The following is a 57,671-nucleotide window of genomic DNA, read 5'->3' on the forward strand; positions in this document are numbered from 1 at the left end:
GACAGACGTCCAGAAGCGGACAGACCTGGCATTTAGGTGACTGTGCCTTACAATGATATCGGCCAAAAAAGATTAGTCTGTGATGGGTAATCGTCCATTCATCCATGGGTACTCTTTTCATTAGCTTTTTCTCCACTTCAAGAACGGAATCTTTCCACCCCGCAAGACCCAATCGTTTCGACACACGCTCTACGTGGGTATCGACTGCAATTGCTGGAACTCCAAAAGCATTGGAGACTACCACATTTGCAGTTTTTCGCCCTACTCCTGGTAGTTGAACCAGGCGATCGTGTTCACTTGGCACTTCTCCTTCATACTGCTCTATCAAAATACGGCACATATTCTGTATATGCTTCGCCTTGTTGCGATACAAACCGATTCTTCTGATATCTTGTTCCAATTCTTCTAGAGGAACAGCAATATAATCTTCAGGAGTTTTATATTTTTGGAACAGGTCCACTGTCACTTTATTTACCGTTTCATCCGTACATTGTGCCGACAACAAAACCGCAATGGTAAGTTCAAACGCGTTGTTGTGCTTTAGTTCACAATGTGCATCGGGAAACATGTTTGCGATGGTATCAAGAATGTGACGTACAATCGTTGCATTCAATGATGAGCTTACCCCCTACAAAAAAAACGTCTTGATACGGCTAGTCCGTATCAAGACGGTCATTCTTCTTACTGCTTAAAGAAATGACTACGGTTTGGAAATCTCAACTACTACGTTATTGAGCAGATACAATACAATATTATCATTATCTTTGAGAGATTGCACGCTCAAAGTACTATCACCTTGATGAATGTAAACATTCGGTGACAATTGAAAGCGATAGTTAGTGTCTGTCGTAGAAGTACGTTTCACTTGTAGTTCATTGGTAGACGCACTATATGTCCAGAACGCTTTCGATACAGGTGAAAGCACGTGAAATACTGAAGTTCCATCTGCATCTTTGGTAAAGATGACATGATCAGCTGTAGTAAGCGAACCAAGCGTGGTAGACGTGCTGCCATTCTTGATAACTTTAACCTTACTCGTATTCACAGATTCATTTGAACCCGAAGCAGTCTTATAAGTTACTGTATTTCCACTAATGCTGCTAATTTCGCCCCATGTTTGTTTTACAACTTGGATGGACTGCGGCGTATTTCCATCAAAAGATACATTGATAAGCGAACCTAATTTTAGATCAGCTGGTTTCATAGCTGCTCCATTATCGCCTGTAATGGCTAGTTTGTCTACATAAATTTGGCTTGTAGCTCCATCTTTTTTCAGCTCGGCACGGTAGGTAGACAAATTCAGTGATTGCAGTTCAAATTGCACTGCAGATTTCACATATATTTTACTAATCACGTCCTGATTTGCGCCTAGCATAGCCGTAATCTGATCTCCTGCTTTTACATCAGACAAGGAAGCACTGCTCTTTCCATATAACTCTACAGAAGGTGTCGTTTGGTAAGGTAAAGTAATGCTCTCACCATTCGTCTGAAGCAGTTTCACGTTCTTGGAGCTTGTACTCAGTTCTGTAACTGTTCCTTCATACTTGTAAACAATGGACAAGGATAAAGCGCGTGTCCCAATCGTATTAAGGTTCACTTTACGGCCTTCTGTCAGATAAGATTCAATACCTGCCAGGGTCGGAGACGTGCTGTTATACTCAAGTTTTGTTTTTTCATCAAGTGTAAAAACCTGAGGTTTCTTGTTCGCGTCGAGTACGGTAAGTAGTTTCGTTTTATTGTTGTAAGAAACAACTGTAGCCAAATTCACCCGTTCCATTTGACGATTCAGCACTTCAATTTTAGTAACCTCTTCATTACTATTCAGCGTGATTTCTATTACATCACCTGATTTGCCATCTGCCAGCAGATCACTGATGATCGGCTGCTCTATTCCACTAATTACAATCTGAGGATTTGAAGCCAGAAGCTTTACTTCTAGCGAGCCGCCATCTCTCATATAGGTAATCGTCGAATGATTAGCACCAAGCTCATAGAGCGTACCTCGAACCGTACGTTCTACACCTGCTGTAATTTCAATCGATTGAGCGATACTATCTTTGATCGTATACTTCACTGCTGTTCCCGTTTTCAACTCAGATAGAGTTACGATCTCATTTTGATATCTAATCACACTGATTCCATCTTGAATTTTAAGTACATCGACAGTCCCCGATTCGTTCACCACGGTAACTGTTTTCAAAGTCGGATCAACAGATTGAACTTTACCTGTAGCCGTCTTATTTACCACGCCTGACTTCACACGAACAGCAACTGGATTTTTTTGTGAAGTAAATGTTTCTCTCTGAATCTCGATAACACTTCCGGCAGTTAAGTCCGCAGCTTTAATGACATTACCATTTTGATCGTAAAATACAGTTTTATCTGTGAATGTGTATTCTTGATACGTATCTCCAGCAAATAACCATAGTTTGTTTCCAGACAACCGTTCAAAGCTACCTTCTACGGACTCCGTCTTCGGTGTGTTATTTAAGCTCTCTACATAAGTTGCCGTTTGGTTTTTACCGGTTACCATGACTTCACTGTATAATGCAATATCTGTCGCAGTAATCTTCTGCTCAGAAGTACTCGTAAAGAAAGGCGTATTTGCATTTCTTGTGAATGTTACATATGTACTACCGGTATACAAGGTTATTTTGCTATCTGTCAGTTCGGTTATGTATCCCTTGTGTTGTCCTGCATAAGAATAATCTTTGTATCCCCCGCCACGGCTAAAGAACGTCGCTAACTGAGCACGAGTTACATTTCCTTGTGGATCAAATTTATTTCCTGATATTCCCTGGGCAATATTCAAATCAACCGCTACATTTACGTAGCCTTTCACACCATCCGATATTTTGTCATTATCCGCAAAATCGGTAGGCGCATTTCCTGCTGCTTTCGCTTCTGCTTCTTTATCGATGGCTCTAATTAACAACTTTGTAATCCATTCACGAGAAGCTTTTTTCTCTCCCCATGTCCCTTTATCAATCTTTACTTTTGCTTCTTCCTTCTCATCAACTAGATCGAGATCAAATGCCAAGGAAACATAGGATTTAAAATAATTGCTTGTTGAAATCCCTGCTGGAAGTTTTGCTTTATCAGCAGCTGGTAGCTCTGATTCTCTATTCACAAATCGAATGGCCATCGTAATCGCTTCTTGCTGGGTTACTGCATCACCTGGTCTAAACAATCCGTTGTTACCTAGAAGAATATTTTGAGATGCTAACTTGTAAATATGTTTCTCTGCCCAATACCCGCTTTTCACATCACTGAACATACCTGTTGCCGCTTTAGCCGTAACAGAAACGGGAGCTGTTTCAGCTCCCGCTACTCCTGCGTAGGCACTAAGCGCCATCAGGCTGGCGAGCATGGCAGATACCATTTTTTTAGAAGGAATGGAATTGATATTGCTAGGTTTGAAAGTCAAAATAATTTCTCCTCTCTTATATGCACATCAAATCTCTTGCCATGTCGGCAGCCGGACAAACGATTGTCCTGCTCCCTATTCTTTTGTCATGGGGTGTTCAAGTTCAACATGTCCCATCAAGCTTTCTTTCTGTTCTCCATCGACGAGTAGTTCAAGGGATGTAACCTCATCGAACTGGAAGAAGGTTTGTTTAAGAGCATCAATTGCAAATTGTTCGCCACCGGAACCGAGATTAGCAGTAGCTGGAATTTTAAGATCAAGGGTGATCTTTCCGCCATCCACTTCCAGTTTATTTATTGTAATCTCTTCCGACCAAAGGGGAATCAATTCCTCACTATCACTTTTCTGCAGTGCTTTGAAAGCCGCCTCATATTTACTCCAGTCGGTTTTAAAGGAGATAGCACCATTTGTTTCTTTTAATTCCAACAGTTCGGGGTCTGTGTAATATAGTGTGATCGTTTCTTGCTTAGTCTCTTCCGAAGGAACGGTTGTCCCTCCGTTGTTCGAACCATCAGTCGCACCTCCGGTTGCAGGAGTTGTATCGGCACCTGTATCCCCATTTGTCACATCATCACTTGGTTCTTCTGTATTAACGGGATCTTCAGTCGGTTGTAAATCATCTGTTGCACCATCCTGTTCTTCTGCACCGCTACCTTGCTGCTCGGATGGAGCTGCCGTAGGTTTGTCCGCTCCACAAGCCGTTACTACCAAGAGCATGGCTGCAAGAAGAGTGATCATCCACCACTTTTTATTGTTCATTAGTCAAATCCCCCTTCACTTCTCTTATTTCACGTTTAAATATTCTTTCATGCCTTTAACAACACCTTCAGCAACTCGGTTCTGAAATGTTTCATTAAAGAGAGCTGCTTCGTCATTTTTGTTGGATAGGAATCCAACCTCTAGCAATATAGCGGGCATTGTTGTATCACGGATAACTGCAAAGTTCCCTGTTTTTACTCCGCGGTCTTTGAGTCCAGCAGCCTGTACCATATATTTATGGACTGTGCTCGCAAGTGATTTGCTGTTCGCACGGTAGTAAAAGGTTTCAGAACCAGTAGCTGCAGCCGGACCACTGTTTGCATGAATAGACAGGAAAAGATCTGCTTTCGCTTTGTTCGCCAGACTAACACGTTCAGATAGTTTAAGGAATGTGTCATCATCCCGAGTCATAACTACTTTAATAGCTGATTCTTTTTTCAATAGTTGTTCAATTTTCAGTGCAAGGGATAAATTAAAATCCTTTTCTCTCTTGCCTGTCACACCAATAGCACCTGGATCTTGATCTCCATGGCCGGCATCAATAACCACTGTTTTCTTCACCGCCGGAGTAGGTTTTGAATCCTCTCCACTTGTGTTAAACGTTACGGTAATGAGACCTGCTGAAGTTGTTGACAGCTTGTACGTCATGGATTTACTCAGATCCACAACAACTCGAACTGTCGATGGACTTTCACTAAAGAGGGAGTATCTTACTTTATCCACACCTGGATAGCCATCCACAATGATCTGCCCTGCTGTGCTTTTAGTCAGGTCCAGCGCTTGCGTCCCCTCAAAAAGGCTACTGAATTCCGCATGAGGAATATCAACCACAACCCGGTTCGGCGAAGTCATTGCGAAGGCAGAAGGTACGGCTCCTCCGCTTGTTGCGATCATAAGTTTACTGTCTGTAAAGCTGATCCCATTCACCTGGGTTAAATCGGATTCATTACCTGCATTGGGGGGCTGAATCGTCTCACCGCCAGAGCCGCTATGTTGAGATACAAGATAAACGGACTTTGTTTGGTTGTTCCAACTCACCTTCATTCCCATTGCCTCTGCAATGAAACGAATCGGAACAAGCGTCGTCCCTTTTTTAATAATAGGAGCCATATCGAGACTTATTTTGGAACCGTCAACGGTGGCAGTTTTTTGTCCTACTACCATTTTTATTACTTTTTCATCTTGAATTATAGTAACCGTCTTCGTCTTCTGTTCCCAACCGACGCTGTATCCTAGTTTCTCTGAGACGACACGAATAGGTATCATGACTTTGTTACTGATGAGCTCAGCACTTGCACCAGAAGATAAACTTACCTGACTACCATCGAGATAAATCTTGATGTTGGTGGCTGCTTGTCCATATCCAGGAAATAACCATACAAAACAGAGCAACGCGACCAAAATTTTTAACTTTTTCATCCTTCACCCTTCCAATTCTGTATTATTTCGCTCTAGTAAACATTGCTAATATATTAGCTAAATTTACTAATAACTTATTTATAGACGAGGGGAAAGTGTGAAAGTTGCGGATTATCGCCGCTTTTTTTGAAATAATTAGGGAAATCATCCAGTCTTATTGTAACATTTTAGCATATTATTTAACATTTTCCGATAAAAATATTAAATCTATCTTCTGTTAGATGCACTTTTAATAGAGAAAAATTATAATTATTTCGTTCACAAGAAAATCACAAAAAAAGATCTGAGGATCACATGGACCATCAGATCTTTTTCTATTTTAAAATTTAGCCGAACAAAATAGATGAGTGCTTATTTTCATACTCCGAAATTGCATCAGCATGCTGTAAAGTCAAACCGATATCATCAAGTCCTTGCAAAAGAAACTGTCTGCGATGCTCATCAAGATCAAAATGAATCTCTAATCCGTATGCATCCGTAATTGTTTTATTCGTAAGATCAATGTTTAACTGATATCCATCATGCTGACTTGTACGTTGAAATAGCTCTTCGACTTGTTCTTCAGACAATTTAATCGGAAGAATTCCATTTTTGAAACAATTGTTATAGAAGATATCTGCATAAGAAGGAGCAATGACACACCGAAATCCAAAGTCCATGATCGCCCATGGAGCATGTTCACGAGAAGAACCGCATCCAAAGTTCGCTCTGGATAAGAGAACTGACGCTCCCTTAAACTCCGGCTGATTCAAAGTAAAGGAAGTGATCTCATTTCCTTCTTGATCAAATCTCCATTCGTAAAATAGAAACTGCCCAAAGCCTGTACGCTCAATTCGTTTCAAAAACTGTTTTGGGATAATCGCATCTGTATCCACGTTTACCCGGTCAACGGGTGCTACAATACCTGATAATTTTGTAAAAGCCTCCATATTAATAGCTCCTCTCCGCGTTAGTTCGCAACTTCTGATTTCAGTTTCCAATCCCTAACATCTACAAAACGCCCTTTAATTGCTGCTGCGGCTGCCATTGCTGGTGATACCAAATGAGTCCGTCCGCCTCGACCTTGACGACCTTCAAAGTTACGGTTAGACGTTGAAGCACAACGTTGTCCTGGTTGAAGCACATCTGGATTCATAGCAAGACACATACTGCATCCCGCTTCACGCCATTCAAAACCAGCTTCTATAAATACTTTATCCAGTCCTTCTTCTTCTGCCTGGATTTTCACTCGACCTGAACCTGGTACAACAATTGCGGTAACACGATCAGATACCTTGTATCCTTTCGCGATATCGGCTGCTGCCCGGAGATCTTCAATACGACCGTTTGTACAAGAACCGATAAACACGTAATCAATCTCAATATCAGCCATCGGTGTACCTGGGATCAGTCCCATATATTCAATTGCTTTTTCAGCAGCTTTACGTTCATTTTCCGTCGGAAGTTCAGCGGGAACTGGAACACGAGAGGAAATATCGGTTCCCATTCCCGGGCTTGTTCCCCAGGTTACTTGTGGAATCAGTGACTCTACATCGAACTCAAGAACCGTATCAAACTCTGCTCCCTCGTCCGTTGTGAGTTCATCCCATCTCAGTTTAGCAGCTTCAAAATCTGTGTCTTTTGGTACATACTGACGACCTTTGAGATAATTATAAGTCGTTTCATCTGGAGCGATCATTCCTGCTCTTGCTCCGCCTTCGATCGACATGTTACATACGGTCATGCGTTCTTCCATGCTGAGGGAGCGAATGGCTTCTCCTGTATACTCGATAACATAACCTGTAGCAAAATCAGTCCCGTATTTAGCGATAACACCTAGAATCATATCTTTAGCAGTGACGCCTGCTTTACGTTGGCCGACAAAGCGAACTTCCATTGTCTTTGCTTTTGCTTGCTGTAAACATTGGGTAGCTAGTACGTGTTCTACTTCACTCGTTCCAATACCAAAGGCAAGTGCACCAAATGCACCATGTGTGGAAGTGTGACTGTCACCGCATACAATTGTTTTTCCAGGATGAGTTAAACCGAGTTCTGGGCCCATGACGTGAACGACCCCTTGATCAAGAGTGTCAAGGTCATACAGTTTCACGCCAAATTCACGGCAGTTTGCAGAGAGGGTATCGATCTGCTGTTTTGAGATTGGATCCGTAATATTATAACGATCTTTCGTCGGTACATTATGATCCATCGTAGCAAAAGTAAGCTCAGGACGGCGAACCTTTCGTCCGCTCAAACGTAGTCCCTCGAATGCTTGCGGAGAGGTAACTTCATGAACGAGGTGTAAATCAATATAAAGAATGCTTGGCTTTCCTTCTTCTTGCATAATCACATGATTATCCCAAATCTTTTCGAACATCGTCTTTTTGCTCATTTTATTCACCTCAGCTAAATTTTCGTTCTCTATTTAGAAGGACATCACATGTCGTTTCTATTCATGAACTCAATATAGCATGAGGAATACATATTGTTCCAAGATATAAAAACTATAGAACTGATAGGATTACCCTATAGACTATTTCGTGGTGCCATGCACAAATTCCATAGGTTAAGTGAAAGGTGTATCTAAAATGAGTTTTCCCTCTCACTTAACCTTGGTTTCCATACATTCCCTCGCTAATTAATAGCTGTAAAATCAACATTTGATAATTCATCCGTTTGCGGGTTAAATCGGACCGTGACCTCAACCGTGAATTCCTTATTTTCTTTTTTCAATACTAGACGAAATTTCTCTTCTGCTCTAGATTCCGAAATAACGGTTCTTCCGATGTGAGCATAATCTTTCACAGGAGCACCATACTCGGTCTCCGCTTTCTTTACAGCAATAATCCCCCATTTCGCATAAGCAGGTTCAGCATGAACAGTAGGTACCTTATATTGAAACCATATACTTGAAGAACATAGAATGAGCAGGAGTGAGCCTGCAGCTAGCTTTCGCTTTATTTTACTAGTAAGTGATTTTTTCAACTATTAAGCATCTCCTTCTTTTATTCTCTATGTATATAGAGATCTAATGTCCTCCTCATTATTCAACAATGGCCAGCACGCTATGCACTTATTATTCCTTTCAATAAATTAGATATATCATTAGAGGAAATACCTATATAATAAAAAGCAGAATATTCCTGGTATATGTATTTTCATATAAAGTTGAGGTGAACCATTATGGAACTCAGACAATTACAATATGCACTTCAAATTGCGGCAGAAAAAAACTTTTCAAGAGCTGCTGAAAAACTTCATATTGCTCAGCCCTCGCTAAGTCAGCAGTTGTCTAAGCTTGAGAAAGAACTGGGGGTTTTACTTTTTCAGCGAAATACAAGTTCTGTGGAACTAACACATGCAGGTGCTTCTTTTGTATCGAAAGCAAGTGACATTCTTGATGCCGTTGAACTTCTTAAGCAAGAAATGTCGGATATCTCGCAGCTTCGTAAAGGAAAAGTCATTGTTGGAAGTATGCCGATTACAGGCTCCCATCTGTTGCCGCATGTCCTTCCTACTTTTCGCGAAAATTATCCCGATATCGAAATCACCTTGCTAGAGGACTCTTCTATGAACCTTGAAAAATTAACAGCCAGCGGCAAGAGCGATCTCAGCTTGCTATCACTTCCTCTTCAAGAGCCGTCCCTATCTTACATCGAGATTGGCGAAGAACGAATCGATCTCGCAGTTCCCAAAGATCATCCCCTCGCGCTCCGTGATCCAGCTTCTTCGTCTCCAGTTAAGTTAGAAGAACTTGCGGGAGAATCTTTTGTCGTACTTAAAAAAGGCCAGGGATTTCGCAAACTGACTTTCGACTTGTGCCAAGCAGCAGGCTTTGAACCTAAAGTGGTGTTCGAGAGCAATAACATGGAAACCGTACAATCGCTTGTGGCTACAGGGATGGGAATTACCCTTGTTCCCAGGTTTATCGCACGGACGCCGCGAAGTGAATTCGTCCCTGTATACCTGCCCATTGAAGCTGCGCCTAGTCGCACACTCGTTATTGCTTATCGTAAAGGACGCTATCTATCCGGAGCTGCGGAAGCTTTTATAGAAACCTTTCGATCAACAATTGAAGAATTGTCTACCGAATGGCAAAAATGAACACAAAAACAGCCCGGATGTCCGGGCTGTTTTGCTGTCTTTTTACCGTAATTACTCACTGCTTCAAAAAGGACCAAATATAAGTTAGTATGCTTGCGCTTTAATGTTTTACATATTTGTTAGGTTCATGCATTGGAATCCAGCCTGTTTGGCTTACCTGTCTCCAGTCTCGGTCAGACACTGGGGGGAGATAAATCTCCATCCATGCTCTCTAGGAAAGGTCTTTCTCTGTCATCCCTCACATACTTGTGAACTTGTCGCCTGAGTTTCTCTTCCAAATGGTTAGCCTTACGGTCTTCCATGGTGATCATCTCCTTTTGGTGACGGGATATTATCTATTAACCTTCTACCTAGGGTACGAAACAATTCAATTCATTTTTTTATTGTTGTGGAAAATAAAGGTTTGGTCTGCGATCTTCAAACACCGGAATTCTACCCCGTACTTCATCTACCAGCGCCGGATCAATTGCACCCGTAAGAATCTCCTCTTGATCTCCACCCTCCAACACGATTTCCCCCCACGGGTCAATGATCATGGAGTGACCAAAAAAGGTCGTATCTTTACTGACGCCAACACGATTGCAGGATACCACATACATCTGATTCTCAATTGCTCTGGCCATAAGTAAGGTACGCCAGTGATGCAAACGTGGATGCGGCCATTCCGCCGGCACAAATAACACCTTCGCCCCAGCTAAGGCAAGCGTTCTTCCAAGTTCAGGGAAACGGATGTCATAGCAAATCGAAGCTCCCGCAGTCCAGTTACCGTCAAAACTGAAAGTAATCGGCTCTTCTCCGGATGCAAGGTATTTCTCTTCATCCATAAGCCTAAATAAGTGCATTTTTGCATACCGTGCCACTTCTTTGCCTTCTTTATTAAATACATACATACTGTTATAAATCTTACCTTCCACGAGTTCAGATATAGAACCTGCAACAATATTCACTTTATATCGGGCAGCATATTCTTGCAGCCACGCTCGTTCTATGTTTCCATGTTGATCTGCCAGTTCATGAATCTCGGTAAGTGCATATCCTGTATTCCACATTTCGGGCAGCACAATGATATCCGTATTCGGACCCTTCTCCATCGCCTGCTGTATAAGCTTCTGCATATGCTTACGGTTAACATCGGGCTTTCCCATCTGAATATCACTCTGAAGTAGTACAATCTGAACGGATGAATTCCTCGCTTCTTCTGACACGTTACTAATCTCACTATTTAGGTTTGTCATCATCTTATTCTCCTTTTACACTTCAACCAGGTTCATATAAAATAAGTTCATCCTATCATAGACGTTTTCTTCCAAATCACACAAGTCATAGATGTGAATTCCATCTATACAGCTAGGATAAATCGTGATAGATTTATATTACTTTTTACTATGATGAAACCGGAGTGATGAAATGAACTCTTCTCATGTTCAGCCTGCAAAATCCAGATTTACGATCGAACCTGCTGAGATTATGAATCATCTGCCTACTCAGTTTTTTGCCACGCTAGTTCAAAATGTAAACCGTGAGATCATGGCAGGACATGATGTCATTAATCTAGGACAAGGAAATCCGGATACACCTACTCCGAAGCATATTGTATCTTCCTTGCAAGAAGCAGCGGACAATCCGCTTTATCATAAATATTCTCCATTTAGCGGCTTTCCTTTTCTAAAAGAAGCGATTGCTCACCGCTATAAAGAGGATTATGGTGTTGAGCTCGATCCTGAAACCGAAGTAGCCATTTTGTTTGGAGGAAAGACAGGACTTGTAGAACTTCCGCAAGTTCTACTCAATCCGGGAGATGTGTGTCTCGTGCCCGACCCAGGTTATCCTGATTACTGGTCCGGAGTCGCTCTTGCCAAGGCAGAAATGTCATTTATGCCGCTACTGGAGTCTAATGACTTTTTACCTGACTACCGTGCGATTTCAGAGCGAGATGCCAATAAAGCAAAGCTAATGTTTCTCAATTATCCGAATAACCCGACAGCTGCCATTGCTCCAAGCTCCTTCTATGAAGATACGGTAGAGTTCGCGACGAAGAATGGTATTGTTGTTGCAAGTGACTTTGCCTATGGAGCTATTGGTTTTGACGGACATCGTCCTATCAGTTTTCTAGAGACACCGGGAGCCAAAGAAGTAGGCGTTGAATTCTACACTTTATCCAAAACTTATAATATGGCAGGTTGGAGAGTTGGTTTTGCTCTTGGAAATGCAGAGATTATTAAACTTATTAATCAGTTACAAGACCATATGTATGTAAGCTTATTCGGAGGCATTCAGGTAGCTGCGCAGACGGCACTGACTTCTTCTCAGCATTGTGTTACTGAGCTTGTCGGACGCTATGAATCTCGTCGAAATGCTCTATTTAGTGAACTCGGAAATATCGGCTACAACGCTAAGAAACCAGGCGGTTCCTTCTTTAGCTGGCTTCCTGTGCCTAAAGGCTATACTTCTGCTTCGTTCGCTGATCTTCTGCTTCGAGAAGCAAAAGTAGCTGTAGCCCCAGGCATCGGTTTTGGACAGCATGGTGAGGGATACGTCCGGGTAGGACTGCTTAGTGATGAAGAAAGACTGCGGGAAGCAGCGAGACGAATCGGAAAGCTTGGGTTGTTTTCGTAATACCACAAGATCTGCGCTTATTTCTCTTTGCAACGGTCTATCTTCCATGGTATTCTATCAGTAATTTAAAATTGTAAACGTGTTGACGGGACCAGTAAGAAATCCCTTCGTGTCATAGAGAGTAAATTCCGCCTGGCTGAAAGAATTTACCACGAACATTTCCGAAACCTACCCCTGAGCGGCCTAATAAGAAAATAGGACGTTTCCCTTAACGTTATAAGGTCACGAGTTGGATGATCTAGATCATCAACAAAGGTGGTACCGCGGAAGATTTAACTTTCGTCCTTTGCATTACAAGGACGAAAGTTTTTTTATTTTGTCTGAAGGAACCACTTTCATACGATCTATCGTTGTAACATGAAGAGTATATTTAGTTTCAAATTTTTTAAATAAATGATGAAATTCATTCAGGTTAGAAAGGAAGTGAATTACCGTCGTGTCTTCTCGCATTGTTATTAAAATTGGAAGCAGTTCTTTAACCACCGATACAGGCTCATTACATAAAGAAGCCGTTGCCTTTTTCGCAGCTGAGATTGCTGCACTCCACGCCGAAGGTCATGAAGTTCTTCTTGTCACTTCAGGTGCAGTTGCTGCTGGATTTGGTCATATTGGATATACATCACGGCCCAAGCTGCTTCATGAAAAACAAGCGGCTGCAGCTGTAGGGCAGGCTCTCCTTATGCAAGCATATCAACAAGCTTTTGCGGGACATGAAATCAAGACAGCACAAATCCTGCTGACAAGAACCGATTTCCTAAACCGCAAACGGATGGGAAATGCCATCATGACGATTGATGAGCTATTAAAACAGCGAGTGATCCCCATCATTAACGAGAATGATACGGTATCTGTCGACGAGCTGAAATTCGGCGATAACGATATGCTGTCTGCGCTTGTGGCTGGATTTATTAAAGCCAGTAAGCTCCTCATTTTAACGGATACCGATGGACTATATACTGCTGATCCCCGGAAACAGGCCGATGCAGTCAAGTATGACCGAATTGATGAAATTACAGATGAAATCTATGCCATTGCTGGCGGAAGCGGTTCAGCCGTCGGTACAGGTGGTATGCGTTCCAAAGTTGATGCAGCCAAGGTTGCTACGAGAGGCGGAGTACCCGTCTTTGTAGGACGTGTCCTCACACAAGGAGATTTGAAAGCAGCTTTTTATGATAGAGGAAAAGGTACCTATTTTGATACTCGCCTGAATTCACTGCCTCGTAAAAAACAGTGGCTTGGATTTATGTCATCCCCACTCGGCTCTGTACAAGTCGATCTAGGAGCCGAAAAGGCGCTACTTCACGATGGTCACAGCCTGCTCCCTGTTGGAGTGCAAGAAGTCCAAGGTCATTTTCAGGCCGGTGATGTCATCGAGGTCATTAATGTGACAGGTGATGTGATCGGACGTGGTATCGTAAATTACGATGAAGAACAACTGCGCATGATTAGAGGACTTTCAAGTCAGGAAGCTCTCAAAAAGCTCGAAGGAAACATGAGCCGTCTAGAAGTAGTTCATAGGGATGAATGGATCACACTGAAATAACGAATAGAAGTTCTCCTAGACTATTTTCTACTTAAAATTAACGATGATTAACTTAAATTAATTAAAGGAGTGAATTTCAATGAGTGAAGTACAAACAAAAGCCTTACTGGCTAAAGAAACGACTGCCCTACTAGCAAGTCTATCCTCTGACGTTAAAAATGCAGCTCTTCTTGTGATGGCAGATGCACTGACTCAAGAGCAGTCCTCTATTATTGAAGCCAACAAGCTCGATCTTGCACGTGGTCAGGAGAATGGCACCCCTGCTGCTATGCTTGATCGGCTCAGCTTGAATGAAGAACGGATTCACACCATTGCAGAAGGACTTCGCCAGATCGCTGAGCTGAATGATCCTATTGGAGACATTCTTGAAGTCATTAATCGTCCTAATGGTCTTCGCATTGAAAAGGAACGGGTACCGCTCGGACTGATCGGAATCATCTACGAAGCTAGACCCAATGTCACGGTAGATGCAATCGGACTCAGCCTCAAGACGGGAAATGCTGTTGTGCTGCGCGGTGGTTCCTCTGCCCTTTCATCAAACCAAAAGATCGTAGAAGTATTAAAACAAGCTCTTACATCTACTCCAGTTCCAGCTGAAGCCATTCAGCTGATTGAAGATCCTAATCGTGCTTCGGTCGATGAAATGTTAAAATGCAAAGGTCTGCTCGATGTCATTATTCCTCGAGGCGGCGCCTCTCTCATTCAAAATGTGGTTGAAAATGCGACCGTTCCTGTTATTGAAACCGGTGCTGGAATCTGCCATACCTACATTGCTGCGGACGCAGATGAGCAAATGGCTACTAATATTGCTCTTAATGCAAAAGTACAACGTCCTTCGGTGTGCAACTCTATGGAGACTCTTTTAATTAATAAGGACTTTGGAAACGAGAAAATCATAAAGCTTGCGGAAGCATTTAAAAACTCTTCTGTTGAACTTCGCGGCTGTTCCGCTTTTGTTAAACTCGTTCCATGGGCTATACCTGCAACCTCAGCTGATTACAGTACGGAATATAACGATTATGTTCTTAATGTCCGGATCGTTACTGATTTAGAAGAAGCTCTGGATCATATTGCACAGTACAGTACGATGCATTCCGAGTGTATTGTTACCGAGGACCAGGCTATTGCTTCAAAATTCATGCAACAGGTAGATGCAGCAGCGGTCTATCACAATGCATCAACACGTTTTACGGACGGTTTTGAATTTGGTTATGGTGCAGAAATCGGAATTAGCACGCAAAAACTACATGCACGTGGACCTATGGGACTCCCTGCACTTACTTCAACCAAATATCGTATTTACGGAACGGGACAAATCAGACAGTAAAATAATGAATCAGGAGGAATGACATCGATGAGCGAAATTCATACACTCATTCAGAAAAAAGTTGCTTTTTATGGAGCGGGGTCCATGGCCGAAGCGATTGCAAGAGGGCTCATTTCAAAAGGTGTGCTTTCTCCTACGTCCATCACCATGATGAACCGCAGCAATAAAGAACGTCTTCAAGAACTAGAAAATAAATATGGAGTCATTACGGTACGTGAAGCAGCTGCCAAAGAAGATGTGCTGCAAACGACTGATGTTATCGTCCTCTCGATGAAACCCAAAGATGCGGCGGAAGCCCTCCGTTATCTTGGACCGCTTCTATCCCCTGGGCAACTCGTGGTGTCGGTTATAGCCGGAATGACTATAGAAACAATGCAGACGCTTCTTGGCAAAAAACATCCGGTTGTCCGCACGATGCCAAATACGTCCAGTACGATTGGTCTCGGTGCAACCGGTATTGCTTTTTCAGAAGAAGTGAGTAACGAAGAGCAAAAGGTAGTCCGCACCTTATTTGAGGCGGTAGGCATTGTCACTATCGTCGACGAATCTACGATTGAAACCTTAACCGGAGTCTCAGGAAGCGGGCCCGCCTACATTTATTATATGATGGAATCCTTGATCGAAGCAGGTGTGAAGGGCGGACTTACTTTGGGGCAAGCCCGTGAACTAACCGTACAGACCGTACTTGGTGCAGCTCAAATGGTGCAGCAAACTGGTGAAAATCCGCAAGATTTACGCAAAAAAGTAACTTCCCCTAATGGTTCAACTGAGGCGGCTATCGGAGTGTTAGCTAAAGGGAATTTCAAAGAGACGGTTATTGCTGCTGTGGATCGCTGTGCAGAGCGTTCTCGTGAAATGGGCAATGCCTTAAAGGAGGAAATCAATTGAATTATTGTACAGCAACGTACCGGATTTACGATGATAAAGCGAATTTCCACAAAAAAGCAGAGTCCATTGCTGTCGGTATGACTGTGGGAAGCTGGACGGAATTACCGGAAGTAAAAAGAGAGGCAATGAAACAGCACTTAGGACAAGTGCTTGAAGTGCAAGTACATGAACCTGAAAACGCACAATCCGGAGAGCGTTACGGAGATGTAACGATTGCATATCCCGATATTAATTTCAGCAAAGACATCCCGGCACTGCTCGTTACGGTATTTGGAAAAATATCAATGGACGGCAAAATTAAGCTTATGCAGCTTGGTTTTTCTGATGCCTTTGCTTCCCATTTCCCAGGACCTAAGTTTGGTATTCAAGGGGTAAGAAACCTTCTCGGTGTACCGAATCGCCCGCTGCTGATGAGTATTTTTAAATCAGTGATCGGTCTTAATGCAGCAGAACTGCGGGAACAATTTCTGCGCCAGGCACTTGGCGGTGTGGATTTAATTAAAGATGATGAAATTCTATTCGAGAATGAACTGACTCCCATTGAAAAAAGGGTAGAAGTATGTATTCGAGCTGCGGAAGAAGCGAGTAAAGAAACCGGTAAAAAATTATTGTATGCAACAAATCTCACCGGTCCGACTTCTCGTCTACATGAGCAAGCTCGAAAAGCGATTGATGCAGGTGCTAACGCTCTTCTCTTTAATGTATTATCATACGGGTATGATGTCCTGCACGAACTGAGTAAAGATCCAGAAATTCCGGTACCGATTATGGCTCATCCCGCACTTGCTGGCGCTTATTATCCTTCTCCTTATCACGGTATCTCTGCATCTGTCCTGCTTGGACAGCTCATGCGTCTTGCGGGAGCCGATCTCGTTCTCTTCCCTTCGCCTTACGGATCTGTAACGATGCCGCGGGAAGAAAATATGGGAATTAAAGAACAGCTGTTAACCTCAGCGCTGTCCGTAAAACAAAGTATGCCTGTACCATCTGCCGGAATTCATCCTGGGCTTGTTCCACTGATCTTACAAGATTTCGGTACAGATGTTATTGTAAATGCAGGCGGGGGAATTCACGGTCATCCGATGGGTACAGAAGCTGGAGGACGTGCATTTGTTCAAGCGATTGAAGCAGCACAGCAAGGAATACCGCTTTCGGATTATGCCTCTACCCGTCCTGAGCTGAAAAGTGCCCTGCAACTTTGGGGAGGAGAAAAATAAGTGAGTAAAAAAACCGTTATTTTCTGCGATTTTGACGGAACGATCACGTTATCCGATAATATCGTAGCCATCATGAAGCATTTTCAGCCTGCCGGTTATGAGCCGATTATGAAAGATACGGTCGATCAGAAGATTTCTTTGCAACAAGGGGTAAGCGCCATGTTCGCTCTCATTCCTTCTGCGCAAAAGAATGAAGTGATCGAGTTTGTTCTAGGACAAGCGGGGATACGCGATGGCTTTACTGAGTTCCTTAGCTATGTACGTAACGAAGGGATAGAGTTTTATGTAACGAGCGGCGGTATGGATTTCTTTATTGATCCTCTGCTTGCTCCATTTGGGATTCCAAATGATCATATTTATTGTAACCGTGCTGATTTTACGGGAGATCATATTCAGATTCTTTGGCCTCATCCTTGTGAAGCCCCTTGCACGAATGATTGCGGGATGTGTAAAGCAACCATTATGCGTACATTCGATCCAAATTCCTATGAACGTATACTCATCGGTGACAGTCTCACAGACTTCCAAGGTGCTAAAATTGCTGACCTAGTCTATTCCCGTTCGATCTTGACGAAGAAATGTGAAGAGTTACAAGTTCCACATGTTCCCTTTACTACTTTCTTCGATATAGTAGAGGACTTACAATTGAAACGAGCTCAGGAGGCAATAAAATGACTTTTTCAGCTATCACCACAGAAGAAAAAAACCGTGTTCTCTCCGAACTAGCCGATGTAAAAGATGATTTTGCAAAAAGAGGCTGGTTTCCCGGCACAAGCGGTAATCTATCCATGCGTGTTGGAGATTTTGATCCCAAGCAGTTTCATTTTGCAGTTACCGCAAGCGGTAAAGACAAAGCAGCCCGCACACCGGAAGACTTCCTCTTTGTAGACAAGGATGGAAAAGCTTGCGAAGCGACCAACTTAAAACCTAGTGCGGAGACATTAATCCACTGCGAAATTTATCGTTTGACTGGCTGCGGGGCTGTTTTTCATGTACATACCGTGTTCAATAACCTGATCAGTGAATATTACGGTGACCAAGGTCATGTACCAATTCAAGGCATTGAACTTATTAAAGCTTTTAACATCTGGGAGGAAAATGCCACTATAGAGGTGCCTGTTCTTCCTAACTATGCACATATCCCTTCCATTGCCGAGCTGGTACCTGGCGTACTTCAGAAGAACGTTCCTGGGATCCTGCTTCGGAATCACGGCATTTATGTGTGGGGAAAAAACGCGTTTGAAGCAAGAAAGCATCTGGAGGCATTTGAATTCTTGTTTGAAGTAATGTACCGCCAACTTTTACTTAAGCATTTGCATTAACCTAAACTCATGCTACACGAAGGAATTTTGAATATAAAAAATGGACTTCACCCCCACTTGACGAAGTTTTCAAGTGACCAAACAAGAAAACCCAAGAGAGTGAAGTCAGTGTGCATACTCTCCGCACCTCATTCGAAATAATATATTACAAATATATCAACCATAGATTGTTCCCATTACATAGGTAACAGTCAATCAATATATCAACTATTAAAAGGAACTAGATGGTATCCGAGTTGGGTGCCATCTAGTTCCTTTTGGTATTCAAACATAGCTTTTACAGAGATACTTAACGTTCGAACTACTTAGCCCCCAGCGTAATCTTAAATACTTCGCCTGCTCCGCCGCCGAATACAATCAAACCATTTTTCGGCAGAACAGCGGTGCGACTACCGGTGGCAGTCGAAAGATTCACCGGCACTCCGTTCGCATCGTAAACGGCGAAGCCGCCACGCTGCGGCAGATCAACCGTCATGGTTCGGCTTACTGCACCCTCACCGACCTTAAACCATCTTGCGTTACCTGACGCCGGAATGCTGACATCAGAGGCTGAACCTGCGTAGATCGGCTTCACAGCCGCCTCGCTGATATAGGTCCGGCCATCGGCCTGCAAATATTCGATGTCATCTTTCCGGAAGAAGGTCAGGTCGGTGACATCCCGACCGTTCATCACTGGAATTTCAATGATATTTACCGCATGGTCGATGTCCATGATTTTTGCTCCGTTCGCATACCCGGCTTGCTTATCAAATGCAACCTTTTTTGTAAGGACCACCGGAGAGAGGTAGAACAGTGAATTAATCTTCTCATCTACCGCGTAATACGCCTTCCCGTTTCGCTCCTTCCAGGTATTCGTGACTGTACCACCCAGCTGATTGTCATTCAGTTTTTGCCATTCGTAATAGGCAATCACTGACTGCCCAATGCCGGGAAAGTCCAGGTAGCTCTTGACTCTAACGTACGTGTGTCCGTTCTTCTGTTCATCAAAACTGATAACTGTGATTCCATCCTTACTGGTAAATTCGTGGTCGCCGGTATATACATAGGTTTGCGCAGGAATCAACCCGTCCATCATCCCGGGAAGATCTACTTTCCCGTTGCCGACCGTAATCCGGAGCGTTGATCCAGCCGTTCCATACAAGCCGGAGTAAGATTTCAGGTTGTCTGGCATGTCTTTTTTAACGGAAACTTGAAAGGTCTTGTCTGGCTGAATCTTCGCTATGTCCCCTGTCTCCTTCAAGTACGCCAGTAGAATATTGGTCGCCGCAGCCGTATTCAGAATGGAAGAGCCGCCTGAGGTAAGCATCGCAATTGAAATGTCTTTTTCCGGCAGAGCGATGAGTGCGGAGTGATACATAATGGTATCTCCGCCTTTGGTCAATGCCTTGATGCCGTAATCGTCGAAAGGAGCCAGATCGACCGAATCCCAGCCGAGCCCATAGCTGAAGATGTTCGACTCGTCACTGACCCAGACGCCTTTGCGATATTCAGGTTGCTGCATGGCGGAAACCGACGCTTCGGACAGCAAATGGGGCCGTTCTCCCGTCAGTACTTCCGAGAACAGAGTCAATTCTTCTGCAGTCGAATAGATGCCGCCAGTTCCGAGCACGTTAGCGTTCTCTGTTGGCAGCTTTCCTTGAATACCCGGGAAACGAACCGGGTAAAGCCGGCTGCGATCAAAATCGTCGAGCGGCGTATTCGTAGAAGTTAGCTTCAGCGGACCGCTGATGCCTTGGGCCAGAAACTCGCTGTAACTCATGTTGCTCACCCGTTCGACCAGAATTTCCAACAATTGAAATCCGTCATTAGCGTAGACCGAATACTCACCCGGATCTGACTTCAATCGCTCGGAGCGAAGGTTTTCGAGCAGGCTGTCGTGATTCTCCGTATCATTGTCATTAAACAATATGCTGTTTTTGTAATGTGAACCATAGAGTCCCGCCGAGTGATTCATCAGCATACGGGGTGTGATTTGCTTGTACCTTACGTCAGCCATTTTGAACTCGGGAATATATTTTAGTAGTGGCTGATCAATATCCACCTTGCCAGCATCGGCAAGCATCATCGTTGCGGCGGTCACATACATTTTACTGACGGAGCCGATACCAAACATCGTATCCTCCGTAATCGGCGCTTTCTTTCCTGCCTCATTCACTCCGAGACCTCCCGAGAGAACAACTTTACCCTCGTCTCGGATTGCATATTGGACGCCGTTAACGCCATAGTTGCCGATAAGTGTCTCTACTATTTCGATCGCTTTCTTCCCGGCTAAGTCTCCTGTTACTGGTCCACTATTTGCCTGTGCCTTACTTTCTGCCACTGGCAGCACCAGCATCAGCGCAGCCATCACTGTCGCGCTCATCCGTTTCATCTTGTTCATCTTTCTACTCCCTCTCTCTGTTTCAGATTATTGTTCTGACTTCAGCATACAAGGGAAAAAGGCAGAAAAACCGAAAATGTCCTGAAACGAAAAAAAGAATCCCCGAATGGTATTATACCTGGGAATTCTTAGTGTCAAATGGCAGTACAACCATATTATCAAAGGTCTGAGACCCCGTTTCGATCGTCATATGACCGCCGTATTTATCGCAAATACGCTGAATGTTTGTCAGTCCAAAACCGTGGTGATCCGAGTCTGCTTTCCGGCTGTCCAAATCTGCCACCTCCCGGTCTACCTGATTGCGAATCCGGATGAATAGTGCAGCTTCGCTGGAACGGATGTGCAGCCAGATATAGCGGTCGGTAGTGATTTTCACTTTTTTCGAAGCCTCAATTGCATTATCAAGCATGTTGCCAAGCACCACGCACAGATCATAACGTTCAATCTCAAGTTCCCGGTCATATAGACGAAGCTCCGTAACCATTCTAATCCCGTTAGCCTGTCCGATGTTCAGTGCATTGGTCACCAATGCGTCGATCGCCAAATTACCAGTGTTCACTTTGGGATAGGCATGTTCGATCATGTTCAACGTCATCCGGATATGCTCGCTCGCTTCGGCTGTCCTCCCCCGTTCAATACATTCGTTCACATACAGAAAATGTTGGTTCGTATCGTGAATCATACCTTTGATTTTTTTGAAGCTGTGCACCGTTTTTTCATAATTGGCATCCTGGTAATCCATCTGATGCTGAAGCTGAGCATTCTCGTGTTGAAGTTGAAATCTGGCAATCACTGTATCGAGAATATAGACTACCAGAACATTCAGAACAATGAAACCGGACACCGACAGGAAATAATGGATATTTTTTTCGCTGTACACAGTCAGTACGTTCACCTGGTAAGCGCTTATAATCGGCACAATGAGAAACAGCAGGAAATACCGGAATTGCAGCGGATAACTTCTGCGTTTGGCGAAGAACCGGATAATCTGAATGACCGCGAACATTACTGTGCAGCTAAGCAAAAGACTAGAGGCAAATAACACTTGCCCAGATTCGAGGGTGAAGCTGGAATCTTCCGCTGCCACAGAGATTGAAGGATCCAGCAAAAACAAGCAAATGTTATTCACGAGCGTAAGCAGCACCGTATAAAGGACGGAAAATACGATTTTCAGACGAATGCTCGCCTCGTACCCCATAGATAGACAAAAGATTACTGCCAGCGCAATTAGCGAGGACCATAGCGATGAAAAATATACAGACAAATACACCATATTTAAGATAAGGAATGCAAGAATATACACCCATTTTCCCGGTTTGCTATATTCCTTGCCCAAGACGGAGTTAAAGTAAAAGTTCACTTGTACGGCCATGACCAGCGCGACACCTGTGTTCAGCAGCAGGAGACTGAGATGCATGTTTCAATCCCCCTTCATGACCATGAATTTAGTACAAGCATCCTTGACTTCCTTGACCTTAGACCGACCAATCGGAAGTTCCATTCCATTTGACATCACTACTTTACTGCCGGCAAATTTATGTACGTGAAGCAGATTAATCAGAATAGAGCGGTGAATCTGCAGGAACCTGCTGTTCTTCAATTCTGCTGCATAGCTTGAGATCAAACCACGGCCATCGTCGTAAACGGCATCGACGGTCGTGAACTTCAGCTTGCTTTTCACCGTCAAACTCTTAGTAGCTTCAATCGCGATAATATCATCCTGCCGCAGTACAATCTCCTCATACGACGATTTGATAATCAGAATATTCTGCTCACGATCCTGAAAATATTGGCACAGCTTCCACATCTTCATCTCAAAGATTTCCGGTTCGACCGGCTTAATTAGATATTGAAAGGTGACCACATCAAAGCTCTCCAGCATATATTCAGCATAACTTGTCAAGAATACAATCTGTTCGTCATACCGCTTCATCGCTCTTAGCTTCTGCGCGGTCTGAATACCGTTCAGCCTGCTCATTTCGATGTCAAGAATGAGAATGTGAAAGGGAGCTTTCCGATACTCATAATGCGCAATCAACAGTTCACCAGACTTAAACTCGATCACCTCAAACTCGACCCCTGCTTTTACAGATAAAGCGAGCAGCATCCGCCTGACCTGTTCTCTCTGCCGCTCATCGTCATCACATATGGCAATCCTATACATTTAGCCGCTCCTTACCGCTCGAATTTAGTTTATCATCAAGTATCTTGGACTTGGTTTCCTCAAACTCATTCTCTAAGCCAAACATAACATGAATCCCACCATTCAATTCCTGCTAATGTTCTAATTCCAACATAGTATCAAAGGCATTCAAAGCGTTTTTCTTTAAAGATGTAGTTTCCAACTTTACGTTATTTCCCCTTGTTGGCAGTATAATGGCCTCATAATATCTGATCGGCAATAGAATGGTCAAGCTATTAGTGAGTATCAATAACAAACCCGGTACGGGTACTGGGTTTGTTATGTGACCCTTATTTTATAATCAAGCCATTCAAACATTACTGAAATTTCTAAACCCATTAAAAGACTGTCTGATAACTTCTTCTCTGCTACTTACAGAATATACAAAATAACCGTAGAAACGCCTAGTCGGCTGTTCTACGATTATTTATCATCGTTTATATTACGCGAATTTACACTTTATCTTGATAAGAGGATAGATCCATATCACGTTCTAGTTCTCTGAGCAATCTTTCACCTTCATCTTCTTTATGTTTTGGAGAAAATAGCAACTTCAGCCCGCCACCGATCAAGAGAAGTGATACAACCAGGGTATTCATATAAGATTGAAGACTGTAAAAGACTTGTAGAGACTCAAAGCGGCTCTCAAGCTCTGGAATTACGAGTCTTAGCAAAATATAGTACACACCAAGGAATAACAAAGCTGCACCGATCCACCGCTGATAACGCGTCCACGCTTCGACTACCGGTTTATCGTATAAGGGTTCTCTTCCATATTTGCTCGCCTGCTGAAGCCCATCAAAGAAACTGTAGAACCAAATGACCGGTATCAGAAAGAGGAAGAGCGATAAATTCAGCAAGTCCAAAATATAGATACTCCCTAAAAAGATCACCATAAGCTGAAGCCCTCTTTTTTGAAGTCCTAAATACATCTGACCTGCCCCAGGGAAAGCAGCAAGTAACGTCGCGATTACCTTACTACGTTTACCATGACTGCGGCCGTGTTCCAACTGTTCAAACAATGTCTTATCCTCAAGAATTTCACCCGCTTGCTTACGATGCAGATGCTGAACCGCATCAAACATACAATACAGCCACATCACCGGCAGTAGAAGTAAAAATAATAGGATGACTTCTTCCCCTGAAATGAACGCCGTAAATAGTAGCATAATCGAGAGTCCGAAGAAGCCGATTAGAAAAGAAAGTCCGCGTTGCAATAGCCCCATGTGCAAATGTCCGAGTCCTGGGACGAACGATAAGAGAATCGTGAAAAACCGTTCACTTTCCTTTCCTTTTCCTTGATTCGGATATACGTATCCTTCGTGTGGCGGAAAACCAGGAGAAGGTCCCATCCCAGGTCCTTGATCGTGTTGCATGCCGTAGAAGGAATGATTAGGGTCTACGTTTGGATCTACTGCGGGCCCAGTTTGCCCGTACGTCTCTGCATTGGGAACATAGCCTGGATAACCCAGCGGATACAAAGAATGATCGGGTGCACGCAGTAGTTTAATGACCATATCGAACATACTGATAAGCCACAGAAATGCAGCCCCTAGTAACAGTACGAGAGCAAACTCCATTTCACTTCCAAGAGCAACTAAGAAAGCCAATCCTACCACTCCAAAAAACAAAAATCCATAAATAAAGCCTTTTATCCGGCTCTTATAATAATAATGTCCAAGTCCCGGCACAAAGTTAAGTAAAAAGGCAAGCAGTTTACTTCTGTCTTGCTGCATATTCATCTCATTGTCTCCCTTTCATAAAACGAATGTAAATCTATTCATTCTGGTTTGGTTTAAGCGTATCTAGCCAGCCTGTGGCTTTTTGGGTCAATATCTCACTATAAGAGGGTGTTGCTTGGGTCTCGATCTTGTATACATTACCAGGGGCCAACCGATCAAACACACCTGTAGATATAAAAATCACAGTTATCGAAGCGGCTACCATATAGTGAATCATTTTATGACTGAGAAGATGCTCCCACTGATGCTTGCCTGATTTCTTCTTTCTTTCTTCTCTTCTTACCATAGAACTAACTTGCTTCATGATCCGCTTGGTGAATGCCGTTTGATTTGGTATATCCGGAAAAGTAAACATTACGTTGTTCTTGTTTTGATGTTCCACTTGTTCATTTTGACTCAATAACTGAAGGGACATCAGATAGGAGGCTAGCGCTTCGTCATCTATAAGGAGCCGTTGTTCTAACTCTTCTCTCTCTGCTTGGGTAAGCGTCCCTTTGATATAACCCGCATAGCGGTCATTATTATGGTTATTCACGCCATTCTTCCTCCTTCCAATGTTGCCTTATCCATATTCTTGCTCGGTATAATCTAGATTCTACGGTTTTTACAGCAATACCGCATTCCTCCGCTATCTGCTCATAATTGTTTTCTTTTAGGTAATAGAGAATGATAATATCACGATACTTGGGAGGAAGCATTCTGATTTTTTGCAGCAATTCTCGTTTTTTTTCTTTCTTAAGCAATTGATACACCGTATCCGCATGCCGGTCAGGTATATGTATTACATCGTTCTCATGTCCCGCTTCGGTAACCACTCTGCGGCTCACTTTTCTCTTCATATCAATCGCTTTATTCAGTGCAATTCGTGTAATCCAAGTCTTAAACCCTTCCGATCGGTACTGGGGGAGAGATTTAAAGATTTGTACGAAAGCTTCCTGTGCGGCATCCTCAGCATCCTGAACATGATGAAGAACGGAATACGTAACTTGAAAAATATGTTTTCCGTATTGATTAATAAGTTCACGGTATTTCGCATGATCTCCTTGGACAATTTGTTCAATTAATCTAGCTTCATCAATGGTCTCTCTCCTCCTTCCCCATATAAGTAGACGTATGAACGAATCACATCCCTGCAAGTTTTATATAAAAGAAATATTTTTTTGAATTCTACCAACCTTTTATTCATATTATCGCGAAAAGAGCGAAAAAAGGCACCCCTTATAAAGGAGTGCCTTTTTTTACCTATATAATTAACGTCCACTATTACGGAAGCGGGCGGCGTATGCTTTTACATCCTCGGTTGTCTTAACCCTATTGCGACTCCATTCCAGTAATATACGATCAATATATCTGAAATGAACTTTCCCAGCAAACACAGCTTCCTTCAGAGCAAGTAATATCAACTCTTCAGGGTATCGATCCTGATCGATCCAGCCGGAGATCGTTTCATATTCCATGGGAGATAGAGGTCTGCCGAACTCATTCTCAAAAACCCGAAACATATTACGTTCTTCGACTTCTTCCATCGTTTGTCTTGAATTCTGCTGATAAGATAATGCTGCGGAATTTCGTGCAAAAGCAGGAGAAGATGATTCTTCCTGAAGACATTCCGCAAGTTTTACATATAATCCAAGCACATTATACCGCTCATATTGTATGCCACTCGCTTCATCCATATCCTCATCTATACTAACAAAACCATCTCTCATCAGCCTTTGCAAGCCACGAGCAACCTGATCCGGCGGTATGTTCATTCGAACTGCCAATTCCTCCAGCGTTGGAAAATCATTTCCCTCCAGCTGTTGAAATGATATCAGATGTTGAATCAGAAGCATTTCACCATCTGACAAACCAAGCCGGGTGTAATAACGGAGCAATGCATAAGGGAGCTGGACGCTCCCCATAGACATCCCGTAAGCAATACCTTTCACCCATGTACCCTCACCTGGTTCGCTCATTTACATACCTCCTACGATCCTTACGGATAAAGACGATACAGTGTGCGTGGGAATGGGATCGTTTCACGTACATGATCAAGTCCGCAAATCCAAGCTACTGTCCGTTCAAGTCCAAGACCAAACCCGGAATGAGGAACAGATCCGTATGTGCGGAGATCCAAGTACCACTGATAAGCTTCACGGGACAGATTATGTTCTTCAAAACGTTCTTCCATCAGTTTCGGATCATCAATACGCTGGGACCCGCCGATAATTTCGCCATATCCTTCCGGTGCGATCATGTCTGCACACAATACCACTTCTGGACGGTTCGGATCTGGTTTCATATAGAAAGCTTTAATTCCTGCTGGATAGTGAGTAATGAATACAGGTTTGTCGTATTTTTCGGCAATCGCTGTTTCATGAGGAGCACCAAAATCTTCACCCCATGGAATATCAAAACCTTCTCCTTGCAGGAAAGTAATTGCTTCATCATAAGTAATACGAGGGAATGGAGCTTGGATATTCTCAAGTTTGGAGATATCGCGGCCGATGCTTTCCAGCTCTTTTCGGCAGTTTTTCACTACCGACTGTACTACGTGTGAAATGAATTGTTCCTGGATACGCAAGCTTTCTTCATGATCCACAAATGCCATTTCCGGTTCAATCATCCAGAACTCAATCAAGTGACGTCGAGTTTTGGACTTCTCTGCACGGAAAGTAGGACCAAAGGAATAAACTTTACCAAGAGCCATTGCAGCTGCTTCCATATAAAGCTGACCGCTCTGTGTCAGGTATGCATCCTCATCAAAGTATTTGATGTGGAACAAGTTGGTTGTCCCTTCAGCAGAAGAAGGTGTCAGGATCGGAGGATCTACAATCGTAAATCCATTGGTATCAAAATACTCCTGAACTGCGCGGATAATTTCCGCACGAATCACCATAATTGCACGCTGTTTGTTCGAACGAAGCCACAAGTGGCGATGATCCATTAGGAAATCAACACCGTGTTCTTTCGGTGTAATTGGATAATTTTCAGTTAAATGAATAATTTCAATTCCTGTTACCGTAAGTTCATATCCAGACTGGCTGCGCGGCTCTTCACGAACCACTCCTGTTACATAAAGTGAACTTTCTTGAGTAAGAGATTTGGCGTTGTTCCAAATTTCTTCAGAAACTTCACTTTTCACTACAACTCCCTGGATATAGCCTGTACCGTCGCGAAGCTGTAAAAATTGAATTTTACCGCTGGAGCGCTTGTTATTAATCCAAGCACCGATCGTCACTGTCTCTCCAACATGCTTGCTGACATTGCGAATGTCACTTTTCGTGCTCATTCCGATCTCTCCCTGCTAATATAAGATTAATTATTGAGTTGCTCCTACAATACGATGTGTATCGCGTGCAATCACAAGTTCTTCATTCGTTGGAATCACGAGAACCTCTACTTTGGAATTTGCTGTAGAGATCCGGCGCGGTTCACCAGAACGGATTTTATTCAGCTCTTCATCAACCTCAATACCAAGATAAGTCAGCTGCTCCAGAACACGCTGGCGAAGTACAACGGAATTCTCTCCAACCCCTGCTGTAAAGACGATTACATCTACACCGTTCATCGCTGCAGCATAGGAACCAATGTATTTACGAAGACGGTACTCGTACATATTGAAAGCAAGGGTAGAGTTAGCTTCACCGTTCTCCATTCCTTCTGTAATCTCACGCATGTCGCTACTGATACCTGAGATTGCAAGCAATCCACTATGTTTGTTCAGCATGGAATTCACTTCATTAATCGTAAGATCTTCCTTGTTCATTACATAAGGTACGATCGCTGGATCGAGATCACCACTACGTGTTCCCATCATCAAACCTTCAAGAGGTGTCATTCCCATGGAAGTATCAACAGAAACTCCATTCTTAATTGCCGTCAAACTACCTCCGTTACCGACGTGACAAGTAATAATCTTCAAGTCTTCGATCGGACGATCAAGGAATTCTGCAGCTACTTGACTCACATACTCGTGAGAAGTACCATGCGCACCATAACGACGTACTTTGTACTTGTTATAAAGAACGCGTGGAATAGCATACAGGTATGCGTGTTCAGGCATCGTTTGATGGAATGCTGTATCAAATACAACAACTTGAGGAATACCTGGCATATTGACTTCAGCCGCATTAATACCCATCATCGCAGCTGGATTATGAAGCGGTGCAAGGTCGATCAGACGACGGATCTCTGCTTTTACTTCATCTGTTACAAGAGCTGATTCTTTAAAAGCTTCCCCGCCGTGTACTACGCGATGGCCAACTGCTTGAATTTCTGATATCGAGCTCATTACTCCATGAACTTCATGAGTCAATTTGTCGAGTACCTTACGAATAGCAGTTGTATGCTCTAGAATTTCACTAACTTCCGTAATTTCTTCTTTACCTGCAGGTTTGTGATTCAAAATTGAAGAATCCATACCAATACGTTCAACTAGTCCTTTTGCAAGAACTGTTTCGCTGGTCATGTCATACACTTGGTACTTCAGAGAAGAACTACCTGAATTAATAACTAAAATTTTCATACACGGTCACCATCCTTGTCGTACTTGAAGAAGCCTTCTCCTGTTTTCACGCCGAGTTGTCCAGCGCGCACCATTTTCTTAAGAACAGTAGACGGTCTATACTTCAGTTCGCCAAACTCACGGAACATTCCATCAAGGGCTGCATGAACAGAATCAAGACCGAAACGATCCGCCATTTCTAGTGGTCCATGTTGGAATTTGTAACCGATACGAACCGCTTCATCGATATCTTCTGCAGAAGCTACTCCCTCTTCAAGCAGGTGAAGAGCTTCATTAATGTGAAGACAGATTAGGCGAGAAGTAACAAATCCTGGGGACTCATAAACCATGATTCCTTTTTTGCCGAGTACTTCTTCTGCAAATTGTTTTGTTGCGTCGAACGTTTCATCAGATGTTTTAAGACCACGAATAATTTCAACCATATCAATGCTGGAAACTGGATGTGTCCAGTGTAGTCCAATCATACGCTCAGGCGTGTTAATTGCACCAGCAAGCTCCGTTAAGCTAAGAGTAGAAGTGTTACTTGTTAGAATAATATCTTTTCCAATTACTTCTTCGAGTTTTCTAAAGAGAACTTTCTTCTCTTCTAGATCTTCAGTGATGGTCTCTATGATCAAATCGCAAGCAGAAAGTTCCTCATAACTTGTCGTTTTATGAATTCGGGACAAGATCAATTTTTTCTCTGCTTGGGTGATAGCCCATTTCTCCAATTTCTTATCAAGCCCTGTTTCAATCATAGCTACTGAATGATCTAATTTCTCAGGGGTTTGTTCTACGAGCAAGACGTCAAGGCCTTTGGCTGCAAGCATTTCTGCTATACCTTGGCCCATTGTACCTCCGCCGATAACTCCTATTTTTTTAAACAACATGGTTACTGCTCCATCCCTTTCTTGGTCTCTTGTAATATTTTGTATTCTTCTTTGTCGAAAAATACATTTTATGACCCAACATCTAATAATATCTTAGCACGAAACAAAAGTAAAAAAAAATAACCAGCACATAGAATTATGCTGGTATTAATGTACTTTCTTTGAATAATTTGCGAAATTCATCACCAGATAACACTTCTTCTCTAAGCAGAATGCTTAATGATTGATCAAAGATAGGACCATGATCAATCAACAGCTGTTTTGTACGGGAGAAAAGGTCATTTAATATAGCTGAGTTTTCTTTCAGCATTTCCGCCTGTGAGACCATCTCAAGATGCACAATCCCGAGTTCTGTAAGTCCAGAGCTGATCATTGTTTTAACAATATCTAATGCTTGCTCAAAATCATTTCTGGAACCCGTACTGCGGCCCCCGTAGTAAATCTCTTCTGCCGCTGCACCGCCTAGTGCAATCATAATTTGAGCTTCTAAAAACTCTTTGGTGTATAAGTATTGTTCTTCTTGGGGGTTATGTCTTACATACCCTAGGGCTTGTCCACGCGGACTTAAGGCAACCTGGCCAACACTATTTGGACGTACGGCTTCAGCCGCAATGGCATGTCCTAATTCGTGCACTGCTACCCGTCTTTTCTCATCTTCATTTGATTCTCTGTCTGTTTTCTCACCCATCATAACCTTATCGATAGCCATGGATAGATGTTTTTGCGAAATATACTGACTATCATCCCGCATCGCATAAATCGCCGCTTCGTTCATTAAACTTTCCAGTTGTGCACCAGAGAAGCCATAGGACTCTTCTGCAATTTTGTCCATGTTAATGTTTTTATCAAGCGGCTTGTTTTTGGCATGCAGTTCAAGAATATGTCTGCGTCCTTTTTTATCCGGCAAGTCCACCTGGATATGTCTATCAAAACGTCCCGGACGAAGCAGGGCACTGTCGAGCATTTCTTTACGGTTGGTTGCCGCAATAATTAGAATACGCGGTGCATCGGATGTATAGATCCCATCCATTTCTGTCAGAAGCTGATTCAGAGTCTGATCGTATTCACGTTGTTGTCCGCCTTCTCGCTTCCCGCCAATAACATCGATTTCATCAATAAAAATAATTGCATTTTCTTTGTTTTCCTTGGCTGCTCGCGTTCTCGCATCACGGAACAATTCTCGAACACGTCCCGCACCCACACCTACATACATTTCTACAAATTCACTGCCTGATGTAGCAATAAACACTGAATTCGTGTAATGTGCAGCTGCTTTAGCCATGAGTGTTTTACCTGTTCCCGGAGGACCGGTTAACAAAATCCCTTTCAAAGGACGGATACCAAATTTCTGTATTTCCTCATGTCTGATTAGAAAATCAAGTGCTTCTCTAAGCTCCTGTTTAGCACTATCTTGACCGCCTATTTCCTCAAAAGTGAGCTTTCGAGGACCTGCCTTTTTTCGCTTTCTTTCACTGCTTGCACCGACGGTCAGGCCGCCGCGCATCTGCATGAGAAGAAAAACACCTCCAACAAGAAGCCCCATAAGCAATAAAGGAACTACATTCACCCCAATATAGACGAGAAATAAAAAAATGACGGGCACCGCGCCAATCAAGATTTCTTTGGTCCATTTAGGCATTTGGCCATACCCCCATCGTTGCCGACTGTCTCGGCAAAATAATAAACTTGCTTGCCTCTCCATCCGATAGACTTACATACACATTTTGATCATCCATATCGTAATCTACTTGTATGCTGCCATCACTCATTTTCTGCAGTTCTTCTGGAATCTGAGTATATTGCCTAGTTTCCATTGCTTCTGCTACCGTAAACAGGGCGCTTGACCAAAATTCATCGAGTTCCTCTGTAGAATGATTTTTCACGTCAAGTTTAAGTTTTTTTCCCTTGATATACTGACTTCCATCTGTATGAATAAGTTCAACTAGACCCCTTAGATTCGTTTGTGGCTCCAAATCGAGATTCAAATTCACTTCCTTTGGGGTAATATCTATTTGAACATTGTTGACACCTTCGTATGCTGAAACCAATTTTTCAATCGGTTTAAACATGGCCACCTGACGATACACAAACCAACCGCCAAACAGCAGTGTTGCAGTAACAAACAAAGATACCGCAATTGGAATGGGACGTAATTTCAAGTGACAACCTCCCTTATTTTTCGTCTTTTTACTGTAAATAAAATCTATAAATATAGCATAACATACTGTAAGCGTGAAATCTAAACTATGCAACATTTTCTATCTCACAATAATAAAAACCCCGAATGAACTTGATCAAGTTCATCCGGGGTTTATTTGTTATATCAACTTTTACGAATTAATTAGGCAATTGATATCCATTACCTATTTCGGTTCCATCACTAAATTGATAGAATCGGTACACATATTTGCCCTCTTGCTTATAAAAAAGTTGCCATACATAAGTTTTATTGTAGTAACTTGGATGCAAATGAATAATCTCAATATCGCCTAACTCTGAAGCGATTTTGGCGTACATTTCATCTTCAGAAATACTATTATCAATGAGTTCGCTATGAACACTATTTTCTCCAGTGACTGGCTTATGATCCAATCCGAACTGTACCCAGACCATAATCGGCTTATTCTCGCTGCTCATGCCTTCTATCGTCCAATAAATCGAATCTTCTCCCCAAACGGACTTTTGTGTTTTTGTAACCGACGTAAGCTGCGCCTGTTGCTCTGCAATCGACACCGCCAGGTCCCTTTCCGCCCACTGATCTTTCATTACGTAAACATAAAATTGATAAATTCCAAATAAGATTAGTAATACCGTAAGAATACTAATGTATATCCATTTTTTTCTATTTCTCCTCAAGGCGGGACTCCCTTCTCACCCTTCGTCCGTTAGCGGGCTTTCAGTCCTTTAAATGCAGATTCTGCTTCTCGTTTAATACGTTCTTCATCTAAAGTAAGAGCTTCTCCATCTTTTAACAACTGTTTGCCATCTACCCATACATGTTTGACGTCTTTAGCACTTGCAGAGTATACAACATGAGAGATCAAATCGGAATACGGCAAAAAGTGCGCCTGATCTAAATCAATCGCTACAAAATCTGCTTTCTTGCCTACTGCAAGCGTCCCCGTATCTTCAACGTAGATCGATTTCGCTCCATATTCCGTTCCCATACGAAGAGCTTCTGTCGCTGGAACAGCCGTGGGGTCACCAGAGACTCCTTTATGAATAAGAGCAGCCAGACGCATTTCTTCAAACATGTCCAGATTATTATTGCTTGCAGGTCCATCCGTTGCTAACGATACAACAACCCCAGCCTTCAATAACTCCGGAACTCGAGCTACACCGCTGGCTAGTTTCAAGTTACTTCCTGGATTGTGCGCTACAGCAACATTATATTTAGCAAGGATCTCAATTTCTTCATCCGTTAAATGAACGGCATGCGCCACGAGGGATGGACGTGAGAAGAAGCCCAATTTCTCTAAATGAGCTACCGGACGGACCCCATAATCCTTCACATTCTGCTCTACTTCTGCCTTGGTTTCAGACATGTGCGTATGGAGCGGCAGGTCTAAGTCATGTGCAGCCTGAACAAATTTTTCAATAAACTCAGGACCACATGTGTACGGTGCGTGAGGAGATAGCATCGTCGTAATTCTGCCACTCGCCTGTCCGTTCCATTCCTTAGCAAAAGAAGTTGCTTCCGCAAGTTTAGAAGCTCGCAGTTCATCTGAACCGAATCCAATAACACCCCGCATCAGGCTTGCACGTATGCCCGACTCTTCAACTACCTTAGCTACTTGATTCATCTGATCATACATGTCAAGAAAAGCGGTTGTACCCCCTTTAATCATCTCAAGGATCGACAAGGACGCTCCCCAATACACATCGTCTGCTGTAAATTTCTCTTCCATTGGCCACATCTTCTCTTGAAGCCAAATTTGGAGTGCAAGATCATCCCCATAACCTCTCAGAAGTGACATCGCAGCATGACCATGTGTGTTGATCAGACCGGGAATAAAGAGTAGATTTTTCCCGTCAAAAGCTGTTGTTTCTTCTTCCCCCTCAGGGAGTTTCTCGCCTATGTAGGCAATCTTATCATTCTCAACAAGCATATAACCTTTAACGATTCGCCATTCTGGATCACTAACTGCAAATTGTCCATTTTTTATAAGCCATTTAGGACTTGTCATCTTCTATTTCTTCCTTTCCTTCTTCGCTCTCAAGATAATAAGCAAGGCTTAAGAGATCGGTTGTGAAATCAGCCGTGTGAATCCGAATATGTGGCGGAGCTTTGATGATGATGGGCGCAAAATTAAGAATAGCCTCTATACCTGCTTCAACCATACAATCCGCTACACGCTGAGCTTCAAAATCAGGTACTGTAATAATTCCGATCCGAATATTACGTTCCTTTACTGTATTCTGTAACTCTTCCATTGGCTGAACCGTAAGTGTATTAATCATAGTTCCAATTTTTTTATCATACGAGTCAAATACAGCAACAATCTTCATATTGTCTTTTACATAGCGGTTATAGTTAGACAACGCTTGACCGAGATTACCTGCCCCCACGAGAGCAACATTAATGACTTGATCAATTTTGAGAATTTGACGGATTTTATCAATAAGATAAGCGACATCATATCCGATTCCCTTCCGTCCAAAATCACCAAAATAAGCTAAATCCTTGCGGATTTGTGCTGGATTCAGATCCAATTTAAGTCCGAGTTCTTGAGATGATACCGTTGTAACTTCTCTTTTGTACAGCTCCTGTAAATAACGCAGATAAACGGGCAGCCGACGAACGACTGCCTCTGAAATTTTATCCGACTTCAATGTGAACTCCCCCTTACATCAAAAACACAATTTCTTATCTTCCGTCTGTTTCTTTATTCGTTTCATGTTCCATCAGCCATTCACTAATCCGTGGCACCATCTTATCGGTAACCATATGTTCCATTTTTGGACCTGGCAGAGAGTATAAAAAGTACTTTCCGTAATAAGATTCAATAACCCTTGTATCGTAAACAATAACGATGCCTCTGTCCTTTGATGTACGAACAAGCCGTCCAAAACCTTGTTTAAACCGGATCACGGCCTGCGGAACAGAAAGTTTCATAAAAGGATTTTTCTTTTCTTTTTCCAAAAGTTCACTTTTTGCTTCCACCACTGGATGGCTAGGCGGCTGGAAAGGTAGTCGCACGATCGCAAGGCACGTTAAAGCTTCTCCCGGAATATCTACGCCTTCCCAAAAGCTACTTGTCCCGAGCAATACAGAAGCCTTAGCCTCTTGGAACCGGCGTGTAAGTTTGGTTCGACTGCCTGTATCTACCCCTTGTCCAAGCACAGTAATGTCACTAGCTGCAAGTGCTTCTTTTAGAGGTTCATGGACTTGTCTCAGCATACGATAGGACGTAAACAACACCAACATTCTGCCTTTGGTTGCCTTCGCTGTCTCTGCTAGTGAAGTCACAAGCATACTTACAAAGTGATCATCCCCTACACTTCCTTTTACACTCGGAAAATCTCGAGGAATGACCAAAAGCGCCTGATCCCTATAATTAAATGGCGATGGAAGTAAGGACGTCATAAGTCTGCCTTTTTCCTGTGCTTCTAAAAGCCCTAGTTGATCGATCATAAACTGAAATGACTTGTCTACAGATAACGTAGCAGAGGTCAGGATCACACTGTGTTTTTTATCGAAAAACAGTTCTTTTAAATGCGAACTTACATCAACAGGGACTGCGTACAGCTGAAGAGACTTACTTCTAAACTGACCGCTTGCTTCAAGCCAGTATACGGTGCCTGTATCATCAAGCCGCATAAAGAGTCTGAGATTGTCCCTCAGCTCTGCTAAGTCTCTGACAAGACCCGTGATATCTGTAATTAAACTATCCGATGCATAATCGTCTAATTCTTCTCTCACTTCTCCAAGCAGCTTATCTGCTTTGCGTACCATTTCGCCTACTGTGACATAAAACTGATTTTCGTGTTTTGAGATTTTGTCCCATGCTTTTGGCTTAGCCTGCGGCTTCAGTCTAAGTGAAAACTGTCCAGAATCTCCTGGTGCAGCATCCATTCTCTCTGGTAACAGCCTAAATAACATATCACTCAGTGTATCCCATTCTTCCTTCGCTTCCAGGGCAAATGGAAACAACTCGTCAATAGCTGAAGTCCATTCCACGTATTTCTCATGTCCTGACTGATTGATCTGTTGACGAAGTGCAGGAAATTGACCATTACGGCTATCCTTAAACAGCCTTGTTAGCGTATGGACCACTGAGAAATATTTCATATGCATCCCCAGATGTTTACCAGCTACGTCTTCTAGATGATGAGCCTCATCAATAACTAGGTAGTCATAACTTGGGAGCAGTTGATGACTGGCTTTCACATCCGTAAACAGTTTGGAGTGATTTGTAATTACAACATCTGCAATACCCGCTTCATGACGTGCCCGATGATAGAAACATTTTTTGAACCACGGACAGCTCCGTCCTAAACAGGATTCAGACTCACTTTGCACAGTCTCCCAGAAATCGGTTCCCCGGTGGCTTAAGTTTAGTTCTTCATCATCTCCAGTTTCGGTTTGCGTGAGCCAAACGAGCATCTGAGCAGCAGTAAATACGTCTTCTTTGGGTGTAGCAAATTCTTTGTTATTCAGCTTCTGTTCAAACTTACGCAGACAAAGATAATGTCCACGGCCTTTGAAGATCGCTGCTTTAAAAGGAAAAGGAACGACTTTCGTTAACAGAGGTAGATCACGCTCTCGCAATTGTTCCTGCAAATTTATGGTATGTGTACTTACCGTAACCTTGGTCTCCTGCTTTACGCTTTGGTAAATAGAAGGTAACAAATATCCAAGTGATTTCCCTGTTCCTGTTCCCGCCTCAATTAATAAATGCTTGTCTTCATAAAGAGCTTTATTGACTTCATCGAACATCATATTCTGTGCTTCCCTTTGTTCATAGTTGGGAAGTTTTTCTTTTAAATTCTGCTGTACCTTCTCCATATACTCGCTAAACGATTCATTCTCCAAAGGATTCGGTGCACGTTCGTCCCGTGGCGGAGCAATCGTAGACCAATCATCAATGGCAAGCGCAAGTTGCCTGTAGTATTTCTGGCTGTCCAGGTCCTGAATCGGCTCGCTTTCCTTCTCTGCCAATAGTCCATCCAAAAACCATCCAAAATCACTTTCCTCTGCAGGAAAGAGATCTGTAAGGCGCTGCAGTGTAATCAAAGGTAAGCCTCTGAGTTCTTCGATGCTTTTCAGAAATACATGTGCGGTTGCCAGTGCATCACTATCCGCTTGGTGCGGTCTGTCATGTTCAAATCCAAATTCAGATGAAACATAACCTAACTGGTAAGAGGAAAGCGAAGGAAAACAAATTTTCAAGAAGTCCATCGTATCCAAAATACGGCCTGTAAATGGCAGGTATCCGCATCGATCTAACGCATTTTGCAAAAAGTAAAAATCAAAAGCTACATTATGGCCAACCAATACAACATCATTTAACAATGGAACAAGTTCCATCATCATTTCTTCAAGATGAGGTGCATCTTTGACATCGTCGTCCGAAATTCCAGTAAGTCCAGTTATAAAAGGTGGAATGGGAACGCCGGGATTGACATAAGAGCTATAGGTCTCTTTTATACTTAAATCATGATCTATTATGGTAAGTCCAACCTGGGTGATTTCACCGTCAGACTGGGTACCTGTTGTCTCAAAATCAAGCACAGCAAATTTCATTACAATTAAACGTTCCCTTCATCCAGTCTCTTTAGTAGCATAGCAAAAAAAAAGACTTTTGAACATTAGACACAAAAAAAGACGATGTCAAATAAAGAGACATCGCCTTTTTGATGCACTGCCTTTTGATGCCTCTCTAGGAGAGAGCAAGCAACTTCGTTCCATAATGGAGTTTTCCGCTATTTGATCTGCATGCTTCCAGATTGTACAGCGGCTCTTGCAAACTTGGATCAAGCTTTAGAGAAAGTGCAAAACAGGAAAGAGCTTTCTCCAGATCCGTGTGTTTGGCATGGATGCATCCAAGTGCATTATATGCCAGCGCTTTTAACCTAGGCTGATCGCTGTTCAGCAAAATTCGATTCAGTTCCTTTGCGGCGACATGTGTTTCTTCTAAATGAAGATACGACACAGCTAAGTACAGACGAGACATTAAACTTTCCGGGTACAATTCAACGACTCTGTTAAATTCTTCAGCCGCGTGCTTATACATAAGAAGCTTAAAATAACCCTGTCCTTTGACAAAAGATTGAAGCTTAAGTTCTGGAATCATGGCGAAGGGATCAGTTCCACGGAACAAACCGCTTTCCCGGATCCGAGCCATTTTTTCTTCAAATGACATCCACTCATCCATAATTCCATCACTCATCTGTTTTAGCAAATTCCACTTTCGTAACATCTCTTGTTTCTTAACGGCAGGTGCAACAGAATAATACTTCTCAATCTCGTCGAGCGCATCATTCATTTCGGCGAATAAATGTTGGAACATGGCTTGCATCCCACCCTCGGTAAAATGGATTAGTGCAGTAACCTAATCACATTTTCTGCGTAAAGGGCAGTTTTCATTCCTTATTCCCATGGATTACATGATTGTGGCGTGAACTTCCTGTTGAACCGTTTGAACCGGTTTATTCGCATCATTAACAAATACGACAGTGGGCTTATGACTTGCCATCTCCGCTGCATCCATCATCGCATAAGAGATAATAATAACCGTATCTCCTGGCTGAACGAGACGAGCTGCTGCTCCATTGAGACAGATCGTTCCAGACCCGCGCGGCCCAGGGATAACATAAGTCTCTAGTCTGGCTCCATTGTTATTATTCACAATCTGCACTTTCTCGTTCTCAAAAATATCAGCTGCTTCCATTAGATCGCGATCAATGGTAATACTTCCTACATAATTCAAGTTTGCTTCCGTTACGGTTGCACGATGTATTTTTGATTTCATTAAAGTTCTAAACATGCGAGAACACCTTCACTTTCTGTAAACGATGATTATCGATCAGACGAGTTTTACCGAATTTAACCGCTAATGCCACAATCACATCCTCTAAATCGTTAAGCTGCTGCTGCTCACCTAGAGGCTGTAAACCGGGAAATGTCAAAATTTCCACATAGTCAATTACCGCAGCTGGTGATTTTTTAATCTCCGCTGTAACTAGATTGCGAAGCTCACCAATGGTGATATCAGTATGCTCTCTACTTGCTTTCTCAGCAAGAGAAAGTGAACGTGACAAGCAGAGTGCCTGTGAACGCTCCTCGCTGCTTAAATAGACGTTACGAGAGCTCAGAGCGAGCCCATCGTCCTCTCTCATGATGGGGCAAGGAACAATCGTTACAGGCATATTCAAATCAGTAACCATTTGCGTCAGCACTGCAACTTGTTGAGCATCTTTCATGCCAAAAAAGGCGAAATCAGGTTGTACTATATTGAAAAGTTTGGCGACAACGGTTGTTACTCCGTCAAAGTGACCTGGGCGAGAAGTACCGCATAGGCGTTCTGTCAGACCAGAGACTTGAATCGTCGTCTTCGTTGGCTGAGGATACATTTCTTCGACTGTAGGAATAAATACGATATCTACTCCTTCTTTTTCAGCTACTGCAAGATCTCTCTTCTCATCACGCGGGTAACTTTCAAAGTCCTCATTCGGACCAAACTGGATCGGATTTACAAAAATACTCAGAACCACAATATCGGTTTTATTTCTTGCTTGTTTCATTAAACTGGCATGACCTTCATGCAGAAAACCCATTGTAGGCACAAACCCAACTGTTCCTTCCGGTTTGGAAATTTGCTTCTTCATCGCTGCAATCTGAGATCTTAGTTCCTGAATTCTACGTACGGTAATCATCTTAGTTGTCCACCTTTGCTTTACGATTTCCGTACAGCGATTCAACGACACCGTCTTCTGCAGTAAATACATGCTCCTCAGCTGGGAAAGATTTCTCTTTTACTTCTTTTACGTAATTTGCAATACTTTCACGAATGAGAGAACCAACATCACTGTACGTTTTAACAAATCGTTTAGGAATATAAGGAGAAGCATATTGAACAATATCATGGAACACAAGAACTTGCCCATCGCACCCTCGTCCTGCACCAATACCAATCGTCGGAATGCTAAGTTCACGAGAGATTGCTTCCGCTACTTCTTCGGTTACCAGCTCCAGTACAACTGCAAAAGCCCCTGCTTTCTCTAAAGCCTTGGCGTCTTCAAGCAATCGTTTTGCATCTTGTGCATCTTTTCCTTGTACTCGGAATCCACCAATTTGATTCACAGACTGAGGCGTGAGTCCAATGTGTCCGAGAACAGGAACACCTGAAGAAACAATGGTACGAACCGTGTCCGCAATCTCAGCTCCGCCCTCGAGTTTCACGGCATGGGCATGCCCTTCCTGCATTAATCTGCGAACACCGCGCAAGCTTTCGTCAATGCTGCCGTGATACGTCATAAAAGGCATATCGGCAACAATAAACGTATGCTCAGCTCCACGTGCAACAGAGCGGCTATGGTAAACCATATCATCGAGTGTTACAGGAATTGTCGAGTTATACCCAAGTACAACGTTACCAAGTGAATCTCCTACAAGAATCATATCTACTCCCGCTTCCTCAGCAAGTAACGCGGAAGGATAATCATAAGCCGTCACCATTGTGATCGGTTCTTTATTTTCTTTCATTTTTTTCATTTTAACAATATTAAGTGGTTTTTTAATTGCAGCCATTTCGATGTGGCTCCCTTCTGTTTCTGATATCGACCGTAAGTCTAAGATGTTGAAAATGTGAACTGTTCTACGGATTCTCATCAGCTGGGCCCTAGTGGTTTAGATAATGAACACACAAAAAAACCTTTTAGTTGTCACTAAAAAGGTCCCAAAAGTCAAAAAAGAGTCACTTAACGATCGTCCCTTCTGTCTCGGTCCTCTTCGGCTCAGAGCAGAATCCAACAAACCTATAAAATAATAATTCTTAAAGCAGACTAACTTGATGAGTGCAGTTCAAATTGCATGAATTTAATACCGCCTCAAGAAGAAAGTATACCAAAAAAAGACCAAATGTCTATGCCCCGGAATAATTAATCTAAAGCATACAGGATGAACCATTCTTAGATTAGTGAAGAAGCCATCCGATTTTTACACATGTTTACTCGGACTATTGCCCTTATTGTATTATCTCCACTTCACCCGAAAAAATAGTAGAGTTCTGTCCTTCTTCCGTCAAAACCACGAGACCACCACTGTCGGATAAACCGATTGCCGTTCCTTCGATTACCTGATTCAATGCTACAGAACGCACCCGTTTTCCTAGTGAGGCCGATAAGGCTTCCCACTCTTTCAAGATCGGAGCAAATCCTGCTGTCTCATACTGCAGATATCTCGCTTCGAGTTCATTCATTACTTCACCGATCAGTCTTGAACGGGATACAGAAGTTCCAGATTCTATTTTCAAGGAAGTAGCAATACTTCGCAGATCTTCCGGATAATCTTGTTCAGACAAATTTACATCTATGCCAATCCCAGCGATACAATATCTTACCTTGTTATCTTCGGTAGCTGCTTCAAGAAGAATACCGCATACTTTACGGCCGTTTATCAAAATATCATTTGGCCATTTGAGCCCCGCTTCCACTCCCGTAACATTTCGGATCGCACTGCATACGGCTACGCCTGTTAACAACGTTAACTGAGGCATAAATCGAACTGGCAGTTCCGGGCGTAAGACAAGACTCATCCAGATGCCTTTTCCCGCAGGGGAGAACCAGTTGCGTCCAAGACGCCCCCGCCCATTCGTCTGCGTATCCGAAATCACCAGTGTTCCTGCTTCGGCTCCTTCTTCTGCAAGCTTGATTGCTTCAATCTGCGTCGAGGAAGTTGATTCCAGAAGATGAACCCTGCTTCCAAAAACGGCTGTATTTATATTTTGCATAAGATCCTTCTGCTCATACTCATCTGGTTTATACAGTAAACGATATCCTTTACGTGACACCGCTTCAAATTCGTAACCAAGCTCTCGTAATTGGTTAATTTGTTTCCATACCGCTGCTCTGCTGATGGATAATCGGTTACTGATTTCTTCCCCGGAAAGAAAATCATTTGATTTTTCATTAAATAAATCCAGCAACAATTTAAACTTCATCTTCAATCACCTTCTTCGCTGCATCTAATAGAGATTGATGGTCATTAGGGATCTGACCAAGTGCTACTTCATGTAAAAGTCTCTTCATGGTTAAACCGAGCCAAGGTCCGCCCTTGCGCCCTGTTATTCTCATCAAATCAGCACCTCCGAGTGCCAGATCCTTCACATGATATACATTCATTTCAGCAGTCCAACCTTCTGCTTCTGAAAGTAGCAAGGGACAAAGATTTTTATACGCGGGAGACAAGATATCCGCTTCTGTCGCTAATTCCCTATTAATCAAAATCCAGTCTTGAGCCGCTTCTCTTCCATACCGGAGGACAAAAGGAATCCAGTCTGCACGCAGCAAATTGAATAGTTCCGTCTTCTCCATCTGCTCCCTGTTTAAGGCAAGTTTCTCAAATAAACTCATCATTTGCTCATGAAAAGCTAGCATATTTGTTATTCGATCTCGTGTTTCACCTGAAAATGTCCATTCACGAAGTAAGGTATTGGCATCAGAAGAACCCACCTGAAGTAGCAACAGCATCATTTCATATCGGTAAACTGCATCCTGAGGAAGTCGATCGAAATATCCAGTAAGATTTCGGTCCAATGAAGTGAAACCTATCGGCGCCTTCACATATTCCAAGATGCTGCTGTCTATAAGGAGCTGAAGACCTTTAGAAGGATAAGGACCAGCCATCATTTTATCCATCTCCGTACGAACTCGTTCCATCGCTATATATGCGAGTTTATCACGCTGACGAATCATACCCCACCAAGTGTCAGTCTCCAGTTCAAAATTAAAAACCGAAGCAAAACGAACGCCTCTCATGATGCGAAGGGCGTCTTCTTCAAACCTTTCTACTGCGATCCCGACACACTTAACAAGGCCTTGCTTAATATCCTCTTGACCGTGAAAAGGATCAAGCAAATCGCCCTTTACATTACGGGCTATCGCATTCATCGTAAAGTCTCTTCGTTTTAAATCATCTTCTACTCGATCCACAAAATGGACTTCGGTCGGCCTTCGATAATCTTCATACCCACTCTCGGTACGAAAAGTCGTTACTTCATAATGATAGCCGTCACTTCGCACCGTAACCGTCCCATGCTGAAGCCCGGTAGGAATGGAGTCCGGAAAAAGAGCAATAACCTGTTCAGGCGTTGCCGAAGTCGTAATGTCCATGTCCGTAACCGTTCGATGCATAAGCTCGTCCCGCACACATCCACCGACAAAAAAGGCATCATAACCATGGTCGTTTAGTTTTTGCAATACTTGTTCTCCGCCAGCAGCCATCGCTGGAAGCGTATAATTCCAGTTTTTCATTTCCACTTACTCCTTTTACCGAACCTCATCCACACAGGGATTTCTATAAAATTGATGCCGGTTTCTGTGTTAGTACCCGATCATAAATTCGTTCATACTGATCCGTTATTTTATCAATATTAAAGTTAACGCTTGCTCTTTCAAGACAAGCCTTTTTGAATTTATCCATAAGATCTTCATCCGTAAGCAAACGGACAGCATCTTTTGCCATTTGTTCCGTATCTCCAATCGGGGATAACATCCCTGTTTGACCATGTAATACAAGTTCTGGAATTCCGCCCGCTGTAGATCCGATCGTTGGTACACCGCAAGCCATTGCTTCAAGAGCAACCAGACCAAAGCTTTCTTTTTCGGATGGAAGCAACAATAGATCAGCCATCGAAATCACTTGAGCTACATCATCTTGTTTGCCGAGAAAGAGGACCTTTTCAGATAGACCAAGCTCCTGGATTTTACATTGAATTTTAGGCAAGTCGGGTCCTTCACCAACGAGTATAAGCTTCGCGGGAAGCTCTTGCTGAACTCTAGCAAACACATCAATGACATCCAGGGTGCGCTTCACTGGACGGAAGTTAGAGATATGCATAAGCACCTTCTCTTCATCACTTACATAATCTCTCCGCAGGGACAAAACTTCTCTTGGATAATACACTCTTTCGTCCACAAAATTATACGTAAGATCTATATCCCGCGTAATATCAAGTAATTCATGAGTCTCGCGAATCAAATCATTTGAAACAGCTGTTACTGCATCGCTTTTGTTAATAGCCAGCTGAATCAAGTCTTTAAGCGATTCATCCTGTGCAAGTACCGTAATATCGGTGCCATGCAGAGTGGTCACTACTTTTAAATCATCCGGCACCATTTGTTTAGCCAAGTAGGCACATACCGCATGTGGTACCGCATAATGTACATGAAGCAGATCAAGCTGCTGTGCTTTTGCTACTTGAGCCATTTTGGTGGCTAGAGATAAATCATAAGGAGGATAGCGAAAGACGTAATAATCGTTCACTTCCACCTCATGATAAAATATGTTTTTTTGGAATTGTCCAAGTCGAAAAGGTATACTGTTCGCAATAAAATGAACTTGATGCCCTCTTTCGGCGAGCCTTTTTCCAAGCTCAGTTGCTACGACACCTGAACCGCCTAGAGACGGATAACAGGTAATCCCGATTTTTAAGTGCTTACCCGCTTGACTCAAAGAAGGGCCTCCTTTTACATAAGAATAATTTTTTCTATTAGACTTCAGAATTTGTGCCGTCGGTACCTGGTTTATATTTATGTACAAGCTGACGCCATGCGAAATCTCCACGATCGAGTGCCTTCACCAAAATTTCGGCCGTAGCTACATTGGTGGCAAGTGGAATACCTTGGACATCACATAGACGAAGTAATGCATTGATATCCGGTTCATGCGGTTGTGCCATTAATGGATCACGCAGGAAAATGATCAAGTCCATCTCATTTTGAGCAACTAGGGCACCAATCTGCTGGTCACCGCCAAGCGGGCCTGACATGAAGCGATGAATTTCTAAATTCGTTTCTGACATAATACGTTTTCCAGTTGTCCCCGTTGAATAAAGCTGGTGTCCAACAAATACGTGTTCATATGCTGTTACAAAGTTAACCATTTCATCCTTTTTACGGTCATGAGCGATAAAAGCAATTTTTAACATATCTGTTCTCTCCCTGTGTCTATAAATTGAGGCTTTTCACAAACAACTAGTCTATAAAATGATCAAACCCATAAATCATCCCAGTATACTCCATTACTTTTTGAATCCCGATCTTAACTCCTGGCATATAACCGGCACGCTCATAGGAGTCATGTCTAATCTTCAGCGTTTGACCGAAGTCACCAAAAATAACTTCTTGCTGCGCAAAGACGCCTGGAAGTCTAACACTATGAATACGGAAACCATTGTAGTACCCGCCGCGTGATCCCTCGATTGTTTCTTCTTCTTTTGGATTTCCTTGGCGTATTTCTTTGCGATTCTCTGCAATCATCTCTGCTGTTTTTACAGCTGTTCCTGATGGTGCGTCGAGTTTTTGATCTCCGTGATACTCAATAATTTCGAGGTTTGGCATATACTTTGCCGCTTGTGCAGCAAATTTCATCATCAAAATAGCCCCAATTGAAAAATTTGGTGCGATTAAGCCGCCAATCCCTTGTTTTTCACATTGCTTGTCCAGTTCCTTAATCTGTTCGGTCGTAAAACCTGTTGTTCCCATCACAGGTCTAACCCCATGAGAAATGGCCAGGGAGGTATGCTCATAAGCATATTGAGGCGTTGTGAAATCAACCATAACATCAGCATCGGTCTGACTCAGAGCTTTTTCAAGCTGATCCATAACGATGATTCCGCAAGGTTTAAGTCCTACCAGTTGGCCGGCATCCGTACCTGCTTCGGAACGGTTAACTGCAGCAACAAGTTCTAATTCCTCATCTTGAATCACAAGTTTAACAACCTCGCGACCCATACGCCCCCCTGCACCTACAACAATAACTTTAATTTTATCAGCCAAAACGAACACTCCTTAGATAACTAGGTTGATGGTTTCTGGAAATATATTCTCATCCGTTTATTAAAATCGTATAACAGATCTGTTAATTGTTCATTTTGCGGTTCCATCGCGATCGCTTCCTTCAATACAGCAATAGCCAGTATATAATCATTCATCTCGGCATAAGCAACTGCGAGCCATACATACGCTTCTGTATAGAGTGGATCCAGCGTGATCGCCTGTTTTAATTGCTCCAGTGCCTTTTCGTAATTCTTCTTCGGATCTGCATTTCCCGACTCAATGAGAACACGAGACATGGCAGTCAGCTTTTTGGACTGGAGACGGTTGATGTGGATGAGATATTCGATATGCCCCGGTGCCATCTCAGCCGCTTTGTTCGCATGAACAAAAGCCTGATCAAGCTTTCCATTACGAGCATACGTAATGGAGCAGCGATAATGAATTTCTGGATTATTGGGTTCCTCTGCGATCGCAGTTTCAAACCAGTAAACAGCCCGTTCAAAGTCATTATGAAATATGGCTTTATACGCTTCTTGAATGTAATCGTCAGCATTCACGTTAGCTTGCACCTCCCGTATCGTCGGTCAGTACAGCATATGTAAGAATGGCCTAATCGGTGTCCTTTTTCGTCCAGCGATCCTTATCCCGCGTATTAAATTTGTGCATCACTTTATTATGAGCTTCGGTTAGATCAATTCCGAGCGAGTTGGCAAAACAAATGGTAATAAACAAGATGTCGCCCAGCTCCAGTTCAATGGAATTATCTGCTTCCGTTGCTTTTTTAGGTTTCTCTCCATACTCGTGATTGACTTCGCGAGCAAGTTCTCCCACTTCTTCTGTCATTCGAGCGAGCATCGTCATCGGACTGAAATAACCTTCTTTGAATTGGGATATATAATCGTCCACTTCTTTTTGCATCTCTAATAAAGTTTTTTCCATGTGAGCATACTCCTTACTAACCAATGTTTACAACTCACTTCATCCATATGTTAACGTATTGAGAAAGTGAAAACAAATCATTTTTTAAACATCTCATGAAAAAGGCATACTACATTTGAGCATCTAGGCAAATCTAATACTAGTGAGGGATTCATTCAAATGAACAAGATTACAGCGCAACTTAAGATCATTGTACCGATCCTCCTGGGCACCGCAATTTTTGCGTTCGGTCTCCTGTATTTTATTATTCCCAATCAGTTGATGGAAGGCGGAGTCACGGGTATTACCGTGCTTCTAAATTATGCTTTTGGTATTTCACCTTCCATTTCTACTCTTATTATTAATATCCCCCTATTTCTACTGGGATGGAAAGTTTTTGGAGGAAGACAAATCATTTATACTGGTGTCGGAATCGTCGCTCTAACCATTTTCCTCGGTTTATTCGAACGATTAATTGATGCAGGCTATATCGTTCCTTTGGAAACAGAACATGATCTTTTACTTGCTGCATTGTATGCAGGCGTTACCATTGGTCTTGGGTTGGGGATTGTGTTTCGGGCCGGGGGGACAACCGGGGGTTCTGATATTATCGCCAGAATTCTGTCGAGAAAAACGGGACTCAGTATCGGACGAGTGATGCTCGCCATTGATATTGTTATTATTGGATCTTCCCTTATTTACATACCTCTTGAAAAAATTCTGTATACGCTTATCGCCGTATTTATTGGATCCAAGGTCATTGACTTCATTCAAGAAGGGGCATACGCTGCAAAAGCGTTTACGATCATTAGTGACTATGGGCCTGAAATTGCCGATAAAATAACCATACAGATGGAACGCGGGGTTACGCTGATTCCAGCGATTGGAGCCTACTCAAAAAAGGCGAAGCATGTTGTATACTCTGTTGTTTCTAGACAAGAGATTAGAGAACTCCATCAGATTATAAAATCCATTGATCCAAAAGCATTTCTCATTATCAATGAGGTGCATGATGTCCACGGGGAAGGTTTCAAAGAAGAAAAATAGCCCGGAAATCCGGACTATTTTTCTTCTTATTTTTTATTCATTAAACTAAAAATATGATTGATGATTCCCTCTGTACTTACGGTAACCGACGTACGCAAGCACCGCCACAATCGCAGAACCAAGGAATAAATTAGCTGCCCATGGTTCAGGACCTGCGGCAAATGGAACAAAAGCGGTTGCGTCCTTTTCCTTACCAAACAAAGCATTAGCAAATTCATCCCCCTGCTTCACCGCATCAAGGATATCTTGTCCTTTCACTCCATTACTCATGGTAAGTCCCTTTAAATAAGACATCCAAGAATCAAATCTTTCAATCTCATAAGGCTGTCTCCGTATGATAGCTGCAGGACGAATCGTTTCATAGTGACTTTCCAGTTCCGAATAATTTGCAGTGATATCTGTTCCTGGTTCGTTCATTACTTCTTGTTCAATCGATGATAAGTCTTCTTTCATAATCTTGTAGTATTGAAGCCATAACGGTTTATCCGGATGAGCCAAACTATCCACTGCCAGTCTAAGTTTCGCAGACGCATGCTGTAAAGAGTCCGAAGCGGCTTGCACACTGGCTGTCGCTTCTTTCACTTCCACAATCGTCTCCGTGAGCGCATGCATCCCTTCTACTGTAGTTAACCCATCAAACGAGAATCGCTCTACTTGACTCGTTAAATCCCCTATATCTTCACGTACCGCTGAAAGATTATAGTCGAGGGCATTCCGATATAAGGAGGTTGCGATCTGATTGAGTTGTTCAGCTTGGTTTACAAGGTTTGGATTCGCTTCATCCGAATTTTCCGCATATGCGGTGTTCTGCAAGAAAATCTGACTCAGTAGTGTACAACATAGAAAACCAACCATTAGTAAGGAAGAACGCTTTTTTCCAAAAAACAAGGACATCCCCTCCTACTGTATCGTATGAAGAGAGATGTCCACCTAGAACTATAACCGTTTCGCCTGCTTTAAGGCGATCCAGCCTGCTATAAAACTAAGAATAGTCAGCGTAAATGTAAAGGTCCGAACTCCGCCCACGTAATTATTAAGCTCATAAGGAAGATAGGGATAGATTTCGAAGGTATAGTCCATGACATCATTTAACAAGGTCCACCCAGCTGCTATGATCAGACTAACCATACCAAACCCAAAAAAGCGAACATAGAGAAGTGCCTCAACTGCCATCGCTAAATGAGAAGCAATCAGCATAAAATCCTGCCAGATCACGTCTCCGCCAAACGACCAGCCAGCTACAATCATACTAACGGCCCATACTCCATATTTGATTGATGTGACGACCGCTAACCCCTGAATCACGTGGCCTACATTCTTAAGTGAACGCCTCGTTGGCGGGTATAACAGAAATAATAGGGACAGCGTAAAGAATAAACTAGCGGTAGGACTATCCGGTACAAACACAAGGAGAGCTACCGGGTAATTTTGAAGTGTGTAAGCAAGCTGACCATCATACCATATGTATCCATAAACTGTGCCGAGCAAATTACACCAAAATAAGAGCCATAAAAAACCGCGGTTCATCAGCACAGAGCGGCTCCAAAACAAAGATAGGGATAACACGTGCCGTACATCCTCCTTTATGATGTGATATTCACTTCAATAGAATAACAGAGTTCTCTCTAAAAAGGGCCTGACTGCTTATATGAGCAGTCAGGCCCTTTTTCCGTAACCCGTATTCTATATTACTCTGCCGATTTCTGGGAAGCAAGCCAGTCTGCAAGAGTGTCAATATCTTCGTCAGTTAAACCTTTTGCGATGTTGTCATCATATTGAGGTCCCATTCCGCCAATACCATCATGAATGATACCGAGAAGTTCTTCCTTACTATGAGCATCACCGATCCCGCGAAGGGAAGGTCCCATTTGTCCTTTCAGATCCGCAGCATGGCAGGTTACGCAGGTAGCTTTTTTGTAAATATCAGCACCTACTCCGTCTGGATCTACAATGGCTATTTCTTCTGTAGTAGGCGCCATTGAAGTAGGAAGCCCTGCATTATGTTTCTCATGTGCTTCTTTCTCACGTGTGATATGTTCTGGCTCTTGACCGGACTTTGCAAGCTCATGTTTGTAATGAGTCCACGCTACATTGGTCAGATAGAAGACCGAAACGATAGATAACAACATAAGCGTTGATGCAATAGGTCTTTTATAGAAACGACGTTCTTTTCCCGTATCCAGGAATGGAGCAAGAAGTAATGCACCAAAAGCAACGCCGGATACCCCAAGTGTACCAAGAACAACATAATCACCGGAAGCATAAGGATACTTCAGATATTGATATAAGAATAAAAAATACCAGTCAGGCATGGGTATTACTGTTGCACCCGGATCGGCTGGATATCCAAGCGGCGCTGGTTCTGAGATGGTAAGTACCAGGAAGCCAACAAGAACAACAACCCCTACCATCCATTCTTTTAACAGGAAGTTCGGTATAAAAGCCTCCGATTTCCCGGGATAAGCGGTATAGTCAGGCGGAGTAATAAATCCCTCACCCTTACGTACCCTGGAATCTCCAACAAAAACAACTTTTTCGTCTGATTTTTTCCCGTGTGCCATAGGCGTTTCCCCCCTTCTATTATAGTGGTCCGGAGATACCTTGTCGGCGGATCATAATAAAATGGCCTACAAGTAAAATAAGTAGAACAGCAGGAAGGAAGAACACGTGCAGGGCAAAGAATCTCGTTAATGTCTCAGCTCCAACAATCGTACCGCCTTGTAAAAGTTCTTTGATAATAGGTCCCAAATAAGGAACCGTATTCGCGATCTCGAGTGTTACTTTGGTCGCAAAGTAAGCTTTGTTATCCCAAGGCAGCAAATAACCTGTTAATCCTAGTCCAAGCATAACGAAAAAGATTAACATTCCTACGACCCAGTTCATCTCACGTGGAGCTTTATAGGATCCTGTGAAAAACACCCGCATCGTATGTAAAAACATCATCACTATGACCAAACTGGCTCCCCAGTGGTGCATTCCCCGTACAATCTGACCAAAAGCGACCTGGGTTTGCAAAAACTCTACACTAGCATAAGCATTAATAATATCTGGTACGTAATACATCGTTAGAAACATTCCCGATAGAATCTGAATTACCGTGATGAAGAATGTAAGTCCGCCAAAGCAATATACAAACGCTGAAAAGTGATGGGCTGGATTTACGTGTTCAGGAACTTCATGGTCAGCAACGTCACGCCAAATAGGAGTGACATCCAGACGTTCGTCGACCCAGTTGTAAATATTTTTAAACATCTACTCACGCCTTCCTATTGGACTCTCTGATTCGGAATGATTTCCCCAAGGTAAATCCATCCTTCTTCTTCCTTAACGGTGTACTCATCAAGCGGCTTGGAAGCTACAGCTAACTGTTTCCCGTCTTGTGTATAGTGTGCACCATGGCAAGGGCAGAAATATTGATTTGGCAGCTCAGGATTGTTATTGTAACCAACCGTACATCCAAGATGCTTACATATCGGTGACAATGCATAGATGGAGCCGTCTTCCCCTTTGCGAATCCACGCAATTAGTGAAGAATTGCTAGTGTACCAACCATCTTGCTGCTTCAGTTCAAAGTGGAATTCCTGAGGCTCCGAAGTCACTTCGCTCACTTCAACTACCTTTACAAAAGCGCCTTCATCTTTCTTTTGCAATATCGGATCCACACCAAAACGAACCATAGGCAAAACGACACCTGCAGCCATATATGCGGTAGCTCCGCCCAAAGTGTACGTCAGAAACTGTCTGCGTGACATCTCTTTCCGCTTGGGTGGCTTAGGCACTTTATGCTCACTGTCATTGTGATTGCTCATCCTCTTCCGACCCCCTTTTTCATCCAAATATTTCATTCTTCTCTTAAAATATTCCACAAATTACTATGACATACCTTATCCTATAGTAGCCTACAAGGACCGTCAAGAATTTGTCACATATTTTCAAACAGGGAATGGAAGCGTTACAATGAAAATGTTGGTAATTTGTCACATATCCTTATGAAATGGAATTAAATCCACATTTGATAGATTTGACTTTGGATATCCTTTTTGAATTCGTTTACAATAACGTTGCTTAATTCATCCTTATCCTTTCTCGAGGAAAGTGCAGATAAAGACAACACTAGATCTGCCTCAGGAAGATCAGCTTGAACTAATACCTCGTCAGCGGTCATTACAATGACATATTTGAAACTACCCGCTTTTAGATGTGAACATAATTCATTCAACTGCTGAAATTGCGAAGCTTGGCTATAATGAACCGCAGGATAGGTAACAATTCGTCCCTTGAAAGGGATTTCAACAATATCCAAGAAATCTCTTAGCCTTTCTAGGGCACGTACCGTTTCGAAGGGAGGTTCCTGTCCTGTCAGTGCGGTGTATGGTATAAGACATGTATCTAGGTAATGCTGTAATTCTACCCATTCTTCTGATGTAATCTCGCTGAATTTCAAGACCCTGCCTCCTCTTTAATTATTACTTCTATTATAAGGTTCGAAACCATAACTGGAAAGAGTTTCTATAGAATCACAAAAAACCCTTCTCTACTGAGAAGGGTTTTTCTTTTAACAAAGTATAGTCTTACGAAATAATTAATCTCAGTTCATCCGTCAGGCTGCGGAAAGCCACTTCATCCCCCGATGCCAGTGCTTTGTCAATTTCATCATACAATTGTTCACTCCGATGTTTGCGTAATGCCGCGTCCCAGACCATTTCTGCAGCCAGTCCTAACATGACCTCGTAAGTAACTTTCATTTTATCCATAGGATGCACCTCCAACCAATTGTTATATTTTCAGGCTAAGCTAAGTTATTTTCACAGGTTAACGGGATGTATATTGAACCGCATTGCAGGTTACCGTTAACCGGCTTCCCCAAGGTGTCATTCTAACAACCTGTCCCTTTTTCTCATGTTCTCCGATTCGAACCATTCCTAGATGCATCATCATTTGAAGTATTCGCTGTTTAAGAACAGCCTCATTCGTATCGTAATAAAAGGGATGAATGATCTCACCTATGCTTTCCAGCAAGGAGGAAACAGTAACCCATTCCTTCGCACACTCCCCAATCCAATACACAATAGAAGCAAGACTCGGAATGGCTCCTTTATAAAGTCTTAACCAATAGCGAAAAATCTGCATCAACTCTTCGTCTGATGACTTCTCAAAAACATGAGTGCCTTCATCAGTAATAGCAAGAATTCCATTGTTTTCTGCTATATACCGTTGATGAATTACATAATCATACAGTAGAGCTAAGCGATCAGGGTATTCTTTATAGCTTCTCCCATATCCAAAACGCCATCCTGCTTTCCCTACCAATGGTTCTTTTACATGTAGAAAATCAAGGAGCTGTTGCTGCGTCCTCTTATACATAAATCCTTCCTGATTCAGAGGAATTTCATACTGATCAGTGAATTTAAGCAGTAATTTCATATCTTCGAACATTAAATGATGTTCTTCACGATAGACAGAAGGTTCAGAGACAACTTCAGCAAGCTGCAAAAACTTCGAACGGATTACACCCATAAATTTCGTTTTTAAGTCTTGGGGCACACGATACAAATATTTGGTTTGCTGTGTTGAACCGTTAAATAACCAGCCTCGTTTCGTAAACTGAACAACAATATCGCGAAAATACGTAGCAGGACGTTCTCCCTTGGGTTCCATTGCTTGCTTGGCAAGGGCCGTAAGCTCTTCTATGCTGTAATTCACCCTTCCATCAAACAGTAGCGCATTCAGAAAGCTAAGCTGACCCTCTGGAAGATCATGAATCAATTCTTCAACAAAAGAAGAATTACCAAGAGTAACTAAAATACTCTGAATTAATTCATGTTTGGAATGGGTGTTGGTGCTACATTCATAATGGTTTGCAATGCGGTTCAGCTGACCAATGTCAGCATACGTGAGAAGATCCGCTAAATTCATTGTCCCATCGCCTCGCCGTTTTACTACCATTATGGGAATTATTGCAACATTTATTCCTTTACAGCAAAAAAAATAACCCGAATCTGTATTCGGGTTATTTACGCAGCTTTTATTTTTTTGATTTTTCAAAGGAAGGATCCATTAAATGCTTAGTACAGTTATAAAGCAAGGGATTCCATTTTTCTTCTTCGTTCTCTAGTATGGTAAGAGACAAGTTTCCAATTCTCTCGGTATATTGATCTTCGTACAGTGCTCTGTATAACTGAGCAAGCAGAGCCCCATGTGAAACAACGAGAATATGCTGATGAGGATGAGTCTGCGCCAATTCATTAATAAATGTAAGGGCCCTTACTCGCATATCAGGTTCCTTTTCCTGCCCTAAATCTAATAAATTCCAGTCTACTCCCCATTTAGCTTCTCGCTCTTCTTGCGTTAGGCCTTCTGCCTGCCCAAAAGATCTTTCCTGAAGACGTTCATCCGGCGGAAGCATGGGAACATTAATAATACTGCTTATGATTTCTCCTGTTTCCTGTGCGCGAGACAATCCGCTCGTTATAATATAGTCCCATTCATAGGGTTCAGTAAGAAGACGTTCTCCAAGCAGCTTTGCCTGCAGTCTGCCTTCTTCATTAAGAGGTATGTCGCTGCGTCCTTGAATTCGTCCAGCTACATTCCAATCAGTAAGTCCGTGACGTATTAGACCAATTCTCATTTCAAGATATGCCTCCTTCTCTTTTTGTTATTTTGTAATGTGATGCATTCTGCGTAAAGAGAATAGAGCCATCCCCAAAGCTAGCAGAGATAAGAACATCCAGTACTGAGGGTAAGCTGGGATCCCTGCTACAAAAGGTTCAATAATTCCAGAAGCCCCCTTTGGATCATGGTTAGACAAACTGAAAGCCGGTGCACTATTCGCTACTCCGGTAGGAACAATCCCAGCACCGTTATTCATGCTTGCATCGCCGCCGTTAGAACTCACCTTCCATACCATCAGCACAATACTGCACAACAATACGGCTAAACAAGCAGAAATCCAGATTGAATAGCGAATCGCCGTCGTATTCGTCCATTTATAGGGTTTGATATCCGTTCTTTGAATATGCGGATGATCGCTGTATATCTTGTCCATTACCTTACCGTGCATCGATTGAAGCGATTTTTCGGGAACAGGATCTGAAGTCTCGGGAATCAGATCGTATAATTCTTCCCACTTACTATATTCAAAGGCACACTCTGGGCATTCTTTTATATGGTTATTCAGTTCAACTCGTACCGGATGCTGTGCGGACAAATCCCAAACTTGTGCCATGCACTCCTGGGCTTCGTTGCAATTCATTGACTCTTCATCCCTTCATATTCCTCATAGATCGGTTCAAAGAAATACGAATGCAACTGATTCTTGACGCTCATCCGTGCACGAAACAATAAAGATTTAACGGAACTAACGGTCTGCCCTAAAATATCCGAAATTTCCTGATACTCGAGCTGATCGTATTCTCTGAGAATAAGAGCGGTTCGCTGCTTATCAGGCAAGTTATTAATTGCTTCACGCACTTTAATGACACGTTCATTTCTCAGCATCGCTTGTTCAGGAGCTGTATCCAAAGAAGCAACAGGAATAACTCCACTTTCTTCCAGCGGAATATTACTTCCTCGATGTTTTCGAAGTTCGCTAAGAACCGTATTTCTAGCAATAGTATACACCCAGGTAGAGAAAGATGCATCAATTTCGCGGAAGGAATTCAAACTTCGGTAAGCTTTATAAAAGGTTTCTGATACTAAATCTTCTGACATATGTTCAAGTCTAGAACTGCGAAGCATGTGGTAGACAAATGCATACATCTTTCTTTCATATCGTCCCATGAGCTCAGAATACAGCTCAATATTTCCTGCTTTTATTTCTTTAATCAACTCTGAATCATCCATTAGGTCTAAGCTCCTCCTTGCAGTTCCATAGTGCCCAGGTATATAAAAATGCCTGTAACAACACTTTTTAGAGCAGGAACCCTATAATATGATTGAATATAATTACAGAAATGTAATTTTTGTTATGATGTTGTAAATAGCTATCTAGTTCTTACTCTCTTTCTTGTAAACCCTTATGTAGTAACACTTTCCTAATCATACCTATTAACCCAAGGAACATTATACCATATTACCAACCAAAGATTCCCTATTAATTTATGAAAAATTTGTTATTTATTTTACGTCTATACTACTTTAAGACTAAGTGGACCCGTTTGATCTAGTCATATAAGCAAAAAAATAGGCGCCGAATTGATCGTGACCCATTGTTTAAAATCTGTGTTATTAAAATTTTATGATTAAAAATCATTGATTTTTAGTAGAAAAAATATAGACAGTCATTGCTATTAAAGAAATACAGAACAATATTTCCACTTTTTCAAAAATCGAGGATGCACTGAAAACAAAGATTGAAAGAAATTCAATATCGTTATTCATACCACCAAATGTAGCATGATTAAGAAGTAGTATACTTAATAGTACACTAGTAACTAACACTACAAAAGCAACTTTTTTGAGAATATCCTCTCCCTCTCTCACTATAAAGAGTATGGAGAATAAAAGACAAATAAACATTATAAATAGTAACATTGCTATACCTTCTTCTTTGTGAATGATCTTGATGACTGATGTTCTCTATTTAACCAATATATAGAACAAAATCAATCTTACACGACATTATAGATTTTATACAGTTAATCAATGGAAGCTAATTTTTTTGTTTTTATTCACACGATCCTATCTAAGAGAGCGCAAAAAAAGGCAACGAATTATATTCGATGCCTGCTATTCATCTTTCAGAACGACAGTTAGATTGTAAAGCTTCTTATCCAGGAACTGTTAGTTTTGAAAATCTTTATTTATCATATCATGTAGTTTCTTTATTACTTTTTCTTTTGTATCTTCATCCATTTTTCCTAATCCATAAATTTCAGAAAACCACAGACCATCAGCGGCTAGTCTCACAATGGTTGAATCAATTACATCGCCGCCATCATTAGATATTCCATTCGTAATTACACGATACATTTCCTGCATTCGGTCAAGCAAAGAAGGATTATAATTCATTGCGCAACAGATGCCGCTAGACCGCTTACTAACGCTTTATCATTGAGTATTACGTTTAAGTACGCTCTTATCCACTTTCCTTGCTCATTCGATTTACTTGTAATCGATGTAAGTTCCTCAATAAATTGTTCTGTGTACTCGATGATCATTCCTTCAATTAAAGCTTCTTTGTTACGAAAGTGATGCAATAAGCCACCTTTACTAATCCCAGTTTTATTGGCAACGGCCTCTAAGGTTAATTTGTCCATTCCTAAATTCTCGACAATATACGAAGCAGAAGCTAATATCTCTCCTCGTTTGGAATTACTTCTCATAAGGCACTCCTTTCTTCTAATTAGATGATTCTTGAACTGTCCTAGTTGCATTGGATGTATTTAAAATAACTACACCACCAATGATAAGAATAAGTCC

The 57,671-nt window shown here is 42.4% G+C and carries 58 protein-coding genes and 1 other annotated feature (2 of these 59 only partly in view); of the genes, 9 read left to right on the plus strand and 49 right to left on the minus strand.

All coding sequences use genetic code 11. The features are described from left to right. The 7 genes from nth to ACWPWY_RS11200 form a co-directional block, all read right to left on the minus strand. Window positions 1-613: the 5' portion of an endonuclease III gene (gene nth, locus ACWPWY_RS11170; RefSeq protein ID WP_454191764.1), read on the minus strand. The gene continues 83 nt to the left of window position 1, outside the view; the window shows 613 of its 696 coding nt (coding positions 1-613); it begins with the start codon at window positions 611-613; its stop codon lies beyond the left edge, outside the window. 87 nt (window positions 614-700) lie between these two features. Then, complete coding sequence (locus tag ACWPWY_RS11175) at window positions 701-3,427, minus strand: S-layer homology domain-containing protein (RefSeq protein ID WP_454191765.1); 2,727 nt, start codon at window positions 3,425-3,427, stop codon at window positions 701-703. 75 nt (window positions 3,428-3,502) lie between these two features. Then, entirely contained in the window at window positions 3,503-4,186 is a 684-nt protein-coding gene (locus ACWPWY_RS11180) for a GerMN domain-containing protein (RefSeq protein ID WP_454191766.1), read from the minus strand. A 24-nt stretch (window positions 4,187-4,210) separates the two neighbouring features. Continuing rightward, on the minus strand, window positions 4,211-5,605 hold the full coding sequence (locus ACWPWY_RS11185) for an N-acetylmuramoyl-L-alanine amidase (protein ID WP_454191767.1): 1,395 nt from the start codon (window positions 5,603-5,605) through the stop codon (window positions 4,211-4,213). A 326-nt stretch (window positions 5,606-5,931) separates the two neighbouring features. Continuing rightward, the gene (gene leuD, locus ACWPWY_RS11190) at window positions 5,932-6,534 is read right to left on the minus strand and encodes a 3-isopropylmalate dehydratase small subunit (protein WP_454191768.1); all 603 of its coding nucleotides are present in this window, start codon (window positions 6,532-6,534) and stop codon (window positions 5,932-5,934) included. Between the two features lie 20 nt (window positions 6,535-6,554). Continuing rightward, complete coding sequence (gene leuC, locus ACWPWY_RS11195; RefSeq protein ID WP_454191769.1) at window positions 6,555-7,976, minus strand: 3-isopropylmalate dehydratase large subunit; 1,422 nt, start codon at window positions 7,974-7,976, stop codon at window positions 6,555-6,557. A gap of 242 nt (window positions 7,977-8,218) precedes the next feature. After that, complete coding sequence (locus ACWPWY_RS11200; RefSeq protein ID WP_454191770.1) at window positions 8,219-8,569, minus strand: DUF3889 domain-containing protein; 351 nt, start codon at window positions 8,567-8,569, stop codon at window positions 8,219-8,221. A 198-nt stretch (window positions 8,570-8,767) separates the two neighbouring features. Here ACWPWY_RS11200 and ACWPWY_RS11205 point away from each other — a divergent pair, with 198 nt between their 5' ends. Continuing rightward, window positions 8,768-9,688: a LysR family transcriptional regulator gene (locus ACWPWY_RS11205; RefSeq protein WP_454191771.1), complete on the plus strand. Its 921-nt coding sequence runs from the start codon at window positions 8,768-8,770 to the stop codon at window positions 9,686-9,688. A gap of 380 nt (window positions 9,689-10,068) precedes the next feature. Here the strand turns inward: ACWPWY_RS11205 and ACWPWY_RS11210 are convergent, their stop codons facing one another. Next, window positions 10,069-10,833 (minus strand): carbon-nitrogen family hydrolase, encoded by a 765-nt coding sequence (locus ACWPWY_RS11210; RefSeq protein WP_454192860.1) that lies wholly within the window; start codon window positions 10,831-10,833, stop codon window positions 10,069-10,071. A gap of 262 nt (window positions 10,834-11,095) precedes the next feature. Here ACWPWY_RS11210 and ACWPWY_RS11215 point away from each other — a divergent pair, with 262 nt between their 5' ends. From ACWPWY_RS11215 to ACWPWY_RS11245, 7 genes are all read left to right on the plus strand, one after another. Further along, window positions 11,096-12,304: an aminotransferase class I/II-fold pyridoxal phosphate-dependent enzyme gene (locus ACWPWY_RS11215; RefSeq protein WP_454191772.1), complete on the plus strand. Its 1,209-nt coding sequence runs from the start codon at window positions 11,096-11,098 to the stop codon at window positions 12,302-12,304. Between the two features lie 73 nt (window positions 12,305-12,377). Then, window positions 12,378-12,594, plus strand: a binding site (T-box leader). 146 nt (window positions 12,595-12,740) lie between these two features. Beyond that, on the plus strand, window positions 12,741-13,847 hold the full coding sequence (proB, locus tag ACWPWY_RS11220) for a glutamate 5-kinase (RefSeq protein ID WP_454191773.1): 1,107 nt from the start codon (window positions 12,741-12,743) through the stop codon (window positions 13,845-13,847). 79 nt (window positions 13,848-13,926) lie between these two features. Further along, entirely contained in the window at window positions 13,927-15,174 is a 1,248-nt protein-coding gene (locus ACWPWY_RS11225) for a glutamate-5-semialdehyde dehydrogenase (protein ID WP_454191774.1), read from the plus strand. A gap of 18 nt (window positions 15,175-15,192) precedes the next feature. After that, complete coding sequence (gene proC / locus ACWPWY_RS11230) at window positions 15,193-16,062, plus strand: pyrroline-5-carboxylate reductase (protein WP_454191775.1); 870 nt, start codon at window positions 15,193-15,195, stop codon at window positions 16,060-16,062. Beyond that, the gene (locus tag ACWPWY_RS11235; protein ID WP_454191776.1) at window positions 16,059-17,279 is read left to right on the plus strand and encodes a 2,3-diketo-5-methylthiopentyl-1-phosphate enolase; all 1,221 of its coding nucleotides are present in this window, start codon (window positions 16,059-16,061) and stop codon (window positions 17,277-17,279) included. Before proC ends, ACWPWY_RS11235 begins: the two co-directional genes overlap by 4 nt. Continuing rightward, a complete protein-coding gene (locus ACWPWY_RS11240; protein ID WP_454191777.1) occupies window positions 17,280-17,954 on the plus strand; it encodes a 2-hydroxy-3-keto-5-methylthiopentenyl-1-phosphate phosphatase in 675 nt (224 codons plus the stop codon). Further along, entirely contained in the window at window positions 17,951-18,601 is a 651-nt protein-coding gene (locus ACWPWY_RS11245) for a methylthioribulose 1-phosphate dehydratase (protein WP_454191778.1), read from the plus strand. The genes ACWPWY_RS11240 and ACWPWY_RS11245 overlap by 4 nt, the downstream gene beginning before the upstream one ends. Before the next feature lie 301 nt (window positions 18,602-18,902). Here the strand turns inward: ACWPWY_RS11245 and ACWPWY_RS11250 are convergent, their stop codons facing one another. The 27 genes from ACWPWY_RS11250 to ACWPWY_RS11380 form a co-directional block, all read right to left on the minus strand. After that, window positions 18,903-20,972: a serine hydrolase domain-containing protein gene (locus ACWPWY_RS11250; protein WP_454192861.1), complete on the minus strand. Its 2,070-nt coding sequence runs from the start codon at window positions 20,970-20,972 to the stop codon at window positions 18,903-18,905. Window positions 20,973-21,093: 121 nt separating this feature from the next. After that, on the minus strand, window positions 21,094-22,398 hold the full coding sequence (locus ACWPWY_RS11255; protein ID WP_454191779.1) for a GHKL domain-containing protein: 1,305 nt from the start codon (window positions 22,396-22,398) through the stop codon (window positions 21,094-21,096). Window positions 22,399-22,401: 3 nt separating this feature from the next. Continuing rightward, window positions 22,402-23,145, minus strand: a complete 744-nt coding sequence (locus ACWPWY_RS11260) for a LytR/AlgR family response regulator transcription factor (RefSeq protein WP_454191780.1) — start codon at window positions 23,143-23,145, stop codon at window positions 22,402-22,404. A 470-nt stretch (window positions 23,146-23,615) separates the two neighbouring features. Next, window positions 23,616-24,899 (minus strand): multi-tm2 domain protein, encoded by a 1,284-nt coding sequence (locus ACWPWY_RS11265; protein WP_454192862.1) that lies wholly within the window; start codon window positions 24,897-24,899, stop codon window positions 23,616-23,618. Between the two features lie 40 nt (window positions 24,900-24,939). Then, on the minus strand, window positions 24,940-25,440 hold the full coding sequence (locus ACWPWY_RS11270) for a hypothetical protein (RefSeq protein ID WP_454191781.1): 501 nt from the start codon (window positions 25,438-25,440) through the stop codon (window positions 24,940-24,942). Beyond that, entirely contained in the window at window positions 25,433-26,041 is a 609-nt protein-coding gene (locus ACWPWY_RS11275; protein ID WP_454191782.1) for an RNA polymerase sigma factor, read from the minus strand. The genes ACWPWY_RS11270 and ACWPWY_RS11275 overlap by 8 nt, the downstream gene beginning before the upstream one ends. Before the next feature lie 114 nt (window positions 26,042-26,155). Beyond that, a complete protein-coding gene (locus tag ACWPWY_RS11280) occupies window positions 26,156-26,863 on the minus strand; it encodes a DnaD domain protein (protein ID WP_454191783.1) in 708 nt (235 codons plus the stop codon). Window positions 26,864-26,883: 20 nt separating this feature from the next. Then, window positions 26,884-28,179, minus strand: coding sequence for an asparagine--tRNA ligase (gene asnS, locus ACWPWY_RS11285; RefSeq protein WP_454191784.1), 1,296 nt, complete (start codon window positions 28,177-28,179; stop codon window positions 26,884-26,886). A gap of 30 nt (window positions 28,180-28,209) precedes the next feature. Beyond that, window positions 28,210-29,415: an acetate/propionate family kinase gene (locus ACWPWY_RS11290; RefSeq protein WP_454191785.1), complete on the minus strand. Its 1,206-nt coding sequence runs from the start codon at window positions 29,413-29,415 to the stop codon at window positions 28,210-28,212. Further along, window positions 29,412-30,284, minus strand: a complete 873-nt coding sequence (locus tag ACWPWY_RS11295; RefSeq protein WP_454191786.1) for a 3-hydroxyacyl-CoA dehydrogenase family protein — start codon at window positions 30,282-30,284, stop codon at window positions 29,412-29,414. Before ACWPWY_RS11295 ends, ACWPWY_RS11290 begins: the two co-directional genes overlap by 4 nt. Before the next feature lie 136 nt (window positions 30,285-30,420). Next, a complete protein-coding gene (locus ACWPWY_RS11300) occupies window positions 30,421-31,923 on the minus strand; it encodes an AAA family ATPase (RefSeq protein ID WP_454191787.1) in 1,503 nt (500 codons plus the stop codon). Then, on the minus strand, window positions 31,916-32,443 hold the full coding sequence (locus ACWPWY_RS11305; protein WP_191799284.1) for a hypothetical protein: 528 nt from the start codon (window positions 32,441-32,443) through the stop codon (window positions 31,916-31,918). The genes ACWPWY_RS11300 and ACWPWY_RS11305 overlap by 8 nt, the downstream gene beginning before the upstream one ends. A 178-nt stretch (window positions 32,444-32,621) precedes the next feature. Next, window positions 32,622-33,140: a cell wall elongation regulator TseB-like domain-containing protein gene (locus ACWPWY_RS11310; protein ID WP_454191788.1), complete on the minus strand. Its 519-nt coding sequence runs from the start codon at window positions 33,138-33,140 to the stop codon at window positions 32,622-32,624. 29 nt (window positions 33,141-33,169) lie between these two features. Beyond that, window positions 33,170-34,471, minus strand: coding sequence for an amidohydrolase (locus ACWPWY_RS11315; RefSeq protein WP_454191789.1), 1,302 nt, complete (start codon window positions 34,469-34,471; stop codon window positions 33,170-33,172). Further along, window positions 34,458-35,117 carry a redox-sensing transcriptional repressor Rex gene (locus ACWPWY_RS11320; RefSeq protein ID WP_454191790.1) on the minus strand — a complete coding sequence of 220 codons (660 nt, stop codon included), beginning with the start codon at window positions 35,115-35,117 and terminating at the stop codon, window positions 34,458-34,460. Before ACWPWY_RS11320 ends, ACWPWY_RS11315 begins: the two co-directional genes overlap by 14 nt. A 34-nt stretch (window positions 35,118-35,151) precedes the next feature. Next, window positions 35,152-38,031, minus strand: coding sequence for an ATP-dependent DNA helicase DinG (gene dinG, locus ACWPWY_RS11325; protein WP_454191791.1), 2,880 nt, complete (start codon window positions 38,029-38,031; stop codon window positions 35,152-35,154). Window positions 38,032-38,167: 136 nt separating this feature from the next. After that, on the minus strand, window positions 38,168-38,797 hold the full coding sequence (locus tag ACWPWY_RS11330) for a tetratricopeptide repeat protein (protein WP_454191792.1): 630 nt from the start codon (window positions 38,795-38,797) through the stop codon (window positions 38,168-38,170). A gap of 93 nt (window positions 38,798-38,890) precedes the next feature. Next, entirely contained in the window at window positions 38,891-39,274 is a 384-nt protein-coding gene (gene panD, locus ACWPWY_RS11335; RefSeq protein ID WP_160033195.1) for an aspartate 1-decarboxylase, read from the minus strand. Next, window positions 39,267-40,163 carry a pantoate--beta-alanine ligase gene (gene panC, locus ACWPWY_RS11340; RefSeq protein ID WP_454191793.1) on the minus strand — a complete coding sequence of 299 codons (897 nt, stop codon included), beginning with the start codon at window positions 40,161-40,163 and terminating at the stop codon, window positions 39,267-39,269. The genes panD and panC overlap by 8 nt, the downstream gene beginning before the upstream one ends. Before the next feature lies 1 nt (window position 40,164). Then, entirely contained in the window at window positions 40,165-41,037 is an 873-nt protein-coding gene (panB, locus tag ACWPWY_RS11345) for a 3-methyl-2-oxobutanoate hydroxymethyltransferase (RefSeq protein ID WP_454191794.1), read from the minus strand. Between the two features lie 436 nt (window positions 41,038-41,473). After that, window positions 41,474-42,448, minus strand: a complete 975-nt coding sequence (locus ACWPWY_RS11350) for a biotin--[acetyl-CoA-carboxylase] ligase (RefSeq protein WP_454191795.1) — start codon at window positions 42,446-42,448, stop codon at window positions 41,474-41,476. Then, on the minus strand, window positions 42,438-43,760 hold the full coding sequence (locus ACWPWY_RS11355) for a CCA tRNA nucleotidyltransferase (protein ID WP_454191796.1): 1,323 nt from the start codon (window positions 43,758-43,760) through the stop codon (window positions 42,438-42,440). Before ACWPWY_RS11355 ends, ACWPWY_RS11350 begins: the two co-directional genes overlap by 11 nt. A gap of 43 nt (window positions 43,761-43,803) precedes the next feature. Beyond that, a complete protein-coding gene (gene bshA / locus ACWPWY_RS11360; protein WP_454191797.1) occupies window positions 43,804-44,961 on the minus strand; it encodes an N-acetyl-alpha-D-glucosaminyl L-malate synthase BshA in 1,158 nt (385 codons plus the stop codon). A gap of 37 nt (window positions 44,962-44,998) precedes the next feature. After that, the gene (gene mgsA / locus ACWPWY_RS11365; RefSeq protein WP_454191798.1) at window positions 44,999-45,436 is read right to left on the minus strand and encodes a methylglyoxal synthase; all 438 of its coding nucleotides are present in this window, start codon (window positions 45,434-45,436) and stop codon (window positions 44,999-45,001) included. 46 nt (window positions 45,437-45,482) lie between these two features. Next, a complete protein-coding gene (gene dapB, locus ACWPWY_RS11370; RefSeq protein WP_454191799.1) occupies window positions 45,483-46,286 on the minus strand; it encodes a 4-hydroxy-tetrahydrodipicolinate reductase in 804 nt (267 codons plus the stop codon). Window positions 46,287-46,306: 20 nt separating this feature from the next. After that, window positions 46,307-46,843, minus strand: a complete 537-nt coding sequence (locus ACWPWY_RS11375; RefSeq protein WP_454191800.1) for a tetratricopeptide repeat protein — start codon at window positions 46,841-46,843, stop codon at window positions 46,307-46,309. A 52-nt stretch (window positions 46,844-46,895) separates the two neighbouring features. Beyond that, window positions 46,896-47,225 (minus strand): nucleotide pyrophosphohydrolase, encoded by a 330-nt coding sequence (locus ACWPWY_RS11380; RefSeq protein WP_454191801.1) that lies wholly within the window; start codon window positions 47,223-47,225, stop codon window positions 46,896-46,898. A gap of 159 nt (window positions 47,226-47,384) precedes the next feature. On the opposite strand from ACWPWY_RS11380, the gene ACWPWY_RS11385 reads away from it, so the two are divergent. Further along, window positions 47,385-48,251 (plus strand): YitT family protein, encoded by an 867-nt coding sequence (locus ACWPWY_RS11385; protein ID WP_454191802.1) that lies wholly within the window; start codon window positions 47,385-47,387, stop codon window positions 48,249-48,251. 45 nt (window positions 48,252-48,296) lie between these two features. Here the strand turns inward: ACWPWY_RS11385 and ACWPWY_RS11390 are convergent, their stop codons facing one another. The 14 genes from ACWPWY_RS11390 to ACWPWY_RS11455 form a co-directional block, all read right to left on the minus strand. Next, window positions 48,297-49,139, minus strand: coding sequence for a sporulation protein YpjB (locus ACWPWY_RS11390; RefSeq protein ID WP_454191803.1), 843 nt, complete (start codon window positions 49,137-49,139; stop codon window positions 48,297-48,299). Window positions 49,140-49,187: 48 nt separating this feature from the next. Further along, window positions 49,188-49,778 carry a DUF1405 domain-containing protein gene (locus ACWPWY_RS11395; RefSeq protein ID WP_454192863.1) on the minus strand — a complete coding sequence of 197 codons (591 nt, stop codon included), beginning with the start codon at window positions 49,776-49,778 and terminating at the stop codon, window positions 49,188-49,190. A gap of 161 nt (window positions 49,779-49,939) precedes the next feature. After that, a complete protein-coding gene (locus ACWPWY_RS11400; RefSeq protein WP_454191804.1) occupies window positions 49,940-50,812 on the minus strand; it encodes a c-type cytochrome in 873 nt (290 codons plus the stop codon). A 19-nt stretch (window positions 50,813-50,831) separates the two neighbouring features. After that, the gene (qcrB, locus tag ACWPWY_RS11405) at window positions 50,832-51,503 is read right to left on the minus strand and encodes a menaquinol-cytochrome c reductase cytochrome b subunit (RefSeq protein WP_454191805.1); all 672 of its coding nucleotides are present in this window, start codon (window positions 51,501-51,503) and stop codon (window positions 50,832-50,834) included. Between the two features lie 14 nt (window positions 51,504-51,517). Then, window positions 51,518-52,060, minus strand: coding sequence for a Rieske 2Fe-2S domain-containing protein (locus tag ACWPWY_RS11410; RefSeq protein ID WP_454191806.1), 543 nt, complete (start codon window positions 52,058-52,060; stop codon window positions 51,518-51,520). A gap of 191 nt (window positions 52,061-52,251) precedes the next feature. Next, window positions 52,252-52,695 (minus strand): DUF2487 family protein, encoded by a 444-nt coding sequence (locus ACWPWY_RS11415; protein ID WP_454191807.1) that lies wholly within the window; start codon window positions 52,693-52,695, stop codon window positions 52,252-52,254. A 127-nt stretch (window positions 52,696-52,822) separates the two neighbouring features. Then, window positions 52,823-53,005, minus strand: coding sequence for an IDEAL domain-containing protein (locus tag ACWPWY_RS11420; RefSeq protein WP_160033227.1), 183 nt, complete (start codon window positions 53,003-53,005; stop codon window positions 52,823-52,825). A 58-nt stretch (window positions 53,006-53,063) separates the two neighbouring features. Beyond that, window positions 53,064-54,167, minus strand: a complete 1,104-nt coding sequence (locus tag ACWPWY_RS11425; RefSeq protein WP_454191808.1) for a hypothetical protein — start codon at window positions 54,165-54,167, stop codon at window positions 53,064-53,066. A gap of 109 nt (window positions 54,168-54,276) precedes the next feature. Then, complete coding sequence (locus ACWPWY_RS11430; protein ID WP_454191809.1) at window positions 54,277-54,879, minus strand: histidine phosphatase family protein; 603 nt, start codon at window positions 54,877-54,879, stop codon at window positions 54,277-54,279. A 27-nt stretch (window positions 54,880-54,906) separates the two neighbouring features. After that, complete coding sequence (locus tag ACWPWY_RS11435) at window positions 54,907-55,503, minus strand: hypothetical protein (protein WP_454191810.1); 597 nt, start codon at window positions 55,501-55,503, stop codon at window positions 54,907-54,909. Continuing rightward, on the minus strand, window positions 55,500-56,093 hold the full coding sequence (locus tag ACWPWY_RS11440; protein WP_454191811.1) for an RNA polymerase sigma factor: 594 nt from the start codon (window positions 56,091-56,093) through the stop codon (window positions 55,500-55,502). Before ACWPWY_RS11440 ends, ACWPWY_RS11435 begins: the two co-directional genes overlap by 4 nt. A 939-nt stretch (window positions 56,094-57,032) precedes the next feature. Continuing rightward, window positions 57,033-57,260, minus strand: a complete 228-nt coding sequence (locus tag ACWPWY_RS11445; RefSeq protein WP_454191812.1) for a hypothetical protein — start codon at window positions 57,258-57,260, stop codon at window positions 57,033-57,035. Continuing rightward, window positions 57,257-57,574 carry a TetR/AcrR family transcriptional regulator gene (locus ACWPWY_RS11450; RefSeq protein ID WP_454191813.1) on the minus strand — a complete coding sequence of 106 codons (318 nt, stop codon included), beginning with the start codon at window positions 57,572-57,574 and terminating at the stop codon, window positions 57,257-57,259. Before ACWPWY_RS11450 ends, ACWPWY_RS11445 begins: the two co-directional genes overlap by 4 nt. 16 nt (window positions 57,575-57,590) lie before the next feature. Next, window positions 57,591-57,671: the 3' end of a DMT family transporter gene (locus tag ACWPWY_RS11455; RefSeq protein WP_454191814.1), read on the minus strand. 270 nt of this gene lie beyond the right edge of the window; only the last 81 of its 351 coding nucleotides appear in the window; its start codon lies beyond the right edge, outside the window; the stop codon is at window positions 57,591-57,593.

This window comes from Paenibacillus sp. Marseille-Q7038, assembly GCF_965111595.1.

What these genes read in the sequence shown, in the direction of transcription:
- ACWPWY_RS11435 (WP_454191810.1), bottom strand. Translation starts at nt 55,503, where the DNA reads ATGAATTGCAACGAAGCCCAGGAGTGCATGGCACAAGTTTGGGATTTG.
- ACWPWY_RS11445 (WP_454191812.1), bottom strand. Translation starts at nt 57,260, where the DNA reads ATGAATTATAATCCTTCTTTGCTTGACCGAATGCAGGAAATGTATCGT.
- panD (WP_160033195.1), bottom strand. Translation starts at nt 39,274, where the DNA reads ATGTTTAGAACTTTAATGAAATCAAAAATACATCGTGCAACCGTAACG.
- ACWPWY_RS11380 (WP_454191801.1), bottom strand. Translation starts at nt 47,225, where the DNA reads ATGGAAAAAACTTTATTAGAGATGCAAAAAGAAGTGGACGATTATATA.
- ACWPWY_RS11290 (WP_454191785.1), bottom strand. Translation starts at nt 29,415, where the DNA reads ATGAAAATTTTAGTTATTAATTCAGGTAGTTCTTCTCTGAAGTACCAA.
- ACWPWY_RS11255 (WP_454191779.1), bottom strand. Translation starts at nt 22,398, where the DNA reads ATGCATCTCAGTCTCCTGCTGCTGAACACAGGTGTCGCGCTGGTCATG.
- ACWPWY_RS11395 (WP_454192863.1), bottom strand. Translation starts at nt 49,778, where the DNA reads ATGAACCGCGGTTTTTTATGGCTCTTATTTTGGTGTAATTTGCTCGGC.
- ACWPWY_RS11300 (WP_454191787.1), bottom strand. Translation starts at nt 31,923, where the DNA reads ATGCCTAAATGGACCAAAGAAATCTTGATTGGCGCGGTGCCCGTCATT.
- ACWPWY_RS11280 (WP_454191783.1), bottom strand. Translation starts at nt 26,863, where the DNA reads ATGAGCGAACCAGGTGAGGGTACATGGGTGAAAGGTATTGCTTACGGG.
- ACWPWY_RS11210 (WP_454192860.1), bottom strand. Translation starts at nt 10,833, where the DNA reads ATGGGAAAGCCCGATGTTAACCGTAAGCATATGCAGAAGCTTATACAG.
- leuC (WP_454191769.1), bottom strand. Translation starts at nt 7,976, where the DNA reads ATGAGCAAAAAGACGATGTTCGAAAAGATTTGGGATAATCATGTGATT.
- asnS (WP_454191784.1), bottom strand. Translation starts at nt 28,179, where the DNA reads ATGAGCACGAAAAGTGACATTCGCAATGTCAGCAAGCATGTTGGAGAG.
- ACWPWY_RS11385 (WP_454191802.1), top strand. Translation starts at nt 47,385, where the DNA reads ATGAACAAGATTACAGCGCAACTTAAGATCATTGTACCGATCCTCCTG.
- proC (WP_454191775.1), top strand. Translation starts at nt 15,193, where the DNA reads ATGACATCGATGAGCGAAATTCATACACTCATTCAGAAAAAAGTTGCT.
- ACWPWY_RS11330 (WP_454191792.1), bottom strand. Translation starts at nt 38,797, where the DNA reads ATGTTCCAACATTTATTCGCCGAAATGAATGATGCGCTCGACGAGATT.
- ACWPWY_RS11295 (WP_454191786.1), bottom strand. Translation starts at nt 30,284, where the DNA reads ATGTTGTTTAAAAAAATAGGAGTTATCGGCGGAGGTACAATGGGCCAA.
- ACWPWY_RS11355 (WP_454191796.1), bottom strand. Translation starts at nt 43,760, where the DNA reads ATGAAAAACTGGAATTATACGCTTCCAGCGATGGCTGCTGGCGGAGAA.
- ACWPWY_RS11430 (WP_454191809.1), bottom strand. Translation starts at nt 54,879, where the DNA reads ATGAGAATTGGTCTAATACGTCACGGACTTACTGATTGGAATGTAGCT.
- ACWPWY_RS11260 (WP_454191780.1), bottom strand. Translation starts at nt 23,145, where the DNA reads ATGTATAGGATTGCCATATGTGATGACGATGAGCGGCAGAGAGAACAG.
- qcrB (WP_454191805.1), bottom strand. Translation starts at nt 51,503, where the DNA reads ATGTTTAAAAATATTTACAACTGGGTCGACGAACGTCTGGATGTCACT.
- ACWPWY_RS11400 (WP_454191804.1), bottom strand. Translation starts at nt 50,812, where the DNA reads ATGGCACACGGGAAAAAATCAGACGAAAAAGTTGTTTTTGTTGGAGAT.
- ACWPWY_RS11450 (WP_454191813.1), bottom strand. Translation starts at nt 57,574, where the DNA reads ATGAGAAGTAATTCCAAACGAGGAGAGATATTAGCTTCTGCTTCGTAT.
- ACWPWY_RS11350 (WP_454191795.1), bottom strand. Translation starts at nt 42,448, where the DNA reads ATGAAGTTTAAATTGTTGCTGGATTTATTTAATGAAAAATCAAATGAT.
- ACWPWY_RS11410 (WP_454191806.1), bottom strand. Translation starts at nt 52,060, where the DNA reads ATGAGCAATCACAATGACAGTGAGCATAAAGTGCCTAAGCCACCCAAG.
- ACWPWY_RS11250 (WP_454192861.1), bottom strand. Translation starts at nt 20,972, where the DNA reads ATGAAACGGATGAGCGCGACAGTGATGGCTGCGCTGATGCTGGTGCTG.
- ACWPWY_RS11245 (WP_454191778.1), top strand. Translation starts at nt 17,951, where the DNA reads ATGACTTTTTCAGCTATCACCACAGAAGAAAAAAACCGTGTTCTCTCC.
- ACWPWY_RS11265 (WP_454192862.1), bottom strand. Translation starts at nt 24,899, where the DNA reads ATGCAGCAAGACAGAAGTAAACTGCTTGCCTTTTTACTTAACTTTGTG.
- ACWPWY_RS11425 (WP_454191808.1), bottom strand. Translation starts at nt 54,167, where the DNA reads ATGAATTTAGCGGATCTTCTCACGTATGCTGACATTGGTCAGCTGAAC.
- ACWPWY_RS11440 (WP_454191811.1), bottom strand. Translation starts at nt 56,093, where the DNA reads ATGGATGATTCAGAGTTGATTAAAGAAATAAAAGCAGGAAATATTGAG.
- ACWPWY_RS11180 (WP_454191766.1), bottom strand. Translation starts at nt 4,186, where the DNA reads ATGAACAATAAAAAGTGGTGGATGATCACTCTTCTTGCAGCCATGCTC.
- ACWPWY_RS11215 (WP_454191772.1), top strand. Translation starts at nt 11,096, where the DNA reads ATGAACTCTTCTCATGTTCAGCCTGCAAAATCCAGATTTACGATCGAA.
- panB (WP_454191794.1), bottom strand. Translation starts at nt 41,037, where the DNA reads ATGGCTGCAATTAAAAAACCACTTAATATTGTTAAAATGAAAAAAATG.
- ACWPWY_RS11315 (WP_454191789.1), bottom strand. Translation starts at nt 34,471, where the DNA reads ATGACAAGTCCTAAATGGCTTATAAAAAATGGACAATTTGCAGTTAGT.
- ACWPWY_RS11420 (WP_160033227.1), bottom strand. Translation starts at nt 53,005, where the DNA reads ATGGATAAAATGAAAGTTACTTACGAGGTCATGTTAGGACTGGCTGCA.
- ACWPWY_RS11205 (WP_454191771.1), top strand. Translation starts at nt 8,768, where the DNA reads ATGGAACTCAGACAATTACAATATGCACTTCAAATTGCGGCAGAAAAA.
- dinG (WP_454191791.1), bottom strand. Translation starts at nt 38,031, where the DNA reads ATGAAATTTGCTGTGCTTGATTTTGAGACAACAGGTACCCAGTCTGAC.
- ACWPWY_RS11185 (WP_454191767.1), bottom strand. Translation starts at nt 5,605, where the DNA reads ATGAAAAAGTTAAAAATTTTGGTCGCGTTGCTCTGTTTTGTATGGTTA.
- ACWPWY_RS11225 (WP_454191774.1), top strand. Translation starts at nt 13,927, where the DNA reads ATGAGTGAAGTACAAACAAAAGCCTTACTGGCTAAAGAAACGACTGCC.
- panC (WP_454191793.1), bottom strand. Translation starts at nt 40,163, where the DNA reads ATGATTACCGTACGTAGAATTCAGGAACTAAGATCTCAGATTGCAGCG.
- leuD (WP_454191768.1), bottom strand. Translation starts at nt 6,534, where the DNA reads ATGGAGGCTTTTACAAAATTATCAGGTATTGTAGCACCCGTTGACCGG.
- mgsA (WP_454191798.1), bottom strand. Translation starts at nt 45,436, where the DNA reads ATGTTAAAAATTGCTTTTATCGCTCATGACCGTAAAAAGGATGAAATG.